This is a genomic window from Delftia sp. Cs1-4 (genome assembly GCF_000214395.1).
Taxonomy (GTDB): Bacteria; Pseudomonadota; Gammaproteobacteria; order Burkholderiales; family Burkholderiaceae_C; genus Comamonas; species Comamonas acidovorans.
In genome coordinates, this window is sequence record NC_015563.1 from 3,497,402 (window position 1) to 3,553,700 (window position 56,299).

The window sequence follows — 56,299 nt, forward strand, 5'->3', positions numbered from 1 at the left end:
GAGATCCGTCTTCTCCTTAGCGGATATCTGGGGAGCAACGTGGATGCGGATCCGAGCGTACGGATCGCAGCGCACCTGGCCTATGCCCTGCACAACGATGCATTGGCCGTGCTGGAGGGAAATGGCTTCAGCGCCGACGAAGCGCTGAAGCGGGTGGCGGCCGTGGACTCTCTTCTAGGAGTCGAAGTGGGGAGCGAATTCGTTCGCAGCTTGGAAGCTTAGGACTGCTTCGCCAGGCCGATGCAACACGGGGTATCCATGCCGAGCAGCGCGCGCGATCACGGAGAAGAACAGGACGCGCTTTGTGAGCCAAGCATGTATCGGTCTTTGATCAGGCACGCGGCTCTGCGTTGATCATTTTTCTGCGGCAAGCCGGAACCGAATTGGCCTTCGCGACACGATAAGCTCTTGCGCCCAACGGCTATCCCATCGCGCCAGATGTGAAGCTATGAATGCGACCCTCCGCACTGCGCGCCACCCGCAGCTTTCAGTGGCAACACCTGCAAATACCGTGCCCACCAACTTCCAAAGGTCCTCGCTTTCCGCCACAGCCCAAAGAACGTGCTTCAGCCCGTCCACATGGCTTCGCCCTGAGAGGCCAGCCGTGCTATTTTGCTCGGCATCGCTGCAGATCAATTCCACCCATGAACCTCCCAGCCACTCAGCTTTACCAACTGCTTGCTTTTCATTCGCTTGACCCCGCCGCCCAACAGGTCACGCTCATGCGCCACACGGCAGGAGACTATCCGGTACAACGCTATGTGGGGACACGTGCTTTGACGCTCTATCAGTCTCGGCAAGACCACAAGCATCCAGTCGGCTCGTTGGTGATTGGCTTCTTTGGGCACCGGCCAGGCCATGCGTTGCTGCTCGGTATCTGGCGGGTGAAGGAGGTCATGCCTGCAATGCAAGCCATTGAGGCAGGACGCTTGCAGGGAAGTTTCGATCTGCATGACGAGCGAGCAGGCCACTGGTATCACGAGCTGGACGAAATCGATGTGATGTCGGATCTGCGGCTCAAACTGGAGATCCGTTGGGGCGAGCCCGCCGTGAGTTGGCGCCGGGTCCTTCGCCAGGAAAACAACTATCCCATTGCGCTATCCCCCGTGCCTCCGGTGCCCTTCAGGGCCCTGAGCAGCACCAGCCTGATCATGGCGGAACTGAGGCTTGCAATGCAGGATGTGGCTTGGCAGCAGGCACTTGGCAATGTCTGCGGCATCTATCTGATAACGGATGAATTCACAGGCCACCAGTATGTCGGCTCTGCCAGCGGCGCTTGTGGCGTTTGGCAGCGTTGGCGCGACTATGCCAACACCGGGCATGGCGACAACCTGGAGTTGAGCCGGCGACTGCATGAAGCACCGGGTTGTGACAGCGAATTCCGGTTCACCTTGCTGGAGGCGCTGCCTCTTGGCATAGAAAAGTCGGAGGCCGAAGCCCGGGAGAACTATTGGAAGGTCGCGTTAGGCAGTCGCCGGTTCGGGATGAACCGCAACGGGGCGATGCACGGAGCCGCTTTTCTGGCCTCTGACCACAATGCCGTTGCCAGCCACAAGCAGACGAGCAAGGGGAATACATGAAAAGGCTTGAGATCCTGCGGTTTTTCTACTGCTTGCTCTTTTGGATCGCAGGCACCCTTTTTCTACTTGCGCTAAAGCTATTTTTTGAAGATGGCAGCGGGCACAGTGGACTCAGTCTCATGGCCCTGCCTGTATTTATGGCAGCAATACTGATGGCATCGCTTGGGTTTCTGCTTCGATTTTGCAAGCACCTCACATGGTTCACACGTCGAAATCTGCGGAATCAAAATACATAAATCAGTCGCCTCTAACTACCAACCTCCAACCCGACTCACCCGATGACGAGTGATCCGATGTGAAATTGGACAGCGGCCACGCAATTGCAATCGAATTCAAAGTCACTCCATATTCAAAATAGATTGACTCATGAATGGATTTAAGGCCTTACAGAAGCTAAGTTTTCTGTTGCGCTGATGGGCGTCGTCCTGGACCAGCTACGTGGATTGGGGCATTGATCGTCTCAAAAAAGGCGAAGAGGAAGATGATCTGGATGTAATCATGCCTTTGGAGGAACGTAGAGTCCGGAGAAGATTTCAAGAAATCCTACAATCCCGCCATTTCTCATGATGTGCCCTGACATCAAAAGAATTCATCATCGGATCGGGCCGTGTGGTGACGCGGGACGTTCCGCCTGACGTGATCGCTGCGGCCGTGCGGGGTAGTGCGCGCGATCACGGATGAGGGCAAGACCGGCTTTCCTGCCCGGGCCTGTGGTCACCCGGCTCGGCAGCAGGTTCAGGCGGGCGGCCTTCCTTTCATCGGCCTGCATGATCCGGACACCACGCGGCTGCCCGAACAGCCCCATAATCTGGCTTCAAAATTTCACGACACCAATGACACAGTCCCTCAAAGAACTCCTTGCGGCCAAGGCCGCGCTGGACATGGAAATTGCCAAGGCCCGCACCTCGGCGGCCGACGCTGCCCTGTCCAAGGTCCAGAAGCTGGTGACCGATTTCGGGTTCACCCAGCAGCAAGTGTTCCCCTACATCCCTGAAAAAACCAGTGCGCCGGCGAAGTATCGCGATCCGGCCACGGGAGCGACGTGGACAGGTCGAGGCAAGCCTCCGAACTGGATCAAGGACCAGGATCGCGAAGACTTCCTCATCGAAAGCAAACCCGAAGCGGCCCAAGGTCCGTTTCTTGCCGAAATGGCGGCAGCGGCAGCTCGCAACTGAAAACGCTGCACACGGCGGCACGCAGGATGCCGTGCGGTGCGGTGGAGTTCCGATGCGAAGGAATCTGTGCCTGCCGAAAAAAAGCCCTCTGAGCATTCAGCGGGCTTTTTTTCCGGCCTGGCGCCGGCAGCGTAGTCACTGCCGGCATCTTTCGAGGGCGTGCATCGCGCTCCGGCAGGAGGACCAGCCGGGCCTTTGCGGCACCGCCAGCCCTCAGGCGTGGCTGACCGGGCAGCTGCCTGCCTTGCCCATGATGCTGTCCGCAGGCGCCTGCGCGCGGTCATTCAGGCCGTAGTCGCGCAGCACCTGGGTGACGCGCACGCGGTAGTCCTTGAAGATCTTGTCGCGGCCGGCGCGCTGGGCGCTTAGGTGGGCTTCCACGTTGCGCCACTGGACGACGGCTTCCTCGTCGCGCCAGGTGGTGACGGACATGACTTTCTCGGGGTTGAGCGTGCTCTGGAAGCATTCCACGGAGATGAACCCTTCCATGGGCTTGAGCATGGGGGTGAGCTTGTTGACCAGGTCCACATAGGTCTGGTTCTGGCCGGGCAAGGCCTGCAGTTCGAACAGTACGACAACCATCTTCAACTCTCCTTTTTTTCGGGAACAGAGATTCCGGCGCCGCGCAGCGGCGGCTCCGGCGTGGGGGGAAATGGGTGAATGGGCGGCGCCGCAGGTTCAGCGGCTGCGCTCCAGGTTGGTCAGCCAGGCGGCCAGCACATCGCGCGCGGCCAGGGTCAGCAGGCCGCCGTATTTCTGGGCATCGGCGCGCAGGGTGCGCGGGTCCACCTTGGCCATGCCGAGCTCACAGGCATGGCCGACCAGCCAGCGCTCCAGCCGGGCCGCATCGGCCTCCAGATGGAATTGCAGGCCCAGCACCTGCGGGCCCACGGCGAAGGCCTGGTTGGCACCGATGGCGGTGCCGGCCAGGTGCACGGCGCCTTCGGGAATGTCGAACTGGTCGCCATGCCAATGGAGCACGGGCACGCCGTCCAGTTTGGCCAGGGGCGAGGCCAGGCCCGCATCGGTAAGCGTGAGCGGCGAAAAGCCGATTTCCTTGACGCCCAGCGGATAGACCCTGGCGCCCAGCGCGCGCGCAATGAGCTGGGCGCCCAGGCAGATGCCCAGCAGCGGCTTGCCGCTGTCCAACCAGCGGCGCACGGCCGCCAGCTCCTGGGCGACGAAGGGATAAAGCGCCTCGTCATAGGCACCTATGGGGCCGCCCAGCACGACGAGCAGGTCGGCACGGCCCAGGTCCAGGGTGTCAAGCTCGCCGATGCTGGGATCGACGTACTGCACTTCGTAGCCGCGGCTGGCGAACTCGGCATGCAGGGTGCCCAGGTCTTCGAAGTGGATGTGGCGCAGCGCGATGGCTTTTTTCATGGGAGGAACTCAGGTGGATACAGGAGGGTGGCTTGGAACGTGCGGAGCCCGTCAGGCGCCGGGCTTGAGATCGACGTGGATATGGCCTGCCGAGGGGAAGGTGCAGCAGGCCAAGGCATAGCCGGCTTCCTTTTCCCTGTCGCTGAGGCAAAAGTCCGCCTCCAGCCGTGAACTGCCTCCCGTGATGCGGATGCGGCAGCTGCCGCAGATGCCGGCCCGGCACTGGCTGCGGATGGCAATGCCCACGCCCTCCAGGATTTCCAGCAGGCTTTTGCCGGACGCGGCTTCGACAATCTGCCCGCTGTGCGCGATCTGCAGCTGGCATGCCTGCGCGGTCTCGCCTGGCTGGGCGGTGGATGCGGCAGGCGGCGTGAAGGCCTCGATGTGCTGTATGGCACCGGGAAAGCAGGCCCGCGCATGCTCGCGAAAGGTCTGCGCAAAGGCGTGGCCGCCGCAGATGACCACCGCCTGGGGCTGGCCCAGCGCCAGCAGGGACTGCTGCGAGGGGCGGCCCGGCACGAAGGGCCCGTGGGCGGCAATGTCTTCACGCGTGATGTGGATACGCAGGTCGAACCAGGGGGCCGTTTCGCACAGCTGCTGCAGCTCCTGCAGGAACGGAATGTCAGCCATGCGCGCAAAGCACAGCAGCAGCGTGGTGCGGGGCACGCGCTGGCCCTGCTGCTGCAGCCGATCCAGTTCGCGCAGCAGCGCCAGCGGCAGGGTCAGGCCGATGCCGCCGGCCAGCATGACCAGGGAGTCCAGGCCCAGCACCAGGTCGGCCGTGATGTCACCGGCCACGTGGCCGAGCGGCAGCGTGGAGCCTGCGCGCAGCACTGCATGCATGTGGTCGGAGACGCTGCCCCGGCCCGAGCTTTTGACGGCAATGTCGAACTGGCCGGCGCCGTCGTGCTCGCTGCAGGGCTCGTAGCGGGTGATGGAGTACAGCCGCTGCTGCACGGCGCCACTGGCGTCGGCATGCTCGATGGCCACATGCCGGCCGGGCCGCAGGCCGCCGAGGAACTGCGCCGAGGCGCCCTGCACGCGCAGGGTGTAGACCATGACGCCGCCCGCCTCTGCCCGTGCCGCGGCGCAGCGCGCCAGCGTGCTGCCTGCCTGGAGGGCGGCGCTCATGCCTGCATCTCCTCGAGGACCGAGGACACCAGCGCCACGCTGCCGCCCAGGTTGCGGCCCGCCAGGCCGATGCGGTCGATCAGGCTTTGCACCGAGTCGGTGTAGACGCCGATCTCGTTGCTGTCGCCCACGTCGTGCAGGATGTCGCGCGCATGCGGCATGCCGACCATGGTGAAGACGGTGGACCAGGCGCCCAGCTCGTTGTTGGCGAACATCTGCACGGTCTTGAGGATGATGGAGCGCAGGTAGCTGCGCTCGCGGTTGCTCAGGCCCTGGACGATGTCGGTGGCCACCGAGCTGAAGACGCTGGAATGGCTCCATTCGTCCACGGCGTGGGTGCGCGTGACCTCGTGGCAGATGGGCTGGATGGAGCGGTCCTCGGCCATGGTCTTGAGGTAGTCGGTGATCAGGGTCTCGCTGGCGCAGGCAATGGCGAAGCGGGCCAGGCGGCGCTCCCATTCCGCGCCGCACTGCGCCAGCACGCCGTTGCGCCAGCCGACGAGGTTGAAGTCCGCGTAGTCCAGCGGCGCCAGGCCGCGCATCTCATAGATGTAGTTGCAGGCCATGATGGACATGCGGGTGTGCAGGGCCTCGTCCAGCAGGGCCTGGGACATGACGTCCTGCAGCAGCGCCCGGTTGGCGCTGGGCGGCGGGGTCTTGATGATGTCCTCGCAGGCCGGCGTGACCACGTTGCACTCGATGTAGATGGTCTTGAGGTTGTAGATGCCCCAGGCGTAGGACAGGCATTGGTCGCGCAGGTGCTGTGGCGCCTCCACCCATGCCTGGTGATCGCGAAACGGCAGCAGCGAGGCGGTGAAGTCCTGCCGGGCGGGGTCGAACGCCAAGCCGCAGTAATCAGGCAGGTCCTGATTCACGGCCGCTCTTGACTTCCAGAGCAGGGACAGCTTTTTGAGCGCATCGCGCACGGCGTCATCTGTCCGAGAGATATCGAGATTCATTTTTCAACTCCGTGTAATTGAACTTGATTGATCTGAGTCAAATCGCCTATTCCCTCCCCCGCTTTCTCCATCCGCCGCAATCATCAATGGCGATTCAAATGACGCTGCAGATGGCAGATACGTTGTCATGGATTTCTTCACTCTGTCATATTCCGCCTTGAATCAATCTGCCCGACAGCAGATTGCGGATGATTCCTGGCGGTATTGGATCTCATGACTTTCAACGTCTGGCGGCGAATTCTATGGAGACAGCGTGGATTCAAACAGACCTATTTTCGACAATGAACCAGACCGCTTTTTTCAACGGTTTACATTGGCATGCCACCTTAATTGGTCTGCTCACCCGCTGAAACATGGTCGGAATCAAGGCCGCTGCACTTTGTAGACTGCCTATTACCGATGCGCCCTGGTTTTCAAATCCTTCCATAACCCGGACGCTGCCGATTCCCGTGCTTCAGCGCCTCCAAGACAGCCAATGCGACATGGACGATTTATCGCTCCCCAAAATCAATTCACTGGATCTTCAACAGGCAGACAGCGAGGCCTGGGATGCCATCGCGGCCGAGCGGATTCGCCAGTCACGCTCGATTGAATTGATTGCCTCTGAAAACTTCGTGAGCCGCGCGGTGATGGAGGCGCAGGGCTCGGTGCTGACCAACAAATACGCCGAGGGCTACCCGGGCGTGCGCTACTACGGCGGCTGCGCCAATGCCGATGCCGTGGAGAACCTGGCCATTGCGCGTGCCAAGGCGCTGTTCGGCTGCGCGCACGCCAACGTGCAGCCGCACTCGGGCAGCCAGGCCAACCAGGGCGTGTACCTGGCGTTCCTGGAGCCCGGCGACAAGATCATGGGGCTGGACCTGCGCTCGGGCGGCCACCTGACGCACGGCTCCCGCGTGAGCGTGTCGGGCAAGTGGTTCCAGTCCATCAGCTACGAGGTGGACGCCCGCTCCCAGCGCATCGACATGGACCAGGTGCGGCGCATTGCGCTGAAGGAGCGGCCCAGGCTCATCATTGCCGGTGGCTCGGCCTATTCACGGCAGATGGACTGGGCCGAGTTCCGGCGCATTGCCGACCGGGTGGGCGCCATCTTCATGGCCGACATCGCGCACGTGGCTGGGCTGGTGGCCGCAGGCGTGTTCCCCTCCCCCGTGGAGCACGCCCATGTGACCACGACCACCACGCACAAGACGCTGCGCGGGCCGCGCGGCGGCATGATCCTCTCGGCCGACGCCGAGATCGCCAGGCGCATAGACGCCGCCGTGTTTCCGGGCCTGCAGTCCGGCCCGCTGATGCATGTGGTGGCGGCCAAGGCGGTGGCGCTGGGCGAGGCGCTCAAGCCCGCCTTCCGTACCTATGCGCGGGCCGTGGTGGACAACGCCCGCGTGCTGTGCGACCGGCTTTCGCAGGGCGGACTGTCCGTGGTGTCCGCAGGCACGGACTGCCATCTGGGCGTGATCGACCTGCGCCCCTGGGAGCTGACGGGCAAGGCCGCCGAAACGGCGCTGGAGCAGATCGGCATCACGGTCAACAAGAACGCCGTGCCCGGCGACGGCGCGCGGCCGCTGGTGACCTCGGGCATCCGCGTGGGCAGCGCGGCCTGCACCACGCGCGGCATGGGCGCCGACGAGTTCCGCGAGATTGGCGACATGATTCTTGCCACGCTGGGCGGCATACGCAGCGGCACCATGAACGCGCGCACGCTCAAGTCCATCCACGAAGGCGTGTCCGACCTGACCGGGCGCTTTCCCCTGCCCTATTGAGGCATGCAGCGTCCGGCGTCTCCCAACCTGTCAGGGTTTTCGCAGCGCGTTGGCCAGGCGCAGCACGGCGGCCTCGATCTCGTAGGCCGTGAGCGAGGCATAGCCCAGCAGCCAGCCCGGTTGCCGCTGCTCGCCCGCGTACAGGCGGCTGAGCCCCTGCAGCAGCACGCCGGCCGCGGCGGCTCGGCGGATGGTGTCTTCCTCGGACCAGCCGGGCTCCAGCAGGCAGGGCACCTGCATGCCGCCCTGGGGCCGTGGCGCGGTGACGATGCCGGCCAGGTGCCTGCCTATGGATTCGAGGATGACCTCGCGCCGCCCCGCATACAGCTTGCGCATGGCCCGCACGTGGGAGTTGTAGTGGCCGTCTTCCATGAAGCGCGCCAGCGTCAGCTGCTGGATCTGGGGCGTGTGCCCGTCCATGATGCTGCGCGCCTGGACAAAGGCGCGCACCAGCTCCTGCGGCAAGGCCATGTAGCCCATGCGCAGGCCCGGGTACAGGGTCTTGCCGAAGGTGCCGATGTAGATGGTGCGCGCGTGCTTGTCCAGGCCTTGCACGCAGGCGGTGGGCATGCCGTCGTAGTGGAATTCGCTGTCGTAGTCGTCCTCGATGATCCAGCGCCCGCTCTCGAAGGCCCAGCGGATCAGGTCCAGCCGCCGCTCCAGCTGCATGGTGACGCCCGTGGGGTACTGGTGCGACGGCGTCACGTAGACGCAGGTGGCGCCGCTGCGGTCGGCATGCAGCAGGTCCGTGCGAATGCCTTGCGCGTCCACGTCGATGGGCAGGACCTTGGCCTCGGCCGACTCGAAGGCCTTGCGGGCGCCGAAGTAGCCCGGGTTCTCCAGCAGGATGGGCCGGCCCGCATCCACCAGCAGCTGCGCGCACAGGAACAGCGCCTGCCGCGTGCTGCTGAGCACCACGATCTGCCCGGCGTCCACCTTGGCACCGCGCTCCAGGTTGAGGTAGGTGGCAATGGCCTTGCGCAGCGGCTCGGCGCCCTGCGGGTCGCCGTGCAGCAGGACGCTGGCGCGGTAGTCCTTGAGCGCCTGGCGCTGCAGCCGCTCCCAGACATCGGTGGGAAAGGTGCGCGTCTCGGGCAGGCCGGTGGCAAAGGCCCGAATGGTCTGCTGGTCGGCGATGCCGCCGCCGTCAACAATGGCCTGGCCGCGCCGGCTCAGGCCGGCACCGGCCCTGCCCGCTGCGGCCACCTGGGCGCTGCGCTCGTGCTCGGGCGACCGGCCGCGCCGCGCCGCCCGGCCCCGCAGCTCGGTGCCGATGGTCTCGGAGACATAGCTGCCCGATCCCTGGCGCCGCACGATGAAGCCGTCTCGGTGCAGCTGGGTGTAGGCGTTCTCCACCGTGTCGCGGGCAATGCCCAGCGAGTCGGCCAGCGAGCGCGTGGCCGGCAGCTTCAGGCCCGGCAGCAGCGCCCCATCCAGGATGAGCGCACGCATGGCGCGCTGCACCCGCTGGTGCAGGTCCAGCTGGCGCAGGTCGGCATCTCCCATGCGGATCTTCAGTGTCTCAAGCTCGAAGGTCTTGCTCATGCGGTCTGCTGCCTTTCATCTCATTGCACCTCTTGGGCAGGCCATTGTACTGACGCAAATGCTGCGCGCCCATTGCAAAGTGGTCTGCAACAAGAGAGCGAAGTGTATGGATCATTCAGTCCACTTCGACGCTCAAATACCCCTTTCCCCAGACAGCCAGGAATCCAACCCCCAAGGAAAACGAGAAGACCATGCCTTCATCAGACACACACTCACCCCTTAGCTTCAGCGACCTCATCCACCCCGTGGTGGCCGGGCTGATCTCGGTCATCGTCAACTACGGCGGCACCTTCATCCTGGTGTTCCAGGCCGCCAAGGTGGCCGGCCTGAGCCCGGAACTCACGGCTTCGTGGGTGTGGTCGATTTCGATTGGCGTGGGCGTCACCGGGCTGGTGCTCAGCTGGCTCTCGCGCGAGCCCATCATCACGGCCTGGTCCACGCCGGCCGCCGCCTTCCTGGTGACGGCCCTGGCCACCACGCCGTATGCCGAGGCCGTGGGCGCCTATGTGGTGTCGGCCGCGGCCTTCGTAGTGCTGGGACTGTCGGGCTGGTTCGAGCGCGTGATCCGGCTGATTCCGCCCGGCGTGGCCTCGGGCCTGCTGGCGGGCATCCTGCTGCAGTTCGGCATCAAGGCCTTTGGCGGCATGAGCGTGGACCCGCTGCTGGCCGGCCTGCTGATCGTGGCCTACGTTCTGCTCAAGCGGCTCACGGCGCGCTATGCGGTGGTAGGCATCCTGGCGCTGGGCCTGGCGTTCCTGCTGGCGCAGGACCGTGTGGACCTGTCCGGGCTGCAGCTGCGCTTTGCCGCGCCCGTGTTCACGCGGCCGGAATTCACGCTCAACGCCTTGCTCAGCGTGGCTCTGCCGCTGTTCCTGATCACGCTGACCGGCCAGTACATGCCCGGCATGCTGGTGCTGCGCAACGACGGCTTCAAGACCAGCGCCAACCCCATCGTCACGCTGACGGGCCTGGGCTCGCTGCTGATGGCGCCGTTCGGCTCGCACGCCTTCAACATCGCCGCCATCACGGCCGCCATCTGCACGGGCAAGGAGGCGCATGAAGAGCCGTCCAGGCGCTGGATCGCGGGCATCGCTGCGGGCGTGTTCTACATCCTGGTGGGCGTGTTCGGCGTCACGCTGGCGGCCGTGTTCATGGCGTTTCCGGCCACCTTCATCACCACGCTGGCGGGCCTGGCGCTGCTGGGCACCATCGGCGGCAGCCTGGCCAATGCGCTGGCCGACGCCAAAACCCGCGAGGCCTCGCTGATCACCTTCCTGGCCGCCGCAGCCAATATTTCCATGCTGGGCATAGGCGGCGCCTTCTGGGGCCTGGTCATCGGCCTGGTGGCCCATGCCGTGCTCAACGGCCAGTGGCCGCGCCGGGCCGCCCGCAGCGAGGCGGGCACCGGCAACGTGCCCGCCGCCGATGCCGCCATCAAAAGGAGCTGAAACCATGTTTGCGACACAAGACACCACCGGCGGCACCGCCCAAGCCGCCGACACCCTGACCCGCCACGACCAGCACGGCCGCTACCCCCAGGCCGAGACGGTGGACGATTTCCGGCACAACCTGGCCACCGTGCACGCGCGCATGGCCGCTGCCTGCCGCCGCGCGGGGCGCGACCCGGCCAGCGTGCGCCTGCTGCCCGTGAGCAAGACCAAGCCCGAGTCCAGCCTGCGCCTGGCCCACGCGGCGGGCTGCCGCATGCTGGGCGAGAACAAGGTGCAGGAAGCCTTCGGCAAGTGGGAGGCCATGCAGGACCTGGCCGATCTGCAGTGGTCCGTCATCGGCCACCTGCAGACCAACAAGGCCAGGCTGGTGGCACGCTTTGCCAGCGAGTTCCAGGCGCTGGACAACCTGCGCGTGGCCGAGGCGCTGGACCGCCGCCTGCAGGCCGAAGGCCGGGCGCTGGACGTGTTCGTGCAGGTCAACACCTCGGGCGAGGCCAGCAAGTACGGCCTGCCGCCCGACGAGGTGCAGGGATTTGTCCAGGCCCTGCCCGCCTTCAGTGCGCTGCGCGTGCGTGGCCTGATGACGCTGGCCCTGTTCTCCAGCGAGGCCGAGCGCGTGCGCCAGTGCTTCGTGCTGCTGCGCCGCCTGCGCGACCAGTTGCGCCAGAGCGCGCCGGCGGGCATCTCGCTGGACGAGCTGTCCATGGGCATGTCCGGCGACTTCGAGATCGCCATCGAGGAAGGCGCCACCGTGGTGCGCGTGGGCCAGGCCATCTTCGGCGCCCGCGCCCAGCCGGACAGCTTTTACTGGCCCGCAGGCAGCCCCGATCCTGCCGCCCTGGCACTGCCATGAACGCGCCCCCTCGCCCCCCTTTTCGATTCAACTCTGACCCCGCTTGAGGACCTTGACATGCAAAAAGCCATGCAACCCCTTGATTCCCGCCTGATGAAGGCCTATGCCCGCCAGCCCGTGTCCTTCGTTCGTGGCCGTGGAGCCCGGCTGTGGGACGAGCACGGCACCGAATACCTGGACGCCATTGCCGGCGTGGCCGTGACCGCCCTGGGCCACGCCCATCCGGAGATCGCCGCCGTGATCGCCGAGCAGGCCGGCCTGCTGCTGCACACCTCCAACGTGTTCCGCATCGACTGGCAGGAACGCCTGGGCCAGCGCCTGTGCACCCTGGCCGGCATGGAGACCGCCTTCTTCTGCAACTCCGGCGCCGAGGCCAACGAGGCCGCGCTCAAGCTGGCGCGCCTGCACGGCCACCGCAGGCAGGTGGCGCGGCCGCAGATCCTGGTGATGGACAACGGCTTTCACGGCCGCACGCTGGCCACGCTGTCGGCCACCGGCAACCCGGCCAAGCAGCGCGGCTTCGAGCCGCTGATGCCGGGCTTCGTGCGCGTGCCCTATGACGACATCGCGGCCGTGCACCACGCCGCCGCCCAGCATGGCGACATCGTGGCCGTGCTGATCGAGCCCGTGCAGGGCGAAGGCGGCATCCGCCTGGCAAGCCCCGACTACCTGCGCCAGCTGCGCAGCCTGTGCGACCGGCACGGCTGGCTGCTGATGCTGGACGAGATCCAGACCGGCCTGGGACGCACCGGCGCCTGGTTCGGCCACCAGCACGCGGGCATCGCCCCCGATGTGATGACCCTGGCCAAGGCCCTGGGCAACGGCATTCCGATCGGCGCCTGCCTGGCGCGCGGGCCTGCGGCCGACCTGATCTCGCCCGGCCAGCATGGCTCCACCTTCGGCGGCAACCCGCTGGCCTGCCGCGTGGGCTGCACGGTGCTGGACATCATGGAGAGCGAGGACATCCCCGGCCACGCCAGGCAACTGGGCCGGCGCCTGCTCAACGGCCTGCAGCAGGCGTTGCACGGCCACCCCGACGTGCTGGCCGTGCGCGGCCAGGGCCTGATGGTGGGCATCGAGCTGAACCGCAACTGCCAGGACCTGGTGGGCCGCGCGCTGGCCCAGCAGCGCCTGCTGATCACGGTGACGCGCGAATCCACCATCCGCCTGCTGCCCCCGCTGATCTGCGACGAGCGCCAGATCGACGACATCGTCGCCCGCCTGGCCTGCCTGCTGGAGTCGGCCAGCGCCGCGCAGGCAGGCGCACCCGCGTCAGGCCAGCTGGCAGCTGCATGACCATCGATTCCCCCAGCCCTTGCCCCGACACAGGAACCACTCACCCATGTACGACGCATCCCTGACCCTGGCCGACTTCGACCTGCAGCTGGCCAAGGCCATCCAGAGCGAGAAACGCCGCCAGGAAGACCATGTGGAACTCATCGCCTCCGAAAACTACGCCAGCCCGCTGGTGATGGCGGTGCAGAACTCGGTCTTCACCAACAAGTACGCCGAGGGCTACCCCGGCAAGCGCTACTACAGCGGCTGCGAGAACGTGGACGTGGCAGAGCGCCTGGCCGTGGAACGCGCCATGGCGCTGTTCGACTGCGACTACGCCAACGTGCAGCCCCATGCCGGCGCCCAGGCCAATGCCGCCGTGTTCCTGGCGCTGGCCCAGCCCGGCGACACCGTCATGGGCATGAACCTGGCCCAGGGCGGCCACCTGACGCATGGCAACCCGTCCAACTTCTCGGGCCGCCACTACCGCATCGTCCCCTACGGCCTGGACCCCGCCACGGGCCTGATCGACTACGACGAGATGGAGCGCATCGCCCTGGAGCACCGGCCCCGCATGCTCATCGGCGGCTTCTCTGCCTACTCGCGCCACAAGGACTGGGCCCGCATGCGCGCCATTGCCGACAAGGTGGGCGCCGTGTTCTGGGTGGACATGGCCCATGTCGCAGGCCTGGTGGCTGCGGGCGAATACCCCAGCCCACTGCCCCACGCGCATGTGGTCACCAGCACCACGCACAAGACGCTGCGCGGCCCGCGCGGCGGCCTGATCCTGTCCAAGGGACAGGACGAAACCTTCAACCGCCGCCTGAGCTCGGCCGTGTTCCCCGGCGTGCAGGGCGGGCCGCTGATGCATGTGATCGCCGCCAAGGCCGTCGCCTTCAAGGAGGCGCTGCAGCCCGGCTTCAAGGCCTACCAGCGCCAGGTGCTGGCCAACGCCCGCGCCATGGCCGCCGTGATCCAGCAGCGCGGCTACCGCATCGTCTCGGGCGGCACGGACAACCACCTGATGCTGATCGACCTGTCCGACCGCAGCTACACCGGCAAGGATGCCGACGCCGCGCTCAGCGAGGCGCACATCACCACCAACAAAAACACCGTGCCCAACGACCCGCGCTCGCCCTTCGTGACCTCGGGCCTGCGCATAGGCACGCCCGCCGTCACCACGCGCGGCTTCGGCCAGGCGCAGTGCGAACAGCTGGCCGGCTGGCTGTGCGATGTGCTCGATGCGCTGGACGCGCAGGAAGGCGCCCGCTTTGCCAAGGTGGCGGCGCAGGTGCGCGATCAGGTGACGGAGCTGTGCCGTCGGTATCCGGTGTATGAATGAACTACGGACATGAATCGCTCTCGGCACAGACAACAGCGCAGGGACTCCAAGCTACGTCCAGGCAAGAGGTAGAACCACAGCAAGGACAGCAACTACCGGGAAAGGCGGTTTTTGATCCTGTCCACGCCTGCTTTGCCCAGCGCAAGTGATCGTCTTGCCGCCTCCTTCAACTGCGCGGGCTCTGGCAAAACCTGGCTGGCCAACGTACCCACTCGCAGGGCAGATTGCCGGACCTGGTTAACTGTCGAATCGGCAGCATCACGCAACTCTTCCATGCTGGGCAAATTCTTGCTGGCTTCCCTCAGCGTACCGCCGACGCCGTCGGCAACTTGTGCAGCCCGGAGGCGGGCCTGAGCCCAAGCCTTGGACATCACCCCCTCCGGAACTTGCGAAAGCGTGGCAATGCAGGCATTCAGCAACGTGTGTTCAGACTCTGAAAGTGGTTTGCCAGTCTCCAGCAGAGACCTTAGAAAGTCACCCAGATCGGCAGCGATCGCCACATGATTGCAGTCCGGGTTGGCGTGGAGGAAGGTGGCAAGCTCTTGGGCAACGTCCTGCGGCTGACCCTGTCCAAGTTGGCTTTCCAGCAGCGGGACGGCCTGACCGACGAAATTCGGGTCAAACCCCCACTCTTCCACCAAATGCTCCACCAGCACGCTGCGCTGTTCCTGGTCGATTTTTCCGCCTACAGCAGCAATTCGTAGGGCAAGCGGTGCAATCAGGTCGAACAACGACAAGGCAAGCACATCGAGAGGCGTATTCAGGAATTTGGGGATCTCAATGACCCGAGATCCACGGCTGTTGGCAAACATGCGATAGAGCCCATAGCAAGCTCCTCCCGAGGCCAATGCAGCAAAAGCGACCCACCCAAGCGGTGTGGCAGCGGTTCCAATACCGATTGCGCCCAATAGCCCAGATGGCGCAAAGAATGTTGAAGCCACCAGACTCGACTTGGCGACTGCCGCGCCAGTTCCAGCAGCCCCCAGAACATCCCACAGCTCACGGCCCCGGTTGACCATTCGCAAAGAGCGATAGGCATTCTCTCCAATCGCCAACTTTGCCTTGAACCGCAGCGGCTCGGCAACAACCTGCTCCACACCGTCCAGAGTGAAATTTTCGCTGGAAATTTCGTGGATTTGCTTCATGCCAGCGCCGCTTTGAATTGCGCAACAAACAGGCGAATCCTGTCTTGCAGATCTGGAGAATCCATCTCTTTCTTGGCTCCGTAGGCAATGCCCAATGCAATCCCCAGCGGGCTCAACAACGCTCCAAGTAATGTTCCTATCAGCGGTACTGCGCTCAACAATGCACCGACCACCAAGGCAACCGCTGTGGCGAATGCCAAGGTGGGGAACTGGTCTAACGTAAGAAAGATGAGATCAAGAATCTTCCGCCCGATGCGCACCAGTCGGCGTCCGACCTGCGATGACAAGCGCAGCAGATTGGCCAGGATGGCCTTCGCATCAGCGGAAACGTTCAAACCCTCGATTTTTTGAAGCAAGGCGCGTTCAGTGCGTTTGGTGTTCTGAAAGAATTTCGCCTCATTGGGTATTGCACCCTTGTCGTGATCATCAGGTTCGCTGTTTGACTGGCTCGCTTGCGGCACTATTTCCATGGCGGCGGCTTGTATCAGTGAAGAAAGGACACGGAACGGAAGCCTGCATTATGTCGTTACACATGCCCGCGATCTGCATGGCTTCACCAGTCGAAGCCCATTCTTTTCATTCGTCATGACACCGGCATGCTCCGCACTGCCTTGAACCCCGTCAAGGACTGGCGCAGGCGCCGTCCATCCCCGCCATCTCCGCCAGCTTCTGCATGCGCGAGCGCTGGTCCAGGCAGGCTTGGTGCTGGGCTTCGGCCGCCTTTTGCTGGGCCAGCTTCGCGGCCTTGGCGCGCTCGGCCTGCAGCTGGGCGATGCGCTCGCGGATCTGGGGCATGGCGGCCACGGCAGCCTTTTCGCCCTCAAGAATGGCGCTGGCGCGCTGGGTGAAGTCGGCCGGGCCGATGTCCAGCACCTTGGGGCGGATGGTGATGTCGGCGCGGGCCAGCTCGGCCTGGCCCAGCTTCTGGCCCATGATGGCAATGGACTGGCCCAGGGCGCCCAGCATGTTCTCGGGCGCCTTGCCACGGGCCTTGTTGGAGATGTCCACGGCAATCACCAGATCGGCGCCCAGCTGGCGCGCGGCGTCCACGGGCACGGGGCTGGTGATGCCGCCATCGACGAAGTGGAACTTGCCGATGGCCACGGGCTGGAACACACCCGGAATGCTGCTGGAGGCACGCACCGCCTGCCCCGTATTGCCGCGCGCGAACACGGTGCGCTCGCCGTCTTCCAGCCGCGTGGACACGGCCACGAAGGGCTTGGCCAGCTGCTCCAGCGGCTTGCGGCCCACCTGTTCGTTCACATAGTCTTCCAGCTTCTGCCCCACCAGCAGGCCGCCCGAGGACAGCTGCAGGTCGCGGATCCTGGTCTCATCCAGCGCAACGGCCTTTTCCTGCAGCTCGAAGGCGTTCATGCCGCTCGCATACAGCGCCCCCACCACACTGCCCGCGCTGGTGCCGGACACCACCGCAGGCGCAAGGCCATTGGCTTCCAGCATCTTGATGACGCCGATATGGGCAAAGCCCTTCACGGCCCCGCCGCCCAGGGCCAGACCGATCCTGATGGGCGCCACGGGTGTGCCCGGCGCGGTGGGCGTGGACTCGGGCGTGGCCGCCGAGGGGCTGGGCGGGTTGCTGCCGCAAGCGGCCAGCCCCGCCAGGCTCAGGTACACCAGTGGACGCAAAAGGGCTTTCAGGCGCATGCCAGGGATCCTGCTGTCGGATGACGAGATTCGGGGCGGGCAGTATAGCGGCAGGGGCAAACCACCGCCGGAGACGCATCATGCTGCGGACGGCAAAGTGCGCCCTGGGGTCGCTCAGGGATGCGAGGGCTCAAACCGCTGGATTCGCGCCAGCACGTCCGCCATGGCATCGCGGGCTTCGGCAAGGTCGTAGTCGGACTGCAGGTTGAGCCAGCTTTGCGCGTCCGTGCCAAAGAAGACCGCCAGGCGCAGCGCCGTATCCGCCGTGATGCCGCGCATGCCCTTCACGATCTCGTTGATGCGCCGGGGCGGCACATCGATGGCCTTTGCCAACGCGTACTGGCTCAGGCCCATGGGTTCGAGCCACTCCTGCATCAGGATTTCTCCTGGGTGCGGCCATTTGACTTCGCGGGTCATGTTGTAGTCCTTTCAGTGGTAATCCACGATCTCGACCTGGCTGGCATGGCCATCTGCCCAGACGAAGCAAAGGCGCCATTGCTCATTGATCCGAATGCTGTACTGGCCCCTGCGGCTTCCTTGCAGAGCCTCCAGTCTGTTGCCTGGCGGAATGCGCAGGAACTCCAGGGAGGTCGCTGCGTTCAGCTGCACCAGCTTGCGCATGGCAGCGGCCTCCAGGTTGGCGAACCGCGCAACGCGCTTGCCAAGCATCAATGCCTGGGTGTCTGCACATCTGAAATCGAGGATCATGGATCAATAATAACGACTCCCGTTATTAGCTGATGCTTACCCCGCCTGCAGTTAGGCCCTCTTGCATCAACTCCGGGGACTGAGCAGTTCCCGCATCCCCTGCACAGCCTCCCTCAGAAACCCCCAGACCGCCTCGATGCGCTGAACCTGCCGGGCATCCGAGGGCATGCTCATCCAGAAGGTGCGGGTGAAGCAGGCCTCGGCGGGCAGGACGCGGCTGAGCACGGGGTCGCGGTCGGCGATGAAGGCGGGCAGCACGGCCAGGCCGGCGCCGGCGCGCACGGCCTCGTACTGGGCGGTGATGCTGGTGCTGCGAAAGGCAAAGCGCTCGGGCTGGAACAGGGTGGACAGCAGCTGCAGCTCGCGCGTGAACAGCAGGTCGTCAACATAGTGGATGAAGCTGTGGTGGCGCAGGTCCTCGGTGCGCGCCACCAGCGGGCGGCGCGCAAGGTATTCGCGCTGGCCGTAGAGGAAGAGCCGGTAGTCCGTGAGCTTGGTGACCACGGCCGAGCCGCGCGTGGGACGCTCCAGCGAGATGACGATGTCGGCCTCGCGCCGCGACAGGTGCAGCAGGCGCGGCAGGGCCAGCAGGTCGATGCTCAGCAGCGGATGGCGCTGCGTCAGCGCGGCCAGCTGCGGAGCCAGCAGCTGGGTGCCGAAGCCCTCGGTGGCGCCCACGCGCACCAGGCCGGACGGGCCCTGGCTGGTGGATTCCGCCGCCAGCGGCATGCGCTCCAGCCCGGCGGCGGCGCGCTGCATGGCGTCTGCCACGCCCAGCAGCTGTCGGCCCGCCTCCGTGGGCCGCCATTGGCCCGCTTCGCGCTCGAAGAGCACGGCCCCCAGCTGCTTTTCCAGGGCCTGGATGCGGCGCGACACCGTGGTGTGCTCCACGCCCAGTTGCCGCGCGGCGGCGGCCATGCTGCCGCTGCGCGCCAGCTCGCCAAAGAATCTCAGATGGTCCCAATCCATGGGTCGAGGCCGCCTCAGTCGGCAGCGGCGCGGCGCGCGGCCAGCGTGCTGGGCGCACGCGCCAGCTCGTCGTTTTGCCGCACCAGGACGGCCATCATGTCCATGAACAGGCCCCGCTGCTCCTGCGGCAGCGGCTCCAGCATGCGCTGCTGGGCCCGCAGCACCGAGGGTTCGGCAGCGGCCAGCAGCGCGGCGCCTTCTGCGGTGACCGACAGCAGGCGCACGCGCCGGTCGGCCGGGCTGGTGTTGCGCACCATGAGGCCGCGCGCCTCCAGCCGGTCGATGACGCTGCCAATGGTCGAGGTATCGAAGCCGATCATCCGCGCCAGCGTGCGCTGGTCCACGCCGGGCTGGCGCAGCACGGCCGACAGCGCCGCGTACTGCACGGGGGTCACGCCGAATTCCTGGGTCTCCTCCATGAAGACGGCCACCGCGATCTGCTGCAGGCGGCGGATGTGGTAGCCGGGGTAGTTTTCTAGTTCTGCGGGTTGGTAGTCCATGGCCATTGCGCTCTTTTCCGTGTCCCTGCGGGCAAGCGCAGATGTTCGCATGAACCGCACCCTCCGTTGGCGTTGGCTGGCAGACAGGTGATTCACCCGGACACGCTGTCCGCCGTCGTTTTGCCTGCATCCAGGGAAACCCCAGGTTGGCCTGATGCAAATCAACACTACACTCATCATCAGCATACTGTTTAATTACTCGCGACGCAGTTGCCCCGCAGGCGGGCGACACGCACCACGAAGCACAGGACATCCATGAGCACCAGCATTTCTTCCCGGGCGCTGCCCGTTCTTGTGGCGGGCGGCGGCATTGGCGGCGTGGCGGCCGCGCTGGCCCTGGCGCGCCAGGGATTCGCCGTCAAGGTGCTGGAGCAGGCGCCGCAGCTGGGCGAGATCGGCGCCGGCATACAACTGGGGCCCAACGCATTCGCGGCCTTCGACGCGCTGGGCATTGGCGAGCTGGCCCGTGGCCGCGCGGTCTATACCGACGAGATGGTGATGCACGACGCGCTCGATGAAAGACTGGTCGGCCGCATTCCCACGGGCGAAGCGTTTCGCGCCCGCTTCGACAACCCGTATGCGGTGATCCACCGCGCCGACATCCACACCTCGCTGCTTGAAGGCGCACGCGCCCACGGCCATATCGAGACGCTGACAGGCACCCGCATCGAAGCCGTGCAGCAGGAGGGCGACACCGTCACCGTGCGCGATCAGCACGGCCAGGTCCATGTGGGCCAGGCGCTGATCGGCGCCGACGGCGTGAAGTCCGTGGTACGCCAGCAGTACGTGGGTGATGCGGCGCGTGTCTCCGGCCACGTGGTGTACCGCGCCGTGGTGGAGAAGAACGACTTCCCCGAGGACCTGCGCTGGAACGCGGCCAGCATCTGGGTCGGCCCCAACTACCACCTGGTGCACTACCCGCTACGCGGCGGCGAGCAATACAACGTGGTCGTCACCTTCCACAGCCGCGAGCAGGAGGAATGGGGCGTGCGCGAAGGCAGCCGCCAAGGAGCCTGTCCCGAATTTTGTGTGCGAGGCATAGCATGACGATCAGGAGCATGTATGCCAAGCAAGACGACGAAGAAGGCGGCGGCCAGCGCTGCTGCGGCGGCGAAGCTGCCGCCCATTCCCAAGGAACTGATTGACCAGTTCGTGACCGGGCCGATGACGGGCGAGGCGGTCAACGCCGCGACGGTGGCCTTCAAGAAGGCGCTGATCGAGCGTGCGCTGGGCGCTGAGCTCAGCCATCACCTGGGCTATGCCCCCGGGGGTGCCAAGCCCGAGGCCGGGGCCAACCACCGCAACGGCAGCACGGGCAAAACGGTGCTCACCGACGACGGCCCGCTGCGCATCGAGGTGCCGCGTGACCGCGCTGGCAGCTTCGAGCCAGTGCTCATCCCCAAGCACGAGCGACGCTTCACCGGCTTTGACGACAAGATCGTGGCCATGTACGCGCGCGGCATGACCATGCGCGAGATCCAGGGCTTCTTGCTGGAGAGCTACGGCACAGAGGTCTCGGCCGAGTTCATCAGCTCGGTCACCGACGCCGTCATGGCCGAGGTCACCGCCTGGCAGGCCCGCCCGCTTGAACCGATGTACCCGGTGGTGTTCTTCGACGCGCTGCGCGTGAAGATCCGAGAGGACGCGGTGGTGCGCAACAAGGCCATCTACCTGGCCCTGGGCGTGCTGCCCGATGGCAGCCGCGACATCCTGGGCCTGTGGATCGAAGGCACCGAGGGGGCCAAGTTCTGGATGAAGGTCTTCAACGACCTGAAGACCCGGGGCGTCAACGACATCCTCATTGCTGTCACCGATGGTCTCAAGGGCATGGCCGAGGCGTTGGGGGCGGTTTTCCCGGCCACCACGCTGCAGACCTGCATCGTGCACCTGATCCGCAACAGCCTGGACTACGCGAGCTGGAAGGATCGCAAGCTGCTTGCGCAGGCCATCCGACCCATCTACACGGCGCCCAGTGCTGAGGCGGCACAAGCCGAGCTGGAGGCCTTTGAGCAAGGCCCTTGGGGTCACAAGTTCCCCACCGTGGTGGCGGCCTGGCGTCGGGCCTGGGACAAGGTGATCCCCTTCTTCGCCTTCCCGCCAGCCGTGCGCCGCGTGGTCTACACCACCAACGCCATTGAGAGCATCAACGCGAGGCTGCGCAAGATCATCAAGACGCGCGGGCACTTCCCCAGCGATGACGCGGCCACCAAGCTGATCTGGCTGGCCCTGCGCAACATCACGGCTGACTGGGGCCGCGCGGCCAAGGATTGGAAGGAGGCAATGAACCAGTTCGCGATCCTCTACGAGGACCGCTTCACCAGGAGGACTGCTTAAGATGCAGTCTCCACTTGCCCAGGTATCCGTCGTTGTCTCATGCAACTCCGGCTGACCAGGGCAAGTCAATGAGAGCCTTGCACACAAAAATTCAGACAGGCCCCCGATCCACGAAGCGTGCACAGATGATCGCCGCTGCCAGTTTTAGCAGCGCTTCGTGGATATCCAGTCGTCTTTCAAAGCGGATTCGCAACTTGCCAAAGCCTGCAAACCAGCTGTGCGTGCTCTCCACCACCCACCGGTGTTTGCCCAGCCGCTCGTTGCTCTCAATGCCTCGTCTGGCAATCCGGCCAATGATGCACCCCTGCCTCAAGTGGGCTCGGCATCGCTTGAAGTCGTAGTCTTTGTCGGCGTGCATCTTGGCCGGTCTTTTACGTGCCTGTTCACACCGCTGAACAAGATCACCAGAGGAATGCCTCTGGCATCTACAACGATGTGTCGCTTGGAGCCGAGCTTGCCTCTGTCCGTTGGGTTGGGTCCCGTTTCCTGGCCCCTGGGGGCTTGGTACCGAGGAGCCATCAATGCTGGCCCGGCTCCAATCGATTTGGTCATGTCCACGCAAGCGAGTCAGCATGGCCTGGTGCAACTGCTCCCAGACACCAGCAGCATTCCAGTCGCGCAGGCGCCGCCAGCAGGTCATGCCGCTGCCGTACCCAAGAAATTGGGGAAGTCTTCCCAGGGAATGCCTGTTTGCAGCACGAACAGGATGCCGTTGAGGGCGGCTCATCGCTGACTGCGAGTTTGCGCGCACCGCCTTTGGCAGAAGGCACGAAGGCTGGGATGAGGGGTTGCAGCTGTCGCCACGGTTCTTTGCTTACGGGACGTCGTGCCATGAGGGCAGCCAGCGTAACTGCTTTGAGGTCACCTCTGATGGAGTAGTTTTAGCAGTTCTTAATCAAATCAGGTGGTTTCCCTCTACCAGGCCGTGTTGATCCTGGCGTTGGATCGCGAGACTTTGCTCCATGTCCCGCATCTTGCGACTTGCGCGCATTAGAAGCAAAAACGTCCGCTGGCTTCAATTGAAATAACTCGATCAGATTTCTCGCACTGGCAATAGACTTGTTTTTCTCTGATTTCAGAATTTCAGCAATAGAAGCTTCAATCTCCGCCTTTTTCCTAAGTAGTGTCTCGTAGTCATCTGTCATTTGCATTTGTCGTATAAAATCTGTTTATGAGATAGAAATTCAACATCATTGCGATACTAAATCTATTTAGCCTTTCTTCTTAATCTAACTTCTTCCGCTGCCTTGAGGGCCCTGTCGTATCTGATGTGCGACTGTTCTTGATAACTCCTCGCATCGTCTCTCTCGGCCTTGTAACACGTATCCCTGCTCACGCCATAGGCCTCGCACTCCGCTAATCTTTGTTCCATTCTATTTGCACAGGAACACATTGAAAGAATAAAGAAAATGGAAAAGAAAACCTTATGGTGTATTTTTTTGAGCTTAATGCTTCCGGCTTGTAAATATAACATGTTAAATCTGATCACTTTCTAAATGCTATGCCATGAAAGATTCTTGCGACGCTGCAACCAGCGGACAGCCTCGCCAGAATCCATTGGTGCACTTATCAAAAAACCCTGTGCAGCATCACAACCAATGGTTTGAAGAAACAATAGATCCTGCTCTGTTTCTACGCCTTCCATCACGCTTTCAATCCTCAGTTTTTTAGAAAGGCTAATAATCGACTCCAATACTAAAAATGCATTTCTATGCTGATGGGCATTGCGAAGAAAGGTTTTGTCTATTTTTAGACCATCTACTGGAAGTGAGCTGAGTCTACTAAACGATGAAAAACCAACACCGAAATCATCTATGTAAATTCTGAACCCGCTGCTTCTTATTAATCGAATAGCCTCCGTAAGCCTCTCAGGAAATGCAACAAAAGCAGTTTCAGTTATCTCCAGGTCATAACAATTTGGAGAAAGATGGTGAGTTTTGAAAAACTGAAGAAATGACTCCACAAATAATGGCTCCAGAAAAACTGCTGCCGATACATTAATGGATATTGGAAATGACAATCCTAAATCAGACCAAGCTTGCTGCTGAGTAGCCACGGACTGTAAGACGAAGCTTGTTAACTCCTTAATTTGCCCTGTTTGCTCTGCAATACGAATAAAAACCTCTGGTGGAATATTCCCAAGTGATGGATGCACCCATCGTGCCAATGCTTCAAAACCAATGATCTGTCCTGTTTGGACTTGAATTTTAGGTTGGTAATAAACATCTATTTTAGAGTTCTTTAATGCATCCCGTAGGTCAGTTGAAATTCTTAGCTGAGATGATACTTTTATGAACTTTTGAGAACAATTTTCGGAAAGCATTAATTTCTTTCTTGATGACGACTCACATAGCCCGATCGAAATTATTCATTGGATGAACTTTTCTTACGAAAATTAGAAATTACGTCCTCCTGCGAAAACCACGAATACCAAAAAATGTAACCATTAGCGTTGACAATCCAATTAAGGAAATATGGCTCAACGTAGGCACTGCATGTGTTTTACCAGGCACAGGGTTCAGATCATTCTTCAATAAAATTTTCAAATTATATGAAGCACATGCAATTTCAGATTTAGAGTCACAAAGCTTGTAAGAAATAGTGTAATTGCCAGGCGAAAGTTTTGATGACACGTTGAGAGATCCTGCCTCCGTATTGAAGAAAATTTCTGCAGGCAATGTACTCGTAGTTGAAATAATGGCGTTTCCGGTCGAGCCAAGAGTTATGGACTTCCCATTGATTTTTTTTCCAGAAATTAGATCAATGGAGTGCTCTTGTCCTTTATCCAGAGTCAGCATTACATTCTCATTTTCATTTTCATTTTCAAAGCTGTACCATTTTCCGGTACCCCAAGTGATTAACCCGTAGGAGTCAGGATCTTCATAGATCTCTGGAATTTCACAGTTCTTCCCATAAACCGTATCACTGGGGCATTTTGCGTTAAACATCATTGTTGTCCCCACATCCTGAGCAATTGGTGATGAAAAAGGGCCTACAATTGTAAAAATATCATAAAGCGGTAATGAAGGATTTTTTGTCACAAAAGCAAACTCATAATTCACAATATTCCCATCATTATCAGTAATGACGGATGACGAACCTCGACCGGAACCAGGTGCGCTAAATTGAAGGGCAGGATCTGTATTAGTGATGGTGCGGATTCCGTTGTTGAAACTTGACTCTTCAATTAAGTTAAGTCCATTCGGCCCAATATCCGTGAATTGATCTAGATTTGAAGGCAGCCTTTTTTTTGTAACAATTCTCGCCGTAGCCCTCATTCCAGAACTAAATGGCTGTGGAATTGGAGCATATGTTGGAACGGGTATGCCGTTAACAATTTTGACCAAGATTACATGTGAATGGTACGGCTGACCGACATATACATACTCAGTGGCCTGAGCACTTCCAAGAAATAGAAGGAGCAGGGGCGACGTAATTTTGAGACAAATATTCTTGCAATTAGACATAATTCGATATCAGTAAGTTATCTATGTGAATAAACACAATGGGGAATTGATTAAAAATAGAGCTACAAGAGATTAATCTGAATTCTGCTTTCCCCTTTCAATGATTGTGTCAGGTTGATAGCCCATTAATCTCAAGCTTTCTGAAATTACAGAGTTAAATATCGGAGCAGCCACGGCACTTCCATAGTATTTTCCCGCCCTGGGCTCATCAATCATTACAGCAACAATAATTTTTGAATATGAGTTCGAAATTGGGGACATTCCGACAAACCAAGAACGATAAGACCCGCGTTGATAGACGCCATCAATAAGCTTCCTTGTCGTCCCTGATTTCCCACCAACCGAGTAGCCCTCAGTGTTGGCACGCGCATTTTTTCGTCCAGCCCCTCCAGAAAGCCAAATCATGTTTCGCAGCTCCTCTGCAACTTCTTCAGAGAAAACTCTAACGCTCTCAGGTGGCTTTGAGTTCTTTAATAAATAAGCAGGGCGTAGCCGACCATCACCAGCAATAGCTGTATATGCCGTAGCCAATTGAAGCAATGACATGGAAAGGCCATATCCATAAGCCATCGTTGCCTGCTCTACAGGGCGCCAGTTGTGCCAATGCCTAAGCCTTCCACCTGACGCGCCAGGAAACTCGATTTCTGGCTTACGCCCGATGCCGAGGAGACTGTACATATGCCACATTTCTTCGGGCTTCATAAGATCCGCAACTTTTACCATCCCTATGTTGCTTGATTTAGCAATGACCTCTCTAGCTGTTAGAACACCGAAATTACCCACATCGGATATCCGGCTTCCCTGGTAGTTAAGAACGCCGGGGCGTGTATCGAAAGTGGTTAGCGGCGTCAGTTTTTTTAGCTGCAAGGCGGCCCCCATTGCCAAAGGTTTGATAGCGGATCCGGGCTCAAAACTATCAACAACGGCAGTGTTTCTTGAGTTGGCAAAGGACGAATGGTTTCTGTCCAAAGGGTCGAAACTAGGATAATTAGCCAAAGCTAGAACTTCGCCAGTCATTGCATCCAAAACGACAGCACTGCCGGATGTCGCTTTGTTTTTTATGACTGCTTCGCTAATTTTTTGATATGTGTAATGCTGGATGGTGCTGTCAATAGACAATTGAATATCGGAACCGTTAATAGGAGCGACTTCCTCACCCACTTCGGCGATCACTTTGCCAAGCCTGTCTTTGAGTACGCGTCTAAGTCCTGGAAATCCACTTAGCTCGCTTTCAAAATTTAGTTCAATTCCCTCCTGGCCTCGTCCTTCCACATTTGAAAAACCAACTACTTGGGATATTGCTGCGCCGAGTGGGTAATGGCGCTTATGCTCCAATCTCTCGTATATTCCTTTAATCTTTAAGGATGCAATTTTTTCAGCCAGGGAAAAATCAATGTGGCGTTTTAGCCATACGAAATTTCCTGCACGAACATTCGACAGTCTCTTTTCCAGATCCTTGGAATCTATTTCCAAAAGAGCAGCCAGCACTTGCAATTCTTCTTGGCTAGGTTTTGCTTGTTTACGATCGGCCCATATACTTTTGGCCGGTGCACTTGATGCCAGAACTCGACCATCCCTATCTAGGATATTTCCACGCATAGGAAGATGATTTACTGTTCTTGTGTATCGAATGTCACCTTGATGTAAGAAGAAATCGTTGCCAATAAACTGCACCCAAATGGCACGAAAGCAAATAATAGTAAATCCTAAGAAGAAGATAATCATGATGAGCTTGCTGCGCCACACAGGAGTCCTTGTCGCCAATAGGGGACTATTCGAATATGTTACAGATTTCACCAATTTCGATAAACCTAAATTCAGCAGATATTCGTAGTTGACCTAGATGTAAAACATAGAAATGCATCTAACATTTTCGCTATATCTTTGAAAATAACCCTAGAAATTGGTTTACTAGATTTTTCGAATGGATGATAAATGCATGAAAAAGTCTTTTTGGATAGCTACCTTTAATAATTTCCCGAGAAACCAATAAAGGATGTCGGCTTATAAAAACACCGTCTCTGGTCATTATTTTTACCCATCCTGCCTGCTGGCCTTTCTCAAGAGGCGCAGTTAACGGCTCATCCACTTCGAAATCAATGACCAAATTTTTTCTATCTGTTTCTTTTGGCACAGCAATGGACACATCTCGATCTACGACAAGTTCTACATTTAAGATGTCTCCTTGCCACACTCGCACTGATTTGACTACACGATCTTTCTCAAAAAGGACCTCCCACCTGAAAGCACTGAACCCCCAGTTCACGAGTTTGAGTGTTTCAAGCTTCCGTGAATCCTTAGATGTGGCGCCCATGACAATGCTGATAAGTCTGCGGTCATGCCCATTTTCATCTTCGCGATGCGAGGTTGTAGCGAGGCAATACCCAGCAGCATCTGTATATCCAGTTTTTCCGCCATCAAAACCATGATCAATATCCAATAATGCATTTCTATTCAATTGCCTAATTCCATTAAACGTATATTCTTTTAATGAAAAATATGAATGAAACAGTTTTGGATGATCCTTCAGAATTTGACTCATTATTTTTGCCGCATCCATTGCACTCATTTTGTGATTTTCATTTGTCAATCCAGTCGAATTAGCAAAATTCGTATTTTTCAAATCCCACTCTTTTGCTTTGTAATTCATCATTTGAACAAAGCCCTCCACTGACCCGCCAATTGCTTCCGCCAGTACAACAGCTGCGTCGTTACCAGATTGAACTATTAACCCGCTTAATAACTCATCCATAGTAGGAGACATTCCCATGGCCAAAAACATCAACGTACCGTTTCCCAGCCGCTCATCCCAAGCACGCTTTGAGACTGGCAGACGCTGATCGAGCGATATACGACGGTGCTTGACTGCGTCAAATGCCAGATAAGCCGTCATCAATTTGGTTAGCGAAGCAGGATGTACTGGATCGTTCGCATTATTTTCAGCGATGACCTGGTGTGTATAAGCGTCAATTAGCACATAGCTTTTAGCATCCAGAGGAATTGATCTACTAATCTGTGCAAAGACATGCTCGCTATTGAACAAAGTAGCACAACAAATTGTTAGATACAGATATACTTTTGGCAAAATTTGGGTAACTGCAACCATTTTCATACTCAACTGGATTCCTATTTACTTAATATCGCAAGAATAGGGAGATCGAACATAATTCGACATAGAATTCGAACATATCCTTTTCTCGAGAAATTCTGTGTAAATATAATCTCCGCCAATAAGAGAAACTTCTGGTGGAACGGTTACTTGTATTTCAGGCCTACCGCTCAATGCTTGCTCCATGAATTTGATCCAGACCGGCAATGCGATTGTTCCGCCAGTGACAGCACCTAAGCTCTTTGGATCGTCATAACCAATCCAAGTGGTCGCCGCGATTCCTCCGGCGTAACCCGAAAACCAGAGATCCTTGGATCTGTTGGATGTACCTGTTTTTCCTGCGACATCCTCTCTTCCCAATCTAAGAGCCTGCCTGGCTGTTCCGCTGCGCACAACATCTCTAAGTAAGGAATCGACAATAAAGGCATTTCTTTCCGAAATTACCTGATGCCTAACGCTAACATCCGGTGCCTTATACAATAAATCACCATTACGCTGCCTGATGGACTTGATTAATATAGGGGACACCATCGCTCCATTGTTCCCAAACACAGAAAAGGCTTGTGTAAGATGCATTGGAGACGTCAAACCGGCCCCCAGAGCTAGAGGAAGCCCAGGAGGATGAAAATCGGGAATAAAACCAAAAGATAGAGCCTTGTTACGGACATAGTCCTCACCTGCGGCTTCCATCACATTCACTGTTGCCACATTTTTCGACCTAATAAATGCGCGTCGAATGGTGATATCACCTTCATAGTTGTTTGCATAATTTCTTGGAGCCCAGGATGCGCTACCTCGCTGCGCCGGCTTGACTACTCGACGTGTGTCATCCACGATGAATCCGGGAAAGAATCCTTTTTCGATAGCTGCACCATACACAAACGGTTTGAATGTGGAGCCAGTTTGTCTTTGAGCTTGAGTGACATGATTAAAGTTGTTGAGAGAAAAATCAAATCCCCCAGTCATTGCAAGAATATTCCCACTTTGCATATCCATTGCAATCATGGCACCTTCCATATGTGGCTTCTGACTAAGCACCCATTTATTTTGGGCGTGCTGTTTTACACGTACCACCGTTCCTTTTTCAATTCGTCGTTTACGTGAAATAGAACTTTTTGTCAGTTCCAAGACGGAATATGCACCTGACTCAGAAAATAATGTAATCACCTCACCATTTCTGAACATTGCCTTGACAATTCCGTTGGGTAATACTTCGGTGATAACGGCCGCTTTGAATACGCCACTATCTGGGAAGTTAATGAGAAATTTTTCTATATTTTTTTTGTCCAGTACTTTTTCTTCGACATTAAATCTTCCCTCCACGCCCTCCCATCCGCGAATTTTTTGCAAGCGCATCAGCCCATCTCTTAATTCCGTATGAGCAGCCTTTTGTAGGCGTGTATCTATTGTTAGTTCGACATCAAAACCTTCCTTATATGTGCTTTCCCCATAGTGTTCGTAGATCATTTTGCGCGCTTCTTCGACTGCAAATTGCACAGAGGAATCCCTGGTGTTAGCCCTCTTTGTAATTTTTACTTCTTCTGAAATAGCTTGAAGAAACTCTTCTTGATTCAAATAATTAAGCTCCTTCATTCTTTCTAGAATATAGTTCTTCCTAATCATTGCTCGTTGATAGTTTGCGACTGGGTTAAAAGCTGATGGAGCCTTAGGGAGGCCAGCTAGCACGGCGGATTCTGAAATGCTCAACTCACTCAAACTCTTATTGAAATAAGTTGATGCTGCGGCTGCGAACCCATAGGATCTCTCACCCAGAAAGATTTCGTTTACGTAGATTTCAAGTATTTGATCTTTAGAGAAAAGTGCTTCAATCTTGAACGCCAACATGATCTCTGCAATTTTTCTTATATAGCTCTTTTCCTTGGAAAGAAACATATTGCGAGCTACTTGCATGGTGATCGTGCTGGCTCCCTGGGAATTTTCTTGGCTAGCAATATTTCTGACTACCGCTCTAAATACTCCAGAATAATCCACGCCTCTGTGATGGTAAAATTTTGCATCCTCTATTGAGATAATTGCATTTTTCAGAGCCCGAGGAAACTCTCTAATTGAGACTATCTCACGACGTTCTTCGCCATATTCAGCCAGCAGTTCCTCACTAGCTGCGTAAATTCTTAGAGGTTGGGCGGGTCGATGGTGAAAAAGGTTAGCCACATCTGGCAGAGTTTTTTCTATTTCATTTGCAACATAAATTATCACTGGTACGAAACAAATAAAAAATCCGCAAAAAAAAGCCAGGACAGTACGAATTGCGGAATAACCAGTACTTTTATATCTAGTGTTTTTTGTTTGATCTGCAACCATCATTGGCACCTAGCTCTATTGATTTTTGAGGCTATAAATCTATCAAGCAGCATTAACCGCCACATTGAATCCAGTGGTTTTATTTAAAGCCCAAAAATCAAAAATTAATGATCTATCAAGATCAAATCATCGAACCGACACGACGAATTTAACCAGTGCAAACGCAGATGGTTTTCCCGTGTGAATGTCGATCTTCTAAATCAGTGGATGTCTTGTGGGCGGTGGCCGGCACGCATTGCCATTCGCATCTTCTGAAATATTCGATTTCTCGCCGAAAAATGATGCGAGAGAACCAGAATTTTGAAGAATGCAAATAAGAACGGCAAAAAGACCCAATGCCAAGATAGCTTTGTAGCTCATGGCCAAATCTTTCATTGATGTATACCGTGTCTGAAATGGCGGTGGATGCCAAAGACGGTATAGATGCCGCTCCCCCTGTCCTCGGTACCTGAGAGATTCACCTGTTGACCAGACAACAGGCTTGCTCCTTCGGCGCGCTACAGCGATTGCAGCGACTCTCCAGACGGCGTGTTAGATGTGCAGTACATCCCCGGATGAGGGGAACCTGAGCGTTTATGGGAGTTTGCGCCTTCGGCAGAGGTAAAGGCTACCTCTTTCTCCTGCCAGGTCATCTTACGTCAGATGCGCTATTTACTGGCTTTCAGTTTCCTTACCCTACTTGACCAAAGTCAAGTGTGTCTACTTCGATGAAGCGAATTAGTTCTCGTAGAACTGTTAACATTTGTTAATTGAGACAATTTTTAATATTTCGTCAGAATAGAGCGCCTGAGACCTAGGACGCATCGCACCCACCAAAAAAGCCTCGACAGGAAGTTCCTGCCGGGGCTTTTGTGTTTTGCCGAATGGACAGCTAGGCGGCAAGCAACTCTCTGATCAGCCACCCAATGCTCTCGCTTCGATGCATCCACGCTGGCGCGCAGCACAGCGGCCTTGAAGCCCCGGGCTTCCAGGTGCATTCGCAGCCTGGCGGCCCTGTGCTTTTTCTTCAGCACACAGCTGCATCAGCCAGCTTTCCCTGATGAGGGCCGCCGCCGTGAATGAGTTGCTGATCTTGCGCAACGGCAGCGCTGCTCTGTCCAGATGCCGGAGGAAGCCCCGCACTTGCCTGTCTTGAGGTCGCCCTCACGAGCCAGCCCAACCATCCACTCACAGCAATGATCCCCAAACCAAAATCGCCGTCCCCGCCAGCGGCGATCTGACCCCCTCCTCCACCCGAAGCCGCGCTCCATTCCCCATGATCCAGGAGTCTGAAGAGATTGCCCTGCTCCGGGAGGAAAACGCCAGGCTGCGGGCGCAGCTGGCGATTGCCACGGCGGGCCATGGCAGCGCCGTGCAGGGCGCGGGTGCCAGCGATCAGGACCCCTTCGATGCACAGGTAGCCGATCAGAAAACGCTGTTCTCGGATTTCATCGAGCATCTGCCTATAGGTCTGTGCCTGGTGAGCCGGGGTGGGCAGGTGTTGATGTCCAATCCGGCCTAGCGCCATTTCCTGCCGGAAAGCCCTCCACCATCGCTTGTGGCGCCCGAAGAAGACCGGGGGTGCTGGCGCAGTTGGGACCAGGAAGGCAAGCCGATCCCCAGGGACCAGTTTGTGGGCGCCAGGGCTGCACGTGGCGAGCTGGTTCGGCGTGGCGACTACCGAGCTGGAAGAACCGCCCTGGATCGCCGTGGCCCCGTTGTCTTGCCTATGCCATGCAGTCGCAGTCGTTCAGGGAGTGCCGTATTCGCTCAGCTTCTTGCTGAACCCAAAGGTCCACAGTCGCTGCGTGCGATCGTTGACGTCATTGGTGGTAAAGCGCAGGCTCGCCGCGCCCTTGGCGCATTGGCCGTCGTTCACGATCTTGCCTTCGGCGTCCACCATGCATTTGGTGACGTTCGAGCCTTCGATTTCCTTGCCGCTGGCGTCCAGCACGGCCAGCGAAACACCGAAGTCGGTGTCGTTGGTCAGCGCCAGCGTGTAGTCATCGACCAGTGCCAGGCCTTCGGCCTTCTCGGCCACCCAGCCGGTGGCGTTCAGGTTGAAGAGCCGGGTCTTCTTGAGCGTCACGACCTTGGAATAGTCCGAGCCATTGACCGGCTTGCCAGTCAGGCTGCTCTTTTCCAGGTCGGAGCCCAGCGCGGTGATGTCGGTGGCGTTGGCCGGAAACTCGATCAGAACCAGGTCGTTGAAGACTTTCTTGTCCTTGCCCGTGCCTTGCTCGATGGCGATGAATTTCCCCTTGCCCAGTGAGACCACATCACCCAGCTTGGCATTGCCGGTCTTGCCTTGGTTGTACCAGCGGCTGTCCACGGGCAAGGCAAACAGGCGGGTTTTCTCGGTGGTCGGGTCAAACTCCACCCAACGCACAAAGCGGGCGTAGTCGCGCACGTTCTCCGACTTGCCAGTGGCGTCGGCAACGGCAGCGGTGGTGTAGTCGGCCCTGCCGTCGTCCAGAGGGCTTTGCAGGAAACCGTGCAACTTGCCGCTGGCCACATCAATGCTCAGCCCCTCCATGCCACGGTTGGCGCGGCGCTTGGCGAGAATGGCCGGCAGATCGGCCGCGCCAGCGCCGGGCCCGTATTTCTTCTGGATGATGCCGGTCGCCGGGTCGATCTTCACGATGAAGGGTCCGTATTCGTCGGACACCCACAGCACATTGCGTGCGGCATCCACCACCACGGATTCTGTGTCCAGGCCGAATTCGCTGTAGCCCTTGGCCTTGCCGGGATAGGTGAAGGAGTCGTCCAGGACTTGCTCGCCCGTGTTGCCTGTGATGCCCCGTGGCTGCACGCGGCCGTTGGCGTTCTGTGTGGCGCTGAATCTGAGCGGCAGGGTGGAGACGAGCCTGGCTCCGTCTTTTCCGAGGGCGATCACGCCGATGGACGGAGTGAAGTTGGGCGAGGGAAACACCGTGGAACTGGCAAAGCCCGTGGGATTGGAGCCGTCGGTGATCTGCGTGACCGGGCCGGTGGTCGCGTTCGGGCCGCGATCGGTGATGGCGTAGAACTCCAGCGTGCCGTCGGCACGCCTGCCCTTCAAGGCCAGGCCTGAACCGTAGGCTGGCAGAAAGCCCTTGGGGAAATCGGCCTTGGTGGCGGGGTGTTGGCCTTCGTAGGGGAAATAGAACCTGTCGTCGAACTGGACGTCCTGGCGCGTGACGATGGCGCGAATGCTGCCGACGCCGGTGGTCTGCGTCACCGTCTCGGAGCCGGCGGCCTGGAGCGGGCGGGTGTCGGCGCAGGCGCTCAGCAAGGCAGCCGCGGCGGCGATCACTGCCATCAGGCAGGAAGAAGAAGTGGGGGGGCGCATGGCGAGTAGGTCTTGAGAAGAAGAGGCAAGCCTGATCGGCAGATCGGCAGGCCCTGCGTGGCAAGGGCCTGCCCCATCTTGAAGGCTTCGTTTCTGGAAAAAGGCGCTGTGCCGCTCAGAACGAGTGGCTGATGCCCAGATCCACACCGGTCGAGCCGGCGTTGGCCACACCCGCAGGGCCACCGATCAGGCCGACGCTGGCGCCGTTCTTGTTGTTCACACGCGCCAGCCCTGCGTACAGAGAGGTGCGCTTGGAGAAGTCGTAGACATATCCGATCGAATACTTGTCGGCCTTGCCGCCGCTGCGCGTGAGGGCTGAGGCGTTGCCGCTGAACTTGGCGCTGGCGTACTTGACGCGCAAGCTGCCTGGCCCCATGGGGATGGTTGCGCCCAGATAGAAACCGTCCACCTTCCCGGAGGTTGCGCCGTTGACGGGCTCCCACTTCAGGCTGTTGTATCCGCCATTGAGCAGGAAACTGCCGAAGTTGTACGAGGCGCCCAGCACCAGGTCTTCCAGATCGCTGGTTGCAGCGATGGCGCTGGGCGAAGCCACGGCCGCGGTGCCGTCGATCCTGCCGTAGCCGATACCCACGTTCAGCGGGCCCGAGCGATAGCCCAGGTTGCCGCCTATGTACCTGCGGGCCTTGCTTGCGCCAGAGCCGGAGGCGTTCTCGTCGCCAAAGGAAACCGAGAACTGGCCATAGACACCGCCCAGGTCGCTTGGCAGGAAGTAGCCCACGGCGTTGCTGATGCGCGTGCGGTCGACCACGCCGCTTTGGCTGGCGGCGTTGTAGGCAGTCTGGCGGATCGTCTGGAACAGATTGGCCTGCACACCGGTGGTGGTGTCGGGGCCCGCGAAAGCGGTGAAGATGTTGTAGCTGGGGGTGTAGTCGCGACCCAGCCGGATTTCACCCCAGGAATTGTTGCTCAGCCCGATCGTGGAGCGGCGCTCGAAGCCAAGGGAGCCGCTGCTGCCGCCAGTGCCGACATCGGGGTTGAGGCCGCCTTCAAGCCAGAGCTGAGCTCTGTTGCCGCCGCCGAGGTCCTCCGTGCCGCGCAAGCCAAGCAAGCTGGTCTTGCCTTGGCTGGAGTTCAGTGCATTGAGCCTGTTGCTGCCGGACTTGGCAATGGTGACACCGACGTCCACCACACCAAAAATGGTGACGGAAGATTGTGCCAAGGCCAAGCTGGAAGAAGATGCGAAGAATGTGCCCATCGCGAGTCCCAGAATGCGCGAGCACGTTTTTTGATTTTTCATTGGTGAGATACGAACTGAACTTATTAATGAGAATGACGGTAGCCTCCTGCCACCGCTGCGGGAACTCTAGGCAACACATAAGTATTCTTCGTGACAGCTGTGCTGTGTGACATGAAAGTCACAGCAGCGGCGGTGCCTGCGGCACGTTTCCTGCAGGGAAGCCCCATCGCCGCCACCCTTCAGCCATGGCATGCACGACGGGGCAGATCATTCATTGCCGATTTGTTTGATTCAGATTCGAGAAATTGGCAGAAATATGCATCCTTTTGCCATTTTCTCAATAAGGTTCTCGACTTCCATATTTTCAATGGCACATTTCGAGCGTTCGTCGACCGATTCGTCGGTCATTGGGAACCCAAATTCAGCCCATTGCACGGCCAGTTCAACCCCATAGTCCCTGGGAGGGCGAAGTCCCACAAGAATTGCCGCACCGAGGACTGCAGCCTCAACATCGGTCGCACCAGCAGTCACAGCTATGATCCCCAGGCAGCATCGCCGTCCCCGCCTGCGGCGAGCTGCCCCCCCTCTCCTCCACCCAACGCCCCGCTCCATCCCCCCCATGATCCAAGAGTCCGAAGAGATTGCCCTGCTTCGCGAGGAAAACGCCCGGCTGCGGGCGCAGCTGGCGATTGCCGCGGCGGGCCATGCCAGCGCCGTACAGGGCGCGGGCGCCAGCGATCAGGACCCCTTCGATGCACAGGTGGCAGACCAGAAGACGCTGTTCTCGGATTTCATCGAGCATCTGCCGATAGGCCTGTGCCTGGTGAGCAAGGGCGGCAAGGTGCTGATGTCCAACCCGGCCTACCGCCATTTCCTGCCGGAGACCCCCATCCCTTCGCTGCTGTCGGCCGAGGAAGACCGGGGGCGCTGGCGCAGTTGGGACAAGGATGGCAAGCCCGTCCCCCGCGACCAGTTTGTGGCTGCCCGCGCGTTCCGCGGGGAGCTGGTGGTGCCGGGTGTTGACTGCGTCTATGACACGCCCAAGGGGCTCGAAGTATGGACGCGCGTGTTCGGGGTGCCGCTGCGCAATGCAGACAAGGAAGTCGTGGCCACGGCCATCGCCATTCTGGACATCGATGCGGAACGGCGGGCGCTGGACCTGTTGCGCCAGAGCGAGGAACGGCTGGATGCGCTGGTGCGGTCCTCGTCGGAAGTGCGCTACTCCATCAGTTCGGACTGGAGCGAGCTGCATCAGCTGGCAGGCGGCGGGTTCATCCCCGACACGCAAGCGTCCAACACGAACTGGCTGGAAGACTACATCCCCCCGGAGGACCGCGACCTTGTGCGCGCGGAGATTGCGCGGGCCATCCGCACGAAGACGGACTACGTGATCGAGCACCGGGTGAACCGGGTCGATGGCAGCGTGGGCTGGGCGTTCTCGCGCGCCGTGCCGCTGTTCGATGCCGCAGGCGCCATCACCGGCTGGCTGGGAGCGGCCTCCGACATCACCGAGCGCAAGCAGGCCCAGGCCGCGCTGGAGCGCTTGAATGCCACGCTGGAGGAACAGGTGGCAGAGCGCACGGCCGACCGCAACGCGCTGTGGCAGCTGTCATCCGACATCATGATGCGCTGCACGTTCGAGGGCATCATCACTGCGGTCAACCCGGCCTGGACCGAGGTATTGGGCTGGCGTGAAGACGAGCTGCTGGGCACGACGCTTTTTCATCTCATCCATCCGGAGGATCTGGCACGCACCATCCAGGACACGCAGGAGCTGGCCACAGGCATGGCGCATGCCCGGTTTGACAACCGGTATCGCCATCGGGACGGAAGCTACCGCTGGATCTCCTGGTCCACGCGTTCGGCGGCAGGCCGCATCAACGCGGTGGGCCGCGACATCACCTCCGAAATGGCCAAGGCCGAAGCACTGGCCAAGGCGCAGGAGCAACTGCGCCAGTCGCAGAAGATGGAGGCCGTGGGCCAGTTGACGGGCGGCCTTGCGCACGACTTCAACAACCTGCTGGCGGCCGTCATGGGCAATCTGGAGCTGCTGCAGCGGATGCTGGCGCGCGGCCAGGTGGACAACCTCACGCGCTTCATCCATGGAGCGCAGGGGGCGGTGCGGCGCGCCGCCACGCTCACGCAGCGGCTGCTTGCGTTCTCGCGCCGGCAGATCCTGGACTCCAAGCCCACCGATATGGCCGCGCTCCTGGCCGATTGGGAGGACCTGCTGCGCAGGACGGTGGGCGCCAGCGTGGATATCGACATCGTGCCGGCAGCCCATCTGTGGCATGTGCAAATCGATGGAACGCAGTTGGAGAACGCCATCCTGAACCTGTGCATCAACGCCCGCGATGCCATGCCCGAAGGCGGCCGGCTGACCATCAGGACAGCCAATATCGAGCTTGAAGAGGCGGCAGCCCGGGAGTGGGACCTTCCGCCGGGCGGCTATGTGTCGCTGTGCGTCACCGACACGGGTACCGGCATGTCGGAGCAGACCATTGCGCGCGCCTTCGAGCCGTTCTACACCACCAAGCCGGTGGGCCATGGAACAGGGTTGGGGCTGTCGATGATCTACGGTTTCGCACGGCAATCGGGAGGAGCGGTCAGGATCTTCTCCAAGCCGGGCCAGGGCACCACGGTCTGCCTGTATCTGCCCAGGTGCGACGCCGCGCCCGTTGCAGAACGCGCGGTCGATGCGGCAAGGCAGGTGGTGGTTCCTGCCCAAAGGACCTTGCTGGTCGTGGATGACGAAGCCCCGATCCGCCATCTCATCGACGAGGCGCTTGTCGATCTGGGCTACACGGTGCTTGCCGTGGCCGATGCAGCCGCCGCGCTGCAGGTACTGCGTGCCGGAACCCGGGTGGACATGCTGATCACGGACATGAGGCTTCGCGGCGGAATGAACGGCAAGCAGCTGGCCGACGAGGCGCGCCTGGCCCGTTCCGACCTGCCGGTGCTCTTCATCACCGGGTTCACCGAGGCATCTCCGCTCAGCCAGGAAAACCTGCACCCCGGGACTCAGCTTCTGACCAAGCCGTTCACATTGGATGCGCTGGCGCTCAAGGTGGCGGAGATTCTGGGCAGTACCGGCGCTGTGCCATCGGACTGAGTTGCGCGGCTGGCGCTGGAGCTGGCGCAATGGGGGTCTGTAGATTCCGGGCACCTATCCCAGCGCTGAAACCCTGCGGCTTCCCTCTGCCATAACCCTCACCCTCTCAATGAAAGCCTGCAACACCGCCGCAGGCTGGTCCGCCCGCCAAGCCATGACAGCCGGCGTCATGGCCTGCTGCGGACCGCGCAGCGGCACGAACACCACGCCGTTCATGCCCACGCGCTGCATGCAGCTGGGCACCAGGGCCACGCCCTGCTCTGCCGAGACCAGGGCCATGACGGTGAGCCACTGGCGCGCCGCGTGGCGGGTGTGGGGGTGGATGCCGGCCTGCTGCAGGCAGGCGATGACGTTGTCGTAGTTGGCCGGGGCCACTTCGCGGGCGAACATGACGAAGGTGTCGCGGGCCAGTTCGCGCAGGTCGATGTCGGGCTGCTGCGCCAGCGCATGCGTGGCGGGCAGGCAGCAGACAAAGGGTTCCTCGCCGATCGACAGGGTCTGCAGGCCGTCTGGCGGGGTCGCTATGTTGAGAAAGCCGCAGTCGATCTGGCCGCTGGCAATGGCCTGCAGTTGCTCGCGCGTGGACATTTCATGCAGGCAGACTTCGACCAGGGGGCGCTCGGCGCGGAAGGCGCGGCAGAAGTCGGGCACCTGGCGGTAGACCATGGAGCCGGTGATGCCCACGTCCAGCCGGCCCTGCATGCCCTCGGCCACGCCGCGCACCACGTCGGCCGCATGCTGCAGCTGGGCGAGCACCTTGCGTGCCTCGACCAGGAAGGCCTCGCCCGCAGGGGTGAGGCGCACGTTCTTGGCGTCGCGGTCCATGAGGCTGGCGCCCAGGTCCTGCTCCAGGGTCTTGAGCGCCATGCTCAGCGGCGGCTGGGTGATGCACAGCCGCTGGGCCGCGCGGCCGAAGTGACGTTCCTCGGCCAGGGCGACGAAATAGCGCAGCAGATGGGTCTTCATGAGAGGCGGCGGATGGGGAGCAAGCGAGATGGCATCTTGCACCATGGCTACCTCTGAAATACAGATTGATAAATCATGGGACTTCAGATGGTTCGCAGCCACAAAACCCGCGCACCTCAACTTTGAGACACCGAGGAAGGGCCGCCCCGCACCGAGGGTGTCGTCCCCCTCCGCGCAGCGAGAAGGGGGAAGGCGCGAAGCGACTCAGGGGGTCAATACGATTTAGGCAAGCCCAATACCTTTTCGGCGATGAAGCACATGATCAATTGGGGGCTGACGGGCGCCAGGCGCGGGATCCAGGATTCGCGCATGTAGCGCTCCACGTGGTATTCCTTGGCGTAGCCCATGCCGCCGTGCGTGAAGATGGCGGTTTCGCAGGCCTTGGCGCAGGCTTCCGCCGCCAGGTATTTGGCGGCGTTGGCCTCGGCGCCGCAGGGCAGGCCCCTGTCGTAGAGGAAGGCGGCCTTTTGCACCATGAGGTGGGCGGCCTCAAGCCCCATCCAGGCCTGGGCCAGCGGGTGCTGTATGCCCTGGTTCTGGCCGATGGGGCGGTCGAAGACCACGCGCTCCTTGGCGTACTGGGTGGCGCGCGCCAGGGCGGCGCGGCCCAGGCCCACGGCCTCGGCGGCGATGAGGATGCGCTCGGGGTTGAGGCCGTGCAGGATGTACGAGAAGCCCTTGCCCTCTTCGCCGATGCGGTCCTCGGCGGGGATGCGCAGGCCGTCGATGAACAGCTGGTTGGTGTCCACGCATTTGCGGCCCAGCTTGTCGATCTCGCGCACCTCGATGCGTTCGCGGTCCAGGTCGGTGTAGAACAGGCTCAGGCCTTCCGTGCCCTTGCACTCTTCCACGGGCTTGGTGCGTACCAGCAGCAGGATCTTGTTGGCGACCTGGGCGGTAGAGATGAAGACTTTCTGCCCATGGACCACGTAGACGTCGCCATCGCGCACGGCGCGGGTCTGCAGCTTGAGGGTGTTGAGGCCCGCATTGGGCTCGGTGACGCCGAAGCAGGCCTTGTCCGTGCCCGCGATCAGCGGGGGCAGCCAGCGGCGCTTTTGCTCGTCCGTGCCGAAGACGACGACGGGGTGCAGGCCGAAGATGTTCATGTGCACGGCCGAGGCGCCCGACAGGCCTGCGCCCGTGGCCGAGATGGTGTGCATCATCAGCGCCGCCTCGCTGATGCCCAGGCCCGCGCCGCCAAACTCTTCGGGCATGGCAATGCCCAGCCAGCCCGCGTCGGCCAGGGCCTTGTGGAAGTCGTGCGGGAAGCCGCCTTCGTGGTCCTTGTGCAGCCAGTAGTCAGCGTCAAAGGGGGCGCAGGCGCGTTCGACGGCGTCACGTATCTGTTCCTGTTCTTCGTTCCACAGAAAGTCCATGGTGTGTTCTCCGTTGCTTGTTGCTGTTCGCTTGTTGTGTCTGTGGGGTGACGGCGCTCAGACTGCCGGCCGGCGCACGCGCTCGGGGTTCTCGCCGTAGGGCGGGCTGTAGAAAACCAGCAGGCGCACGGGCTCGGCGCTGGTCACGCGGAAGATGTGCATGCAGTCCTCGGGGAAGAAGCAGGTGTCGCCGGGCTGCATGGCAAAGCGTTCCTTGCCGTCCGGGGTGTCGATTTCCACCTCGGCCGCGCCGGCCAGCAGGTAGCAGGCCTGCTCCATGCCGGGGTGGGCATGGGGCAGCGCGCCGCCGCCCTGCTCCAGCGTGCCCAGTACCAGCTCCATGTGGCGCGCGCCCACGTTGGCGGCGCTGACCAGGCGCCGGTTGACGGTGCCGTGGTGGTTGGCGGGGCTGTAGCCGGGCACGTCTTGTTCGCGGATCAGGTAGCGGGGCATGGGCGGTTTCCTTCTGTTTGTGCTTGTGCTTGTGTTTGTGGTGGGGCGTCTTGCAGCGCGGCAGCCTGGCTGCAGGCGCGGCTGGCCTGCAGGGCGGCCAGTTCTGCCTCGGTCAGGCCCACGTCGCGCAGCACCTGCAGGGTGTGTTCGCCCAGGCGTGGCGCGGGGGCGGCGCGTTCTGCGGGTGGCGTGGCGCTCCAGCGCGTGGGGCTGGCCGTGGTGCGCAGCCGGCCTTCGCTGGGGTGGTCTATCTCGTGCACGAAGCCGGTGGCCTGGTGCTGGGGATCGGCGATCAGGTCCTCGGGCGAGGCCATGGGCATGTTGGGCACATCGGCCGCGTCCAGCAGTGCGCGCCATTCGGCGGTGGTGCGCCCGGCCATCAGCCGCGAGACTTCGGCATAGACGGCATCGATGTGCAGCGCGCGCTGGCTGTGGGTGGCGAAGATGGGCTCGGCCATGCGCTCGGGCTGGCCTATGGCGTTGAAGAAGCTGTGCCAGTGCTTGTCGTTGTAGATGAGAACGCACAGGTGGCCGTCGCTGGTGCGATAGGGCCTGCGGTGGGCCGTGAGCAGGCGCGCATAGCCGGGGCCGCCCAGTTGCGGCTCGAACGACAGGCCCGCCATGTGGTCGCCCAGGATGAACTGGGTCATGGCCTCGAACATGGGCACGACCACGGCCTGGCCCCTGCCGGTCTTCTCGCGCGCATAGAGGGCGGCCGTGACGGCATAGACCGCGTGCAGGCCGGTGACGCGGTCGCCCAGGGTCATGGGCGCGTAGGCCGGCTCGCCGCCGCCGTATTGCTGCGCCAGCCAGGGCACGCCGGTGGCGCCCTGGATGAGGTCGTCATAGGCGGGCCTGGCCGCGTAGGGGCCGCGCTGGTCGAAGCCGCAGCAGCTCACGTGGATGATGCGCGGGTTGCGCGCCGCCACGTCCTCGTAGGCCAGGCCCAGGCGCGCCATGGCCTGGGGCCGCACGTTGCTGACCAGCACGTCGCAGCCTTCGGCCAGGCGCAGCAGGGCCTCGCGCGCGGCGCCCTGCTTGAGGTCCAGCACCACGGAGCGCTTGCCCTGGTTGGCCTGCAGGAAGATGTGGCCCATGGCGGGGTTGCGCATGGGGCCGACGTGGCGCATGTTGTCGCCCTCGGGCGATTCGACCTTGATCACCTCGGCCCCCAGGCCCGCAAGGATCTGGGTGGCAAAGGGCCCCATGACCACCGAGGTCATGTCCAGCACCTTCACCCCGGCAAGAGGGCCTTGCTGTCCCTGCTGCTCCTGCTGTCCCTGCTGCGCTTCTTGCATGCCGGTCTCCCTCACTGCGCCTCGATGCCGGCCTGCTTGACCAGTTGTCCCCAGCGGGCCATCTGGTCCTTCACATAGGTGGTGAACTCGGCAGGCGTGGCCGTGGGCCAGACCTCGAAGCCGACCTGGGCCAGCTGCTCCTGCACGGCCTTGTCCTTGAGGATGGCCTGCAGCTCGGTGTTCAGCCGCTCGGTGATCTCGGCCGGCATCCCGGCCGGGCCGAAGATGCCGTTCCAGGAAGTGATGTCGAAGCCCGGCAGCGTCTTGCCGATGGCCGGCACATTGGGCAGCAGGGTGGAACCCTTGGCCGCCGTGACGGCCAGGGTGCGCACGCGGTCGGTCTTGATCGTGCCCCAGGCCGAGCCCAGGTCGGCCACATAGACCTGGATCTGGTTGCCCATGAGGTCGGTCAGCGCCTGCGGGCTGGACTTGTAGGGCACGGAGGTGATCTGGGCGTGCGTGACGTACTTGAAGGTTTCCGAGGCCACCAGCGAGGTGCTGTTGGGCGTGCCGTAGGACAGGCGATCGGGATTGGCCTTGGCGTAGTCGATCAGTTCCTGCACGGTCTTGGCGGGAACGGAGGGGTGGACCAGCAGCGCAAACGGCAGCTCGCCCACGCGCGCCACGGGCGTGAAATCCTTGACGGGGTCGTACTTCAGGCCCTTGACCAGCCAGGGGTTGGCCGAGTGGGAGGTGTTGGTGGTCATGAACAGCGTGTAGCCGTCCGGCTTGGCCTTGGCCACATGGTTGGCGGCGATCTGGGCATTGGCGCCAGCCTTGTTGTCCACGATCACGGGCTGCCTGAGCCGCTCACCCAGCCGGGTAGCCACCAGGCGCGCCACGGCGTCCGTGCCGCTGCCGGCCGCGAATGGCACGACCAGGGTGATGGGATTGGAGGGGTAACCACCCTGCGCCAACACGGAGGGCGCGGCCACGGCCGCCATGGTGCTGATAGCGCCAAGGGCCAGGGCCCTGCGCAACGGGGAATGCTTCATTTGCTTGTCTCCTGTTTCCTATCCTGTTTTCCTATGGAAAGCGGCGCTGTGTGTCCAGCGCTCGCCGCCATGGTGCGGGTGTCAATGATTCAAGTCCAATTCTTTAAAACCAATCAAGGATTCGATTTATGAATCATTGAGTCCTGCGTCAGGCTCCATGTCCCGCCTCTTGCGCAAGGACTGCATCAGTGCGAGGCTGGCAGCCTTGCACGACACCACGCCAAGGAGTTCCGCATGTCACACACCGTCCACACCATCCGGCTGCACCGCGTCCTCAAGGCGCCGCCGCAGCGCGTGTACCAGGCCTTCACCACGGCCGCTGCCCTGGCCAAATGGCTGCCGCCCCACGGCTACATCTGCGAGGTGCCCGAGTTCGACGCCCGGGTCGGCGGGCGCTACCGCATGGCCTTCGTCAATCTGTCCACGAGCGGGCGCAGCGGCTTCGGCGGGGAGTTCCTGGACCTGGAGCCTGGCCGGCTGGTGCGCCATACCGACCGCTTCGACGACCCGCAACTGCCTGGCGAGATGATCACCACCATCACGCTGCGCGAGGTGTTCTGCGGCACTGAAATGGATGTGACCCAGGAAGGCGTGCCCGCCGTCATTCCCGCCGAGGCCTGTCACCTGGGCTGGCAGGAGTCGCTGCAGTTGCTGACCCTGCTGGTGGAGGCCAGCGTGCCGGGCTGAGACCCTGCACAAGCCCCGGCTGTCACACAGCTGCGGTTGATGGATTGCGGTGCTTCGGAGGACAATGGCAGTATTGCCCGCCAACGCCCGGAGGTCCGCCATGGCCACCCCCTTTGCACTGACCGCTCAAGCCATCGATGTCCTGCCGTTTGGTGCGCGGCTGGCGGGCGCCCGGACCTGCGCCCTGTTCAAGTCCCAGGACATGGAGGTCATCCGCGTGGTGCTGCGCGCCAGCCAGTCGCTGCCGCCGCACAAGGTGCCGGGCAGCGTCAGCCTGCACTGCCTGGAAGGCGAGCTGGAGGTGATGCTCGGCGAAAGCCGCCAGTCCCTGCAGGCCGGCCAGCTGATGCACCTGCCGGCCAACATGGCGCATGCGGTACGCGCCATCGAAGACACCTCCGCTCTGGTAACCATCGTTCTGTGCAGCTGAACGGCTGACGCGGAGCATGCTGCCTCGCGCGCGGCCTGCCCGCGTGCGAATGGTTGTGCCTGCGTCTCATTTGCGATTCATTCTCATTACCAAATCTATAATCACGCCTTTCTCGTTAGCTCACGCCATGGACGCAGCCGCCGCCAGCCCTTCGCAATGCATGACGAGCCCCGTGATTGCATTCGTTGAATGGACGCTCCATGGACGCGCAGATTTCCCAGTCCGCCAAGGCGACAACCAGCGTGGAAAGCCTGTACCACAGCCACCAGAACTGGCTGCAGGGCTGGTTGCGGCGCCGGTTGGACGACTCCTTCGACGCGGCCGACATGGCGCAGGACGTGTTCATGCGCCTGCTCACCCGCCAACCCGGCCCTGACGCAACCGGCCTGCGCCAGCCCCGCGCCTACCTGAGCACCATTGCCCATGGCCTGCTGGTGGACCACTGGCGCCGCCGCGAGCTGGAACGTGCCTGGCTCGAGACCCTGGCCCTCATGCCCGAGGCGCAGGCCCCCTCGCCGGAAAGCCGGCTGATCTTCCTGGAAACCCTGGTCGCCATAGACCGCATGCTGGATGCCTTGAAGCCCCGCGTGCGCAGCGCTTTTCTGTGGGCGCAGCTGGAAGGACTCACCTGCCCGCAGATCGCCGAACGACTGGGCGTGTCCCTGGCCACGGCCGAGCGCTACATCGCCACGGCCCTGCGCCACTGCTACGCACTGCGCTTCGGGGCATGAGCAGCGATCTTTCGCCAGGCCTGATCGACGAAGCCATCCAGTGGTCCGTACGGCTGGACTTCAACACGCCCAGCCCCGCAACACGGCAGGCCTTCGAGCAATGGCTGCATGCGCAGCCCGCCCATGCCCTGGCCTGGGATCGGGTGCAATCACTGAGGACCGACTTTGGCCGCATACCGCAACGCCTGGCACTGGACACGCTGGATGCAGCGCAGCGCATGCGCCAGTCCCGCAGCGTCTCGCGCCGCCGCGCCCTCAAGCTGCTGTCCTTGTCCGGAATCGCCACGGCAACGGGCTGGATGGCCTACAGCCACACGCCTTGGCAGCGCCTGCTGGCCAGCGCCAGCACCTCGGTGGGCGAGCAGCGCACCGTCAGGCTGGACGATGGCAGCACCATCGTGCTCAACACGGACACGGCCATCCGCACGGAGCTGGACCCGCAGCAGCGCCTGGTGGTGCTCAGCCGTGGGGAAATCCTGGTGACCACGGGCGCCGACGAGACTGCACCCGGCCACCGGCCCTTCAGGGTGCGCACGCCGTTTGGCGATCTGCAGGCTCTGGGCACGCGCTTTGTGGTCAGGCTGCACAAGCATCGGGCCCTTGTCAGCGTGCAGGAAGGCGCCGTACTGCTGACACCTGCAAAGGCCGCAGACAGCGCCGCACGGCAAACGGCGATGCCCGGCTCGCCGTGGTGGCTGTCGGCCGATGCCAGTACCCCGGCACCTCCCCCGGACTTTGGTGCGGACGACTGGGCAGATGGCGTGATGGCAGGCCGGGCCATCCGCCTGGGTGACCTTCTGGCGGAACTGGGGCGCTACCGCCATGGGCACATCAGTTGCGACGAGCGCGTGGCAGGCCTGCGCCTGTCGGGCACCTTCCATGTGCGCCAGACCGAGCAGGTGCTGCAGCTCATCGCGCAGACGCAGCCGGTGAACATCAGCCGGCGCACGCGCTGGTGGGTTCATGTGGGGCCGGCATCCGGCCAGTGATTTCCACTTTTTTTCAGAAAAAGTGAGGGGATCCGGATTTTCGTACGGCCTGGGAATGAGTCCTTCAATCCTTTCCCGTATTCCATCCAGGAGAACCCAGCATGTCCCGTCATCACCCGCCCAGGCCCGGTAGCCAACCGCAGTGGCGCCCCCGGCCGCTTGTCACCCTTGTGCAAGCCGCCGTCATCGGCATGGCGATGTCGACCCTCGTGCCTTCAGGCGCAGCATGGGCGCAGACGGCCACAGGCCAGGCCGGAGCGCTCACGCGCGATTTCAGCATTGCAGCAGGTCCGCTCGATGCGGCACTGGATCGCTTCTCGCGCGCAGCGGGCGTCAGCCTGTCCTATGACCCGGCACTGGTGGCGGGCCTGCGCACGGGCGGGCTGACCGGCAGTCACGGCGTGTCGGCCGGATTGCAGCAACTGCTGGCGGGCAGCGGCGTGGCAGCCGTGCAGCAGCCTGGCGGAGGCTTTTCACTGAAGGCTGCCGCGCCCTTGCCTGCTGCGGCAGGCCCCACCCCACCGTCTTCCGCCAGCACGCTGCAGACCGTCAATGTGACGGCCGATGCGGAGCTCAGCAGCGCCACGGAAGGCACGGGCTCATACACCACGCCCAGCATGGCCAGCGCCACCGGGCTGAACCTGTCGCAGCGCCAGACGCCGCAGTCCGTGAGCGTGGTGACGCGCCAGCAAATGGATGACTTCCACCTGAGCACCCTGCAGGACATTGCCAAGGTCACGCCCGGGCTGTACGCCAAGAACCCGGCCGTGACCGATTCGGAGTCCACCTTCTACGCGCGCGGCTTTGCGCTGGAGCATGTGAATGTGGACGGCCTGCCGCTGGACGTGACGGGCTTCAATTCGCGCAATGTCTCGGCCGACCTGCTGATGTATGACCGCGTGGAGGTGGTGCGCGGCGCCACGGGCCTGATGGATGGCGTGGGCGCGCCTTCGGGCTCGGTCAACCTGGTGCGCAAGCGTCCCACGGCCCAGCCGCTGCTCAATGCCACGCTGGGCCTGGGCAGCTGGAACAATCGCCAGGCCTCGCTGGACGCAAGCCGTGCGCTCAATGCCAGCGGCAGCGTGCGCGCTCGCTTGGTGGGCGGCTGGCGCGACAGCGACAGCTTTGTCGATGTCACCAACACCCGCAATGCCAGCCTGTACGGCGTCGTGGAAGCGGACCTCACGCCCGACACCACGCTGGGCCTGGGCGCCTACCGCCAGCGCACGCGCACCAAGGGCGTGTTCACGGGCCTGCCCACCCTGCCCGATGGCGGCCATATGAACCTGCCGCGCTCCACCTTCCTCAACAACGCGGAGTCTTTCCAGAACCGCGACAACGATGGCGTGTTCGTTGATCTGGAGCAGCGCCTGCGCAACGGCTGGACGGTCAAGCTGGGCATCAACCATGTCGAGGCCGATTCCGACATCCGAAACACCACCAACAGCCGCGTCGCGGGATCGACCACACAGCTGGAGCAGTCCGAGACGGGCTGGCGCTACGGCACACGCCAGACCGTGGCCGACCTGCGAGCCCGGGGCCCAGTGCAGTGGTTCGGGCGCACGCACGAGATCGCCGTGGGCGCCAGCTACCGCAATGACAGCTCCCATGCGGCCGAGACCTGGGGGTTGTCGGCCTCGCGCATCGTCGACATTGCGAACTGGAATCCCTACTCCGCGCCCTGGACCGGCTCAGTACCTGCCAATGGCGACCTGTGGGGCCGCAAGACGCGCGAAAAAGCCATCTACGCCAGCGGCAACTTCAGCCTGGCCGATCCGCTGCACCTGATTCTGGGCGGGCGTCTGGGCTGGTATGAGCAGGACACGACGGGCTGGTACACCGGCACGCCCAACTGGAAGCGCAGCCTGGACGAGAGCGCCAGGTTCGTTCCCTATGCGGGCCTGGTCTATGACGTGGATGACAGGCATTCGGTCTATGCCAGCCTGACACAGAGCTACCAGCCCCAAAGCTCGATGGACGTGCGGGGCAACACCCTGGACCCGATGACAGGCACCAACTACGAGCTGGGCGCCAAGGGCGAGTACTTTGACGGGCGACTCCATGCCAGCGCCTCGGTGTTCCGCATCACGCAGCGCAACCGTGCCGTGCGTGACGATGCCAATTGCCCCACCAGCGGCGCCATCAGTTGCTTTCGCGCGGCGGGCGAGATCCAAAGCGATGGCCTGGAGTTGCAGCTGTCCGGACTGCTGCAGCCCGGCTGGCAGGTTTCGGCCGGCTACACCTATGTGCGGGCGCGCTACACCAAGGACCGGATTGCCACCAACATCGGCCAGCGCGTGAGCACCGACGAGCCCCAGCACCTGCTCAAGCTCTACACCAGCTATCGCCTGCCCGGCGAGTACGGGCGCTGGAGCCTGTACGGATCGCTGCATGCGCAAAGCAAGATGTTCCGCCGCGAAACCGGCTTCGAGACCACGCAGCGCAGCTACGCCCTGCTGGGCCTGGGCGTGGGCTACCAGGTCAATGCCAATGCCCATGTGCAGCTGAGCGTGGACAACCTGCTGGACCGTCGCTACTACCAGGATCTTGGCTATTCATGGTCGGGGGGCCTGGCGCGCTACGGGGCACCGCGCTCGGTGTCCGTGACGCTCAGCTACAGGCTCTGAGACCGCGCCTCAGCGCACGGGCAGGAACTGCATGAAGGGCCCCGCCACCAGTCCCTGCCCGTACCCGATGAAGGAGCGCCTGTAGCGCTCGGTGGTGTAGTTGGCGATCAGGTCCAGCCGGCCGATGATCTTGCCCATCTCACGCTCGAAGCTGAGGTTGCGCGCGTCGTCGCCCAGGTGGTTGGACAGCAGCAGCGGCCCGCCTGCGGCATTGCGCCGTGAGTTGAGTATCCAGTTGGCCACTTCCACGTTGCGTGCGGCGTTGTAGATCAGCTGTGGGTCCAGCCCATGGACCAGGGTGAAGCTGGTGCGCCCGCCGTGGGCTGTGATGATGGTGTCGGCCAGCGCATGGACGAAGGCGGCCACGCGGTCGCCCTTGAAGTCGGGCTGCAGCGCCAGCGAGAGCGCGGCCACGTCCTGGGCGCCGCGCAGGTCGGCCCAGGGCTGGCGCTCGGTGATGGCGATGCGCACGTAGGCGGATGCGGCCTCGCGGCTTTCGGCGGTTTTCTTCCATTCGGCGGGGTTGCGCAGGTACAGCTTGTCCATGATGCGCATCAGGCTGTCCAGGTTCTCCTTCATGGCCAGCGTGGCCATGCGGTTGCTGTCGGACTGCACGATTTCGCTGGGCTCGAACGAGGCGCCCTCCACCTTGCCGCGCGGCGCGGGCGTGTCGGCACAGCCCGCTGTCAGCAGCAGCGCCAGCACCGGCGCCAGCACCGGCGCCAGGCGGCGCGCCGCACCGCCTCCCGGTCGGGGCCGGCTGTCGTTCACCCCGGCTCTGCGGCCGGCCTCCCCTGGCAAGACAAGCTCAATAGTCATCCCGGAACGATAGCAGCGCACTACCGGGGCGCCGAGGCCCGATGCCCTGTCTTACATGCCCTGGCGCCGGCAGCGTCAACCTCCCGTCAGGCAGCGTTGCTGCACCATCCAGTCATCCAGTCATCCAGTCATCCACTCATCCACTCATCCACCACCGCCCCGGTGCTGCGCCAGCAGGTGGCCGAGGATCTTCCAGGTCTGGGGCTGTTCCACCATGGGCACGGGAATGCGCAGCATGCTGCCTGCGGCCTGCCTGGGCGAAAACAGCAGGCCCGGTGCCAGCAGCAGGCCCTGCGGCGCGGCATGGCGGGCCAGCACCTCCGAGTCCACGCCGCAGTCCACCCAGGCGAACATGCCGGCCTGCGGTTCGTGCGGGGCCCGGCAGTCCAGGGCTTCGAGCATGCGCAGGCAGCGGTTGCGCGCGCGGTCCACGCGCTCGCGCAGGCGGTCCACATGCTTGCGGTACTGGCCATCGGCCAGCACGCGGTGCACCACCTGCTCGCCCGGCAGCGCCGTGGTCAGCCCGCCCAGCAGCTTGAGGTCGGTCAGCCGCCGTATCAGGTCGGTGTGTGCCGCCACATAGCCCACGCGCAGGCTGCCGGCCAGGGTCTTGGAGTAGCCACCCACCAGGAGCACGCGCTGCAGCCGGTCCATGGCGGCCAGGCGCACGGGCACGCCGGGCAGGAAGTCGGAGTAGGTGTCGTCCTCGGCCAGGTAGAAGTCGTGGCGCTCGGCAATGCGCAGCACCTCGTGGGCCACGCCGGCCGACAGGGTCTGGCCCGTGGGGTTGTGCACGGCCGTGTTCAGGATGAAAAGCCGGGGCTGGTGCTGGCGGGCCAGCCGCTCCAGCGCCTCCACATCGGGGCCACCGGGCAGGCGGGGCACGCCGACCACGTTCACGCCCAGGGCGTTGAGCCGGCCGAAGATGAGAAACCAGCCCGGGTCTTCCACCAGCACCGTATCGCCGGGCCGCACCAGGCTGCGCACGATCAGGTCCAGGCCCTGGGTGACGCCGGCCACGGTCATCAGGTGGGCCTCGGGGTGGGCGGGCACGTCCTGGGCCTGCAGCACCGAGGCGATCTGCTGGCGCAGCGGCAGGTAGCCCTGGGGCACGCCGTAGGTCAGCAGGCTCGGCCCCGTGCTGCGGCCCACGGCGCGCAGGGCCGAAGCCAGCATCTCCTGGTCCAGCCATTCCGGCGGCAGCATGCCCGCGCCACCCGAATGCTCCATGCCCTCGCGGAACATGCTGCGCAGCAAAAAGGCGGTATCGAAGGCCGCGCCCTGCTCCAGCGTAGGCAGGGCATCGCTGGCGCGGGGCGCCGCCTGGGCCGCGCGCCGGGCGCTGACGAAGACGCCCGAGCCGCGCCGCGAATGCACCAGGCCCTGGGCGGCCAGCCGGTCATAGGCCTGCACCACGGTGTCGCGGCTCACGGCCGCCTCTTGCGCCAGCGCACGCACTGAAGGCAGGCGCGATCCCGCTCGCAGGCCGTGGTGGCGGATCAGGCCGCCGTAGTGGTCCACCAGCTGGTCCACCAGCGAGAGGTCGGAAGACCGCAGCGGGCGCCAGGGCGCAGCGGCCTGGAAAGCCGTATCTGAGGATGCGCGCGGTGCCTGCGGTGTATTCGGCGTGGCGGCCGGATCAAGTGTCAGGGTCATGATGGCAGGCCAGTTGGCAAATTGTTCTGACAAAGTGTACTGCTACTGTACCGAACACTGCCATTAGCATGGCCTGACGGCGCCGCGGCCTGCGGCATGCGCAGACAGGGCGCCGGATTCCCTGTCATGCCTGTTGCCACCATGCCCTTCGATACCGCCCACACCTCGTTCCTGCTGCCGCTGGCCATGTTCTCCTTCGTCAGCTCCGTCACGCCCGGCCCCAACAATGTGATGCTGACGGCCTCGGGCGCCAGCTTCGGCTACCGCCGCACGGTGCCCCACATGCTGGGCATCACCCTGGGCGTGGTGGTCATGGTGCTGCTGGTGGGCGCGGGCCTGGGCGCGGTGTTCCAGCGGCTGCCGGTGATCTACACCGCGCTCAAGTACCTGGGCGCGGCCTACCTGGTCTGGCTGGCCTGGAAGATCGCGGGCAGCGGCGGCATCGACGGCGGCAACGCGGGAGCCCGGCCGTTCGGGTTCTGGCAGGCGGCGGCCTTCCAGTGGGTCAATCCCAAGGCCTGGATCATGGCCATCGGCGTGATTGCCACCTACACGCCGCGCGAGGATTTCTTCATCAACCTGGTGCTGGCCGCGCTGGTGCTGGGCATCGTGAACTATCCCAGCGTCAGCGTCTGGACGCTGTTCGGCAGCGCCGTGGGGCGCGCGCTGCGCTCGCCGCAGGCACTGCGCCGCTTCAACTGGGGCATGGCGGCCCTGCTGCTGCTGTCGCTGTACCCGGTGCTGGCAGATTCACACGCCTGATTCAAACGCCTGATCCACGCGGCTGCTTCATGCGGCCGATGCCCCATCCAGCGCCAGTATCTGCTGCGCCAGCGCGGCGATGCTGGCCTCGCTGAGGTCGTCGGCCTGCACTCTGCGGCGCGTGCGCCACTGCGTGAAATGCCGCTCCTGCGAGCGCTCGTAGTGCGGGTCGTAGTGCTGGGCCATGAGCTCGGAGAAAAGCGGCGAGAGGCTGCGCTCATGCGCCCAGGCCTGCCAGCGCGAGATGGTCTCCTTGCCCTGCAGCTCCTTGAGCCAGCCCAGCTTGTCGGCCAGCGTCTGCGGATCGTCGCCCAGGTAGGCGTAGTCGCGCAGCAGGTAGGCCAGGCGCGCCTCGGGCGTGGCATCGAGCGCAATCACGGGCGACTGGCGCATGTGCTCGACCAGCACCAGCGGCAGGGACACGCGGCCGATCTTGGCGCTCTCGCCTTCCACGTACACGGTGCGCGACGGATCGAAACTCTCCAACTGCTGGGCCAGCAGCGTCTCGAAGTATTTCTGGCTGGGCTGCTCCACGCCGGGCAGGTTGCCCAGCAAGGAGCCCTTGTGACTGGCATAGCCCTCCAGGTCCAGCACCTGCTCGCCGGCCTCGGCCAGGGCGTGCAGCACGCGGGTCTTGGCGCTGCCGGTGGCTCCACACAGCACCTGCAGGCGCAGCTGGGGCACCAGGCGGTCGATCAGCTCGATCACATGGCCGCGATAGGACTTGTAGCCGTTGGCCAGTTGCTGAGCATCCCAGCCGACCAGGCGCAGCCAGGTGACCATGGAGCCGCTGCGCAGGCCGCCGCGCCAGCAGTAGACCAGCGGCTTCCAGTTGGCGGGCTTGTCGGCGAAGGTTTCCTGCAGATGGCGCGCCAGGTTGGCCGAGACCATGGCCGCACCCAGGCGCTTGGCCTCGAAGGGGCTGACCTGCTTGTAGATGGTGCCGATCCGGGCGCGCTCCTCGTTGTCGAGCACGGGGCAGTTGATGGCGCCCGGAATGTGGTCCTGCGCGAATTCGGCAGGCGAGCGGGCGTCGATCAGGGTGTCGAACTGGTGGCGGTCGGCGATGCGGATGGGCTGGCGGTGGGACACGGGCAAACGGTGATCTGGCGATCATGCGGGAGGCAGAAACAACCGGCGCCATGGCCTCAGGGGCTCATGGGCCGGCACCGGAACCAGGAAAGTGGATCGAGCCTCGACACGCACCGGCCCGCCCCGCTTCGCGCCCTGCTTGCGCGAGCCGGGCACGCGGCCGACCTTGGAAGCGGGGATTCTCGCACGCCCGACATGCCCGCGCTCGGCTGTCAGGGCTAGGCAGTCAACGCAAGGCAGCGGCGATCAGACCCTGCACGGCGGCCACGCGCTGCACCTGCTGGGGGCTGTCGTAGTTGCCCATGAAGACGGCATACACCAGTGAATGCTGGGGCACGACCACCAGCCGCTGGCCGCCCAGGCCGATGGCCATGTAGTACGCCAGGCCAGCGCGGGTCTGCCCCACGTACCAGTGGTGGCCGTAGCGCAGGCCGGGCCAGGCGTCCACGCGCGGCTGAATGGATTGCACAATCCAATGCCGAGGTACCAGCGCCCGGCCTTGCCATTCGCCCTGCTGCAGCACCAGCTGACCGATGCGGGCCAGGTCCCGCGCCCGCAGGCGCAGGCCAGAGGCGGCGGCCGCCTCGCCGTTGGTGCCAAGCGTCCACTCCGCCTTGTCGATGCCCAGCGGAGCAAACAGCTTGTGCCGCGCATAGTCCAGCAGCGGCATGCCGCTGCCCTGCGCGATCAGATGGCCCAGCAGGGCCGTGGCCCCGCCGCTGTAGCACCAGCGTTCGCCAGGCGAGGCGACGATGGGCTGCTCCAGCACATAGCGGTAGCGGTCGCTGCTGCGCTCCATGGCGATTTCGCTGTTGCGCGGGTCGGAATACGGAAGGTCCTCGTCCCATTGAAGGCCCATGGTCATGCCCAGGGCATGGGAGACCAGTATGGCGCGCCGGCCCTCATCGGCCGCCAGATCGCCGTAGGCGGGAAAGGCCTGGACCAGGGGCGTGTCCAGCGCGGGCACCTTGCCCTCGGCCAGGGCCATGCCGTACAGCAGGCCGACGACGCTCTTGCTGACCGAGCGCACATCGTGCAGGGAGTCGGCGTTGAAGGCCACCTTGCCCAGCGGCTCGCCCCAGCGTTCGTCCTCGCCCTCGAAATAGCGCTCCAGCGCCAGCCGGCCGTGGCGCATCACGACGACCGCGTGCAGGTTCGCCAGTTCTCCGCTCTGCACGCCCTGGTCCAGGCGTTCGCCCAGGTCCTCGGCCAGGCCAGTGCCGGTGCCGGCGCCGGTGGAAGAGGCACCGCCCTGCCCCACGCTGGCACAGGCCGTGCAGCCCAGCGTCGCCAGGGCTGCGCCCGTCTGCAGCCATCTGCGCCTGTCGGTGCGAAAGGCGTTGTTTGTCATGTCCCTCTCCCTTGCTTAGCTAGTTAGTTACTTAGTTGCTTACGTACTTACCGCTTGGGCGAAGACCCGCTGCCGCGCGGATGGATCAGCATGCGGTCGCCGCGTATTTCCACATCGAACTGGCGCAGGAAGTTCTGGCCCAGCAGCGCATCCCTGTCCGTGCTGCCGGTATAGCCCGTGCCCACGCGCAGGCCGCTGACCACCAGGGAGGCCACGCGCACCTGCTCAGCCACCACCATGCGGCCGTCGCGCTCGCCATTGGCGGTGCGAAAGCGAACCGGCTCGCCGCCGTCCAGGCCTGCGCGCTCGGCCAGCGGCTCGGTCACGCCGACCATGCTGGCGCCCGTGTCCACCAGGAACATGACGGGCTGCCCGTTGACGGCCCCTTCCACGCGGAAATGCCCGTCGCGGTCACGCGCAATGGCCACCGTGCCATCGGCCTGGACCTTGACGCCGGCCGGCTTCAGGTACATCTGCATGGCCCAGTACAGCACGCCCATGACCAGCAGCCAGAACAGCAGAAAACCCAGCATGCCGCGCCGGGCGACGGACTGGACGCTGGGCTCGGCGGCCGGGGCGGAGGAAGCGGACGGATCGGACGGAGGCGGCGTGGATTTGAGGCGCATGGCAATGCAGACGGGATCGGCGATGGCAGCACGGTGGCTGCACGGCGGCAGTCGCCCATTCTGCCTGCGGCCCTGCCCCGTCACGGGCAAGCCAATAGCCGCTACAGTGGGCGCCTTCATCACAGCCCGCTCCTGCCATGACCACGACCGCGCAGCCGCCCTTTGTCCTTCACTACATCTTCGACCCGCTGTGCGGCTGGTGCTATGCCGCCGCGCCCCTGGTCAAGGCCGCGCGCAGCGTGCCCGGCGTCACGCTGCAATGGCATGGCGGCGGCATGCTCACGGGCGCCCACACCCGCACCATCACGGCCGACTGGCGCGGCCACGTGATGCCGCACGACCAGCGCATTGCCGAGATGACGGGCCAGCCCTTCGGCACGGCCTACTTCGACGGCCTGCTCAACGACCTGGGCGCCGTGCTGGACTCCGAGCCGCCCACCACGGCGCTGCTGGCCGCCGAGGAACTGGCGGGCCGGGGCCTGGACATGCTGGCGCGCCAGCAGCAGGCCCACTATGTCGAAGGCCGGCGCATCAGCGATCCGGCCGTGCTGCTGGAACTGGCCCGGGACCTGGGCCTGGACGTGGCGGCCTTCACCGACGCCTTCCAGCGCCTTTCGGGCGCCGCAACCCAAGCCCATATCGCCCAGTCGCGCGAATGGCTGGACCTGGCACAAGGCCAGGGTTTCCCGACCTTCGCGCTGGAGTTCGACCACCCCGAGGCAGAGCAGCCGGGCCAGCGCGCCATCCAGCGCATCGACATCGGTCCCTGGCTGGGAGATGCCGATGGCTGGGCGCAGCAACTGGGCGAGTGGGTGCAGCAGGTTGCGGCCATCACCGCCGGCGAGCAGACCGCGCCCCAAGGCGAGGATTGCGGGCCCGATGGCTGTGCGCTGCCCAAGAGCTGATCCCTCAACGACCAGCAAAGAAAAAACCGCGCCTGGCGCGGTTTTTTCATGGAGAGCGGGCGCCCGTCAATCCATCTTGGAGATCATCACCTCGCCAAAACCAGAGCACGACACCTGGGTGGCGCCGTCCATCAGGCGGGCGAAGTCGTAGGTCACCTGCTTGCTCTGGATGGCCTTTTCCAGCGCGCTGATGACCAGGTCGGCCGCCTCGCGCCAGCCCATGTGGCGCAGCATCATCTCGGC

The 56,299-nt window shown here is 62.3% G+C and carries 50 protein-coding genes, 2 pseudogenes and 1 riboswitch (2 of these 53 cut by a window edge); of the genes and pseudogenes, 19 read left to right on the forward strand and 33 right to left on the reverse strand.

Annotated elements, in window-relative coordinates:
• From DELCS14_RS15345 to DELCS14_RS15355, 3 genes are all read left to right on the forward strand, one after another.
• Positions 1-222, forward strand: partial view of a hypothetical protein gene (locus DELCS14_RS15345; protein WP_013802460.1) — the 3' portion only. 42 nt of this gene lie to the left of the window's left edge; the window shows 222 of its 264 coding nt (coding positions 43-264); the start codon falls outside the window, past its left edge; the stop codon is at positions 220-222.
• A gap of 422 nt (positions 223-644) precedes the next feature.
• Positions 645-1,580, forward strand: a complete 936-nt coding sequence (locus DELCS14_RS29520; RefSeq protein WP_049801409.1) for a GIY-YIG nuclease family protein — start codon at positions 645-647, stop codon at positions 1,578-1,580.
• An 833-nt stretch (positions 1,581-2,413) separates the two neighbouring features.
• The gene (locus tag DELCS14_RS15355; protein ID WP_013802462.1) at positions 2,414-2,755 is read left to right on the forward strand and encodes an H-NS histone family protein; all 342 of its coding nucleotides are present in this window, start codon (positions 2,414-2,416) and stop codon (positions 2,753-2,755) included.
• 213 nt (positions 2,756-2,968) lie between these two features.
• Here DELCS14_RS15355 and DELCS14_RS15360 read toward each other — a convergent pair whose 3' ends face one another.
• From DELCS14_RS15360 to DELCS14_RS15375, 4 genes are all read right to left on the reverse strand, one after another.
• On the reverse strand, positions 2,969-3,337 hold the full coding sequence (locus tag DELCS14_RS15360) for an antibiotic biosynthesis monooxygenase (RefSeq protein WP_012205544.1): 369 nt from the start codon (positions 3,335-3,337) through the stop codon (positions 2,969-2,971).
• Positions 3,338-3,433: 96 nt separating this feature from the next.
• Entirely contained in the window at positions 3,434-4,138 is a 705-nt protein-coding gene (locus tag DELCS14_RS15365; protein ID WP_013802463.1) for a glutamine amidotransferase, read from the reverse strand.
• 51 nt (positions 4,139-4,189) lie between these two features.
• Positions 4,190-5,269, reverse strand: coding sequence for a 2Fe-2S iron-sulfur cluster-binding protein (locus DELCS14_RS15370; RefSeq protein ID WP_013802464.1), 1,080 nt, complete (start codon positions 5,267-5,269; stop codon positions 4,190-4,192).
• On the reverse strand, positions 5,266-6,228 hold the full coding sequence (locus DELCS14_RS15375) for a diiron oxygenase (RefSeq protein ID WP_012205541.1): 963 nt from the start codon (positions 6,226-6,228) through the stop codon (positions 5,266-5,268). The genes DELCS14_RS15370 and DELCS14_RS15375 overlap by 4 nt, the downstream gene beginning before the upstream one ends.
• A 482-nt stretch (positions 6,229-6,710) precedes the next feature.
• Here DELCS14_RS15375 and DELCS14_RS15380 point away from each other — a divergent pair, with 482 nt between their 5' ends.
• Complete coding sequence (locus DELCS14_RS15380; protein WP_170962038.1) at positions 6,711-7,991, forward strand: serine hydroxymethyltransferase; 1,281 nt, start codon at positions 6,711-6,713, stop codon at positions 7,989-7,991.
• Between the two features lie 30 nt (positions 7,992-8,021).
• Here DELCS14_RS15380 and DELCS14_RS15385 read toward each other — a convergent pair whose 3' ends face one another.
• The gene (locus DELCS14_RS15385) at positions 8,022-9,536 is read right to left on the reverse strand and encodes a PLP-dependent aminotransferase family protein (protein ID WP_013802466.1); all 1,515 of its coding nucleotides are present in this window, start codon (positions 9,534-9,536) and stop codon (positions 8,022-8,024) included.
• A gap of 191 nt (positions 9,537-9,727) precedes the next feature.
• Here DELCS14_RS15385 and DELCS14_RS15390 point away from each other — a divergent pair, with 191 nt between their 5' ends.
• From DELCS14_RS15390 to glyA, 4 genes are read left to right on the forward strand one after another with little or no spacing between them, the layout of a single operon-like run.
• Entirely contained in the window at positions 9,728-10,984 is a 1,257-nt protein-coding gene (locus DELCS14_RS15390; RefSeq protein WP_013802467.1) for a benzoate/H(+) symporter BenE family transporter, read from the forward strand.
• 4 nt (positions 10,985-10,988) lie between these two features.
• Complete coding sequence (locus DELCS14_RS15395) at positions 10,989-11,840, forward strand: YggS family pyridoxal phosphate-dependent enzyme (RefSeq protein WP_013802468.1); 852 nt, start codon at positions 10,989-10,991, stop codon at positions 11,838-11,840.
• A 57-nt stretch (positions 11,841-11,897) separates the two neighbouring features.
• Entirely contained in the window at positions 11,898-13,136 is a 1,239-nt protein-coding gene (locus DELCS14_RS15400; protein WP_013802469.1) for an aspartate aminotransferase family protein, read from the forward strand.
• A gap of 46 nt (positions 13,137-13,182) precedes the next feature.
• Positions 13,183-14,457, forward strand: coding sequence for a serine hydroxymethyltransferase (gene glyA, locus DELCS14_RS15405; RefSeq protein WP_013802470.1), 1,275 nt, complete (start codon positions 13,183-13,185; stop codon positions 14,455-14,457).
• Positions 14,458-14,549: 92 nt separating this feature from the next.
• Here the strand turns inward: glyA and DELCS14_RS15410 are convergent, their stop codons facing one another.
• The 7 genes from DELCS14_RS15410 to DELCS14_RS15440 all read right to left on the reverse strand — a co-directional run bounded on the left by DELCS14_RS15410 (position 14,550) and on the right by DELCS14_RS15440 (position 19,492).
• Positions 14,550-15,602, reverse strand: a complete 1,053-nt coding sequence (locus DELCS14_RS15410) for a hypothetical protein (protein ID WP_013802471.1) — start codon at positions 15,600-15,602, stop codon at positions 14,550-14,552.
• Positions 15,599-16,072 (reverse strand): hypothetical protein, encoded by a 474-nt coding sequence (locus DELCS14_RS15415; RefSeq protein ID WP_013802472.1) that lies wholly within the window; start codon positions 16,070-16,072, stop codon positions 15,599-15,601. Before DELCS14_RS15415 ends, DELCS14_RS15410 begins: the two co-directional genes overlap by 4 nt.
• Positions 16,073-16,223: 151 nt before the next feature.
• Positions 16,224-17,264 (reverse strand): patatin-like phospholipase family protein, encoded by a 1,041-nt coding sequence (locus DELCS14_RS15420; RefSeq protein WP_013802473.1) that lies wholly within the window; start codon positions 17,262-17,264, stop codon positions 16,224-16,226.
• 114 nt (positions 17,265-17,378) lie between these two features.
• Positions 17,379-17,681, reverse strand: a complete 303-nt coding sequence (locus DELCS14_RS15425) for a HigA family addiction module antitoxin (RefSeq protein WP_013802474.1) — start codon at positions 17,679-17,681, stop codon at positions 17,379-17,381.
• A gap of 12 nt (positions 17,682-17,693) precedes the next feature.
• Positions 17,694-17,972, reverse strand: coding sequence for a type II toxin-antitoxin system RelE/ParE family toxin (locus tag DELCS14_RS15430; RefSeq protein ID WP_013802475.1), 279 nt, complete (start codon positions 17,970-17,972; stop codon positions 17,694-17,696).
• Positions 17,973-18,038: 66 nt separating this feature from the next.
• Positions 18,039-18,941, reverse strand: a complete 903-nt coding sequence (locus DELCS14_RS15435) for a LysR family transcriptional regulator (protein WP_013802476.1) — start codon at positions 18,939-18,941, stop codon at positions 18,039-18,041.
• A 14-nt stretch (positions 18,942-18,955) separates the two neighbouring features.
• Entirely contained in the window at positions 18,956-19,492 is a 537-nt protein-coding gene (locus tag DELCS14_RS15440; RefSeq protein WP_013802477.1) for a MarR family winged helix-turn-helix transcriptional regulator, read from the reverse strand.
• A 204-nt stretch (positions 19,493-19,696) separates the two neighbouring features.
• Here DELCS14_RS15440 and DELCS14_RS15445 point away from each other — a divergent pair.
• Positions 19,697-20,446: pseudogene (locus DELCS14_RS15445) on the forward strand (FAD-dependent monooxygenase); the annotation flags it as partial.
• Positions 20,447-20,503: 57 nt separating this feature from the next.
• Positions 20,504-21,775 carry an IS256 family transposase gene (locus DELCS14_RS15450; protein ID WP_013801385.1) on the forward strand — a complete coding sequence of 424 codons (1,272 nt, stop codon included), beginning with the start codon at positions 20,504-20,506 and terminating at the stop codon, positions 21,773-21,775.
• A gap of 91 nt (positions 21,776-21,866) precedes the next feature.
• On the opposite strand, the pseudogene DELCS14_RS30000 reads toward DELCS14_RS15450, so the two are convergent.
• The 7 genes and pseudogenes from DELCS14_RS30000 to DELCS14_RS15470 all read right to left on the reverse strand — a co-directional run bounded on the left by DELCS14_RS30000 (position 21,867) and on the right by DELCS14_RS15470 (position 30,673).
• Positions 21,867-22,608, reverse strand: a pseudogene (locus tag DELCS14_RS30000) (IS5 family transposase).
• A 48-nt stretch (positions 22,609-22,656) separates the two neighbouring features.
• Positions 22,657-22,920 carry an H-NS family nucleoid-associated regulatory protein gene (locus tag DELCS14_RS29530; RefSeq protein WP_013802480.1) on the reverse strand — a complete coding sequence of 88 codons (264 nt, stop codon included), beginning with the start codon at positions 22,918-22,920 and terminating at the stop codon, positions 22,657-22,659.
• 347 nt (positions 22,921-23,267) lie between these two features.
• Positions 23,268-24,098, reverse strand: a complete 831-nt coding sequence (locus DELCS14_RS30005; RefSeq protein WP_013802481.1) for an EAL domain-containing protein — start codon at positions 24,096-24,098, stop codon at positions 23,268-23,270.
• A 79-nt stretch (positions 24,099-24,177) separates the two neighbouring features.
• Positions 24,178-25,122, reverse strand: coding sequence for an IPTL-CTERM sorting domain-containing protein (locus tag DELCS14_RS30010; protein WP_157158276.1), 945 nt, complete (start codon positions 25,120-25,122; stop codon positions 24,178-24,180).
• A gap of 192 nt (positions 25,123-25,314) precedes the next feature.
• Positions 25,315-27,042 (reverse strand): penicillin-binding protein 2, encoded by a 1,728-nt coding sequence (locus DELCS14_RS15460; protein WP_013802483.1) that lies wholly within the window; start codon positions 27,040-27,042, stop codon positions 25,315-25,317.
• 76 nt (positions 27,043-27,118) lie between these two features.
• Entirely contained in the window at positions 27,119-28,354 is a 1,236-nt protein-coding gene (locus tag DELCS14_RS30015) for a D-alanyl-D-alanine carboxypeptidase family protein (RefSeq protein WP_083829091.1), read from the reverse strand.
• A gap of 18 nt (positions 28,355-28,372) precedes the next feature.
• Positions 28,373-30,673: a PBP1A family penicillin-binding protein gene (locus DELCS14_RS15470; RefSeq protein ID WP_157158277.1), complete on the reverse strand. Its 2,301-nt coding sequence runs from the start codon at positions 30,671-30,673 to the stop codon at positions 28,373-28,375.
• 425 nt (positions 30,674-31,098) lie between these two features.
• Positions 31,099-31,206: riboswitch (glycine riboswitch) on the reverse strand.
• 722 nt (positions 31,207-31,928) lie between these two features.
• On the opposite strand from DELCS14_RS15470, the gene DELCS14_RS31250 reads away from it, so the two are divergent.
• Positions 31,929-32,174: a signal transduction histidine kinase gene (locus DELCS14_RS31250; RefSeq protein ID WP_013802486.1), complete on the forward strand. Its 246-nt coding sequence runs from the start codon at positions 31,929-31,931 to the stop codon at positions 32,172-32,174.
• A gap of 228 nt (positions 32,175-32,402) precedes the next feature.
• Here DELCS14_RS31250 and DELCS14_RS15480 read toward each other — a convergent pair whose 3' ends face one another.
• From DELCS14_RS15480 to DELCS14_RS30610, 3 genes are all read right to left on the reverse strand, one after another.
• Complete coding sequence (locus DELCS14_RS15480; protein ID WP_013802487.1) at positions 32,403-33,983, reverse strand: esterase-like activity of phytase family protein; 1,581 nt, start codon at positions 33,981-33,983, stop codon at positions 32,403-32,405.
• A 115-nt stretch (positions 33,984-34,098) separates the two neighbouring features.
• Positions 34,099-35,199, reverse strand: a complete 1,101-nt coding sequence (locus DELCS14_RS15485) for a porin (RefSeq protein WP_013802488.1) — start codon at positions 35,197-35,199, stop codon at positions 34,099-34,101.
• Positions 35,200-35,472: 273 nt separating this feature from the next.
• On the reverse strand, positions 35,473-35,712 hold the full coding sequence (locus DELCS14_RS30610) for a hypothetical protein (protein ID WP_157158278.1): 240 nt from the start codon (positions 35,710-35,712) through the stop codon (positions 35,473-35,475).
• Between the two features lie 88 nt (positions 35,713-35,800).
• On the opposite strand from DELCS14_RS30610, the gene DELCS14_RS15490 reads away from it, so the two are divergent.
• The gene (locus DELCS14_RS15490; RefSeq protein ID WP_013802489.1) at positions 35,801-38,293 is read left to right on the forward strand and encodes a PAS domain S-box protein; all 2,493 of its coding nucleotides are present in this window, start codon (positions 35,801-35,803) and stop codon (positions 38,291-38,293) included.
• A gap of 54 nt (positions 38,294-38,347) precedes the next feature.
• On the opposite strand, the gene DELCS14_RS15495 is transcribed toward DELCS14_RS15490, so the two are convergent.
• The 5 genes from DELCS14_RS15495 to DELCS14_RS15515 form a co-directional block, all read right to left on the reverse strand.
• On the reverse strand, positions 38,348-39,304 hold the full coding sequence (locus DELCS14_RS15495; protein ID WP_013802490.1) for a LysR substrate-binding domain-containing protein: 957 nt from the start codon (positions 39,302-39,304) through the stop codon (positions 38,348-38,350).
• Positions 39,305-39,471: 167 nt separating this feature from the next.
• Positions 39,472-40,635 carry an acyl-CoA dehydrogenase family protein gene (locus DELCS14_RS15500; RefSeq protein WP_013802491.1) on the reverse strand — a complete coding sequence of 388 codons (1,164 nt, stop codon included), beginning with the start codon at positions 40,633-40,635 and terminating at the stop codon, positions 39,472-39,474.
• A 57-nt stretch (positions 40,636-40,692) separates the two neighbouring features.
• Entirely contained in the window at positions 40,693-41,088 is a 396-nt protein-coding gene (locus tag DELCS14_RS15505) for a cupin domain-containing protein (protein ID WP_013802492.1), read from the reverse strand.
• Complete coding sequence (locus DELCS14_RS15510) at positions 41,073-42,311, reverse strand: CoA transferase (protein WP_049801505.1); 1,239 nt, start codon at positions 42,309-42,311, stop codon at positions 41,073-41,075. Before DELCS14_RS15510 ends, DELCS14_RS15505 begins: the two co-directional genes overlap by 16 nt.
• Positions 42,312-42,397: 86 nt before the next feature.
• Positions 42,398-43,381: a tripartite tricarboxylate transporter substrate binding protein gene (locus tag DELCS14_RS15515; RefSeq protein ID WP_013802494.1), complete on the reverse strand. Its 984-nt coding sequence runs from the start codon at positions 43,379-43,381 to the stop codon at positions 42,398-42,400.
• 234 nt (positions 43,382-43,615) lie between these two features.
• On the opposite strand from DELCS14_RS15515, the gene DELCS14_RS15520 reads away from it, so the two are divergent.
• From DELCS14_RS15520 to DELCS14_RS15540, 5 genes are all read left to right on the forward strand, one after another.
• The gene (locus DELCS14_RS15520) at positions 43,616-44,068 is read left to right on the forward strand and encodes an SRPBCC family protein (protein WP_013802495.1); all 453 of its coding nucleotides are present in this window, start codon (positions 43,616-43,618) and stop codon (positions 44,066-44,068) included.
• 100 nt (positions 44,069-44,168) lie between these two features.
• On the forward strand, positions 44,169-44,498 hold the full coding sequence (locus DELCS14_RS15525; protein WP_013802496.1) for a cupin domain-containing protein: 330 nt from the start codon (positions 44,169-44,171) through the stop codon (positions 44,496-44,498).
• A 200-nt stretch (positions 44,499-44,698) separates the two neighbouring features.
• On the forward strand, positions 44,699-45,229 hold the full coding sequence (locus tag DELCS14_RS15530; protein ID WP_013802497.1) for a sigma-70 family RNA polymerase sigma factor: 531 nt from the start codon (positions 44,699-44,701) through the stop codon (positions 45,227-45,229).
• Positions 45,226-46,218: a FecR domain-containing protein gene (locus tag DELCS14_RS15535; RefSeq protein WP_013802498.1), complete on the forward strand. Its 993-nt coding sequence runs from the start codon at positions 45,226-45,228 to the stop codon at positions 46,216-46,218. The genes DELCS14_RS15530 and DELCS14_RS15535 overlap by 4 nt, the downstream gene beginning before the upstream one ends.
• Positions 46,219-46,319: 101 nt before the next feature.
• Entirely contained in the window at positions 46,320-48,845 is a 2,526-nt protein-coding gene (locus DELCS14_RS15540) for a TonB-dependent receptor (protein ID WP_013802499.1), read from the forward strand.
• Between the two features lie 9 nt (positions 48,846-48,854).
• Here the strand turns inward: DELCS14_RS15540 and DELCS14_RS15545 are convergent, their stop codons facing one another.
• The gene (locus tag DELCS14_RS15545; RefSeq protein ID WP_013802500.1) at positions 48,855-49,646 is read right to left on the reverse strand and encodes a hypothetical protein; all 792 of its coding nucleotides are present in this window, start codon (positions 49,644-49,646) and stop codon (positions 48,855-48,857) included.
• A 162-nt stretch (positions 49,647-49,808) separates the two neighbouring features.
• Positions 49,809-51,320 (reverse strand): PLP-dependent aminotransferase family protein, encoded by a 1,512-nt coding sequence (locus tag DELCS14_RS15550; protein ID WP_013802501.1) that lies wholly within the window; start codon positions 51,318-51,320, stop codon positions 49,809-49,811.
• 126 nt (positions 51,321-51,446) lie between these two features.
• Between DELCS14_RS15550 and DELCS14_RS15555 the strand changes: the two genes are divergently transcribed.
• On the forward strand, positions 51,447-52,082 hold the full coding sequence (locus DELCS14_RS15555; RefSeq protein ID WP_013802502.1) for a LysE family translocator: 636 nt from the start codon (positions 51,447-51,449) through the stop codon (positions 52,080-52,082).
• Positions 52,083-52,109: 27 nt separating this feature from the next.
• On the opposite strand, the gene mnmH is transcribed toward DELCS14_RS15555, so the two are convergent.
• From mnmH to DELCS14_RS15570, 3 genes are all read right to left on the reverse strand, one after another.
• A complete protein-coding gene (mnmH, locus tag DELCS14_RS15560; protein WP_013802503.1) occupies positions 52,110-53,174 on the reverse strand; it encodes a tRNA 2-selenouridine(34) synthase MnmH in 1,065 nt (354 codons plus the stop codon).
• A gap of 226 nt (positions 53,175-53,400) precedes the next feature.
• A complete protein-coding gene (locus DELCS14_RS15565; RefSeq protein WP_013802504.1) occupies positions 53,401-54,525 on the reverse strand; it encodes a serine hydrolase in 1,125 nt (374 codons plus the stop codon).
• A gap of 47 nt (positions 54,526-54,572) precedes the next feature.
• Complete coding sequence (locus DELCS14_RS15570) at positions 54,573-55,151, reverse strand: TIGR02281 family clan AA aspartic protease (protein WP_013802505.1); 579 nt, start codon at positions 55,149-55,151, stop codon at positions 54,573-54,575.
• Between the two features lie 137 nt (positions 55,152-55,288).
• Between DELCS14_RS15570 and DELCS14_RS15575 the strand changes: the two genes are divergently transcribed.
• On the forward strand, positions 55,289-56,056 hold the full coding sequence (locus DELCS14_RS15575) for a DsbA family protein (protein ID WP_013802506.1): 768 nt from the start codon (positions 55,289-55,291) through the stop codon (positions 56,054-56,056).
• A gap of 66 nt (positions 56,057-56,122) precedes the next feature.
• Here the strand turns inward: DELCS14_RS15575 and icd are convergent, their stop codons facing one another.
• Positions 56,123-56,299, reverse strand: the 3' end of a protein-coding gene (icd, locus tag DELCS14_RS15580; protein ID WP_013802507.1) for an NADP-dependent isocitrate dehydrogenase. It continues 1,086 nt past the right edge of the window; the window shows 177 of its 1,263 coding nt (coding positions 1,087-1,263); the start codon falls outside the window, past its right edge; it ends in the stop codon at positions 56,123-56,125.

Bases quoted from the DNA above. Each gene is read 5' to 3' on its own strand.
- DELCS14_RS29520 (WP_049801409.1), top strand. From the start codon at position 645: ATGAACCTCCCAGCCACTCAGCTTTACCAACTGCTTGCTTTTCATTCG.
- DELCS14_RS15355 (WP_013802462.1), top strand. From the start codon at position 2,414: ATGACACAGTCCCTCAAAGAACTCCTTGCGGCCAAGGCCGCGCTGGAC.
- DELCS14_RS15360 (WP_012205544.1), bottom strand. From the start codon at position 3,337: ATGGTTGTCGTACTGTTCGAACTGCAGGCCTTGCCCGGCCAGAACCAG.
- DELCS14_RS15365 (WP_013802463.1), bottom strand. From the start codon at position 4,138: ATGAAAAAAGCCATCGCGCTGCGCCACATCCACTTCGAAGACCTGGGC.
- DELCS14_RS15370 (WP_013802464.1), bottom strand. From the start codon at position 5,269: ATGAGCGCCGCCCTCCAGGCAGGCAGCACGCTGGCGCGCTGCGCCGCG.
- DELCS14_RS15375 (WP_012205541.1), bottom strand. From the start codon at position 6,228: ATGAATCTCGATATCTCTCGGACAGATGACGCCGTGCGCGATGCGCTC.
- DELCS14_RS15380 (WP_170962038.1), top strand. From the start codon at position 6,711: ATGGACGATTTATCGCTCCCCAAAATCAATTCACTGGATCTTCAACAG.
- DELCS14_RS15385 (WP_013802466.1), bottom strand. From the start codon at position 9,536: ATGAGCAAGACCTTCGAGCTTGAGACACTGAAGATCCGCATGGGAGAT.
- DELCS14_RS15390 (WP_013802467.1), top strand. From the start codon at position 9,728: ATGCCTTCATCAGACACACACTCACCCCTTAGCTTCAGCGACCTCATC.
- DELCS14_RS15395 (WP_013802468.1), top strand. From the start codon at position 10,989: ATGTTTGCGACACAAGACACCACCGGCGGCACCGCCCAAGCCGCCGAC.
- DELCS14_RS15400 (WP_013802469.1), top strand. From the start codon at position 11,898: ATGCAAAAAGCCATGCAACCCCTTGATTCCCGCCTGATGAAGGCCTAT.
- glyA (WP_013802470.1), top strand. From the start codon at position 13,183: ATGTACGACGCATCCCTGACCCTGGCCGACTTCGACCTGCAGCTGGCC.
- DELCS14_RS15410 (WP_013802471.1), bottom strand. From the start codon at position 15,602: ATGAAGCAAATCCACGAAATTTCCAGCGAAAATTTCACTCTGGACGGT.
- DELCS14_RS15415 (WP_013802472.1), bottom strand. From the start codon at position 16,072: ATGGAAATAGTGCCGCAAGCGAGCCAGTCAAACAGCGAACCTGATGAT.
- DELCS14_RS15420 (WP_013802473.1), bottom strand. From the start codon at position 17,264: ATGCGCCTGAAAGCCCTTTTGCGTCCACTGGTGTACCTGAGCCTGGCG.
- DELCS14_RS15425 (WP_013802474.1), bottom strand. From the start codon at position 17,681: ATGACCCGCGAAGTCAAATGGCCGCACCCAGGAGAAATCCTGATGCAG.
- DELCS14_RS15430 (WP_013802475.1), bottom strand. From the start codon at position 17,972: ATGATCCTCGATTTCAGATGTGCAGACACCCAGGCATTGATGCTTGGC.
- DELCS14_RS15435 (WP_013802476.1), bottom strand. From the start codon at position 18,941: ATGGATTGGGACCATCTGAGATTCTTTGGCGAGCTGGCGCGCAGCGGC.
- DELCS14_RS15440 (WP_013802477.1), bottom strand. From the start codon at position 19,492: ATGCGAACATCTGCGCTTGCCCGCAGGGACACGGAAAAGAGCGCAATG.
- DELCS14_RS15450 (WP_013801385.1), top strand. From the start codon at position 20,504: ATGCCAAGCAAGACGACGAAGAAGGCGGCGGCCAGCGCTGCTGCGGCG.
- DELCS14_RS29530 (WP_013802480.1), bottom strand. From the start codon at position 22,920: ATGACAGATGACTACGAGACACTACTTAGGAAAAAGGCGGAGATTGAA.
- DELCS14_RS30005 (WP_013802481.1), bottom strand. From the start codon at position 24,098: ATGCTTTCCGAAAATTGTTCTCAAAAGTTCATAAAAGTATCATCTCAG.
- DELCS14_RS30015 (WP_083829091.1), bottom strand. From the start codon at position 28,354: ATGAAAATGGTTGCAGTTACCCAAATTTTGCCAAAAGTATATCTGTAT.
- DELCS14_RS15470 (WP_157158277.1), bottom strand. From the start codon at position 30,673: ATGGTTGCAGATCAAACAAAAAACACTAGATATAAAAGTACTGGTTAT.
- DELCS14_RS31250 (WP_013802486.1), top strand. From the start codon at position 31,929: ATGATCCAGGAGTCTGAAGAGATTGCCCTGCTCCGGGAGGAAAACGCC.
- DELCS14_RS15480 (WP_013802487.1), bottom strand. From the start codon at position 33,983: ATGCGCCCCCCCACTTCTTCTTCCTGCCTGATGGCAGTGATCGCCGCC.
- DELCS14_RS15485 (WP_013802488.1), bottom strand. From the start codon at position 35,199: ATGGGCACATTCTTCGCATCTTCTTCCAGCTTGGCCTTGGCACAATCT.
- DELCS14_RS15490 (WP_013802489.1), top strand. From the start codon at position 35,801: ATGATCCAAGAGTCCGAAGAGATTGCCCTGCTTCGCGAGGAAAACGCC.
- DELCS14_RS15495 (WP_013802490.1), bottom strand. From the start codon at position 39,304: ATGGTGCAAGATGCCATCTCGCTTGCTCCCCATCCGCCGCCTCTCATG.
- DELCS14_RS15500 (WP_013802491.1), bottom strand. From the start codon at position 40,635: ATGGACTTTCTGTGGAACGAAGAACAGGAACAGATACGTGACGCCGTC.
- DELCS14_RS15505 (WP_013802492.1), bottom strand. From the start codon at position 41,088: ATGCCCCGCTACCTGATCCGCGAACAAGACGTGCCCGGCTACAGCCCC.
- DELCS14_RS15510 (WP_049801505.1), bottom strand. From the start codon at position 42,311: ATGACCTCGGTGGTCATGGGGCCCTTTGCCACCCAGATCCTTGCGGGC.
- DELCS14_RS15515 (WP_013802494.1), bottom strand. From the start codon at position 43,381: ATGAAGCATTCCCCGTTGCGCAGGGCCCTGGCCCTTGGCGCTATCAGC.
- DELCS14_RS15520 (WP_013802495.1), top strand. From the start codon at position 43,616: ATGTCACACACCGTCCACACCATCCGGCTGCACCGCGTCCTCAAGGCG.
- DELCS14_RS15525 (WP_013802496.1), top strand. From the start codon at position 44,169: ATGGCCACCCCCTTTGCACTGACCGCTCAAGCCATCGATGTCCTGCCG.
- DELCS14_RS15530 (WP_013802497.1), top strand. From the start codon at position 44,699: ATGGACGCGCAGATTTCCCAGTCCGCCAAGGCGACAACCAGCGTGGAA.
- DELCS14_RS15535 (WP_013802498.1), top strand. From the start codon at position 45,226: ATGAGCAGCGATCTTTCGCCAGGCCTGATCGACGAAGCCATCCAGTGG.
- DELCS14_RS15540 (WP_013802499.1), top strand. From the start codon at position 46,320: ATGTCCCGTCATCACCCGCCCAGGCCCGGTAGCCAACCGCAGTGGCGC.
- DELCS14_RS15550 (WP_013802501.1), bottom strand. From the start codon at position 51,320: ATGACCCTGACACTTGATCCGGCCGCCACGCCGAATACACCGCAGGCA.
- DELCS14_RS15555 (WP_013802502.1), top strand. From the start codon at position 51,447: ATGCCTGTTGCCACCATGCCCTTCGATACCGCCCACACCTCGTTCCTG.
- DELCS14_RS15565 (WP_013802504.1), bottom strand. From the start codon at position 54,525: ATGACAAACAACGCCTTTCGCACCGACAGGCGCAGATGGCTGCAGACG.
- DELCS14_RS15570 (WP_013802505.1), bottom strand. From the start codon at position 55,151: ATGCGCCTCAAATCCACGCCGCCTCCGTCCGATCCGTCCGCTTCCTCC.
- DELCS14_RS15575 (WP_013802506.1), top strand. From the start codon at position 55,289: ATGACCACGACCGCGCAGCCGCCCTTTGTCCTTCACTACATCTTCGAC.